This window comes from Hymenobacter monticola, from assembly GCF_022811645.1.
Taxonomy (GTDB): domain Bacteria; phylum Bacteroidota; class Bacteroidia; order Cytophagales; family Hymenobacteraceae; genus Hymenobacter; species Hymenobacter monticola.
Genome location: NZ_CP094534.1, coordinates 340749 through 396628 on the forward strand (window position 1 = coordinate 340749; position 55880 = coordinate 396628).

56 protein-coding genes (1 of these 56 only partly in view) are annotated in these 55880 nt (G+C 62.1%); 25 read left to right on the plus strand and 31 right to left on the minus strand.

What is annotated here, in order from left to right; genetic code table 11:
• Together rlmF and MTP16_RS01530 are read left to right on the plus strand one after the other, a co-directional pair.
• Positions 1 to 885, plus strand: partial view of a 23S rRNA (adenine(1618)-N(6))-methyltransferase RlmF gene (rlmF, locus tag MTP16_RS01525; protein ID WP_243515309.1) — the 3' portion only. Its footprint begins 105 nt before the window's first position; only the last 885 of its 990 coding nucleotides appear in the window; its start codon lies beyond the left edge, outside the window; its stop codon occupies positions 883 to 885.
• 116 nt (positions 886 to 1001) lie between these two features.
• Positions 1002 to 1487 carry a cold-shock protein gene (locus tag MTP16_RS01530; RefSeq protein WP_243515311.1) on the plus strand — a complete coding sequence of 162 codons (486 nt, stop codon included), beginning with the start codon at positions 1002 to 1004 and terminating at the stop codon, positions 1485 to 1487.
• A 160-nt stretch (positions 1488 to 1647) separates the two neighbouring features.
• On the opposite strand, the gene MTP16_RS01535 is transcribed toward MTP16_RS01530, so the two are convergent.
• The 4 genes from MTP16_RS01535 to MTP16_RS01550 all read right to left on the minus strand — a co-directional run bounded on the left by MTP16_RS01535 (position 1648) and on the right by MTP16_RS01550 (position 6379).
• A complete protein-coding gene (locus MTP16_RS01535; protein ID WP_243515314.1) occupies positions 1648 to 1914 on the minus strand; it encodes a hypothetical protein in 267 nt (88 codons plus the stop codon).
• A gap of 45 nt (positions 1915 to 1959) precedes the next feature.
• Complete coding sequence (locus MTP16_RS01540) at positions 1960 to 2319, minus strand: hypothetical protein (RefSeq protein WP_243515317.1); 360 nt, start codon at positions 2317 to 2319, stop codon at positions 1960 to 1962.
• A gap of 242 nt (positions 2320 to 2561) precedes the next feature.
• Positions 2562 to 3695, minus strand: coding sequence for a putative sensor domain DACNV-containing protein (locus MTP16_RS01545; RefSeq protein WP_243515320.1), 1134 nt, complete (start codon positions 3693 to 3695; stop codon positions 2562 to 2564).
• Between the two features lie 191 nt (positions 3696 to 3886).
• Positions 3887 to 6379, minus strand: coding sequence for an outer membrane beta-barrel family protein (locus MTP16_RS01550; RefSeq protein WP_243515323.1), 2493 nt, complete (start codon positions 6377 to 6379; stop codon positions 3887 to 3889).
• 230 nt (positions 6380 to 6609) lie between these two features.
• Here MTP16_RS01550 and MTP16_RS01555 point away from each other — a divergent pair, with 230 nt between their 5' ends.
• The 7 genes from MTP16_RS01555 to MTP16_RS01585 all read left to right on the plus strand — a co-directional run bounded on the left by MTP16_RS01555 (position 6610) and on the right by MTP16_RS01585 (position 11592).
• A complete protein-coding gene (locus MTP16_RS01555; RefSeq protein ID WP_243515326.1) occupies positions 6610 to 7719 on the plus strand; it encodes a sensor histidine kinase in 1110 nt (369 codons plus the stop codon).
• Positions 7720 to 7802: 83 nt separating this feature from the next.
• Positions 7803 to 8495: a LytR/AlgR family response regulator transcription factor gene (locus MTP16_RS01560; protein ID WP_243515330.1), complete on the plus strand. Its 693-nt coding sequence runs from the start codon at positions 7803 to 7805 to the stop codon at positions 8493 to 8495.
• A 232-nt stretch (positions 8496 to 8727) separates the two neighbouring features.
• The gene (tssD, locus tag MTP16_RS01565; protein WP_243515333.1) at positions 8728 to 9780 is read left to right on the plus strand and encodes a type VI secretion system tube protein TssD; all 1053 of its coding nucleotides are present in this window, start codon (positions 8728 to 8730) and stop codon (positions 9778 to 9780) included.
• A 51-nt stretch (positions 9781 to 9831) separates the two neighbouring features.
• Entirely contained in the window at positions 9832 to 10143 is a 312-nt protein-coding gene (locus tag MTP16_RS01570) for a YrhB domain-containing protein (protein WP_243515337.1), read from the plus strand.
• Between the two features lie 30 nt (positions 10144 to 10173).
• Complete coding sequence (locus tag MTP16_RS01575) at positions 10174 to 10572, plus strand: toxin glutamine deamidase domain-containing protein (RefSeq protein ID WP_243515340.1); 399 nt, start codon at positions 10174 to 10176, stop codon at positions 10570 to 10572.
• 42 nt (positions 10573 to 10614) lie between these two features.
• Complete coding sequence (locus MTP16_RS01580; protein ID WP_243515343.1) at positions 10615 to 10926, plus strand: YrhB domain-containing protein; 312 nt, start codon at positions 10615 to 10617, stop codon at positions 10924 to 10926.
• A 294-nt stretch (positions 10927 to 11220) separates the two neighbouring features.
• The gene (locus MTP16_RS01585; RefSeq protein ID WP_243515345.1) at positions 11221 to 11592 is read left to right on the plus strand and encodes a hypothetical protein; all 372 of its coding nucleotides are present in this window, start codon (positions 11221 to 11223) and stop codon (positions 11590 to 11592) included.
• 35 nt (positions 11593 to 11627) lie between these two features.
• On the opposite strand, the gene MTP16_RS01590 is transcribed toward MTP16_RS01585, so the two are convergent.
• Positions 11628 to 12215: a YdeI/OmpD-associated family protein gene (locus MTP16_RS01590; protein WP_243515347.1), complete on the minus strand. Its 588-nt coding sequence runs from the start codon at positions 12213 to 12215 to the stop codon at positions 11628 to 11630.
• Positions 12216 to 12669: 454 nt separating this feature from the next.
• Here MTP16_RS01590 and MTP16_RS01595 point away from each other — a divergent pair, with 454 nt between their 5' ends.
• Entirely contained in the window at positions 12670 to 14217 is a 1548-nt protein-coding gene (locus tag MTP16_RS01595; protein ID WP_243515349.1) for an ATP-binding protein, read from the plus strand.
• 96 nt (positions 14218 to 14313) lie between these two features.
• Complete coding sequence (locus MTP16_RS01600) at positions 14314 to 14664, plus strand: hypothetical protein (protein ID WP_243515352.1); 351 nt, start codon at positions 14314 to 14316, stop codon at positions 14662 to 14664.
• Between the two features lie 72 nt (positions 14665 to 14736).
• Here MTP16_RS01600 and MTP16_RS01605 read toward each other — a convergent pair whose 3' ends face one another.
• The 5 genes from MTP16_RS01605 to MTP16_RS01625 all read right to left on the minus strand — a co-directional run bounded on the left by MTP16_RS01605 (position 14737) and on the right by MTP16_RS01625 (position 19517).
• Positions 14737 to 15480, minus strand: a complete 744-nt coding sequence (locus tag MTP16_RS01605; protein WP_243515356.1) for an SDR family oxidoreductase — start codon at positions 15478 to 15480, stop codon at positions 14737 to 14739.
• A 76-nt stretch (positions 15481 to 15556) separates the two neighbouring features.
• Positions 15557 to 16450: an AraC family transcriptional regulator gene (locus MTP16_RS01610; protein ID WP_243515358.1), complete on the minus strand. Its 894-nt coding sequence runs from the start codon at positions 16448 to 16450 to the stop codon at positions 15557 to 15559.
• Positions 16451 to 16647: 197 nt separating this feature from the next.
• Positions 16648 to 17520, minus strand: a complete 873-nt coding sequence (locus MTP16_RS01615) for an aldo/keto reductase (protein ID WP_243515360.1) — start codon at positions 17518 to 17520, stop codon at positions 16648 to 16650.
• Positions 17521 to 17737: 217 nt separating this feature from the next.
• Positions 17738 to 18475 (minus strand): SDR family oxidoreductase, encoded by a 738-nt coding sequence (locus MTP16_RS01620; protein WP_243515363.1) that lies wholly within the window; start codon positions 18473 to 18475, stop codon positions 17738 to 17740.
• Positions 18476 to 18566: 91 nt separating this feature from the next.
• A complete protein-coding gene (locus tag MTP16_RS01625; protein WP_243515364.1) occupies positions 18567 to 19517 on the minus strand; it encodes a helix-turn-helix domain-containing protein in 951 nt (316 codons plus the stop codon).
• A gap of 161 nt (positions 19518 to 19678) precedes the next feature.
• Here MTP16_RS01625 and MTP16_RS01630 point away from each other — a divergent pair, with 161 nt between their 5' ends.
• A complete protein-coding gene (locus MTP16_RS01630; RefSeq protein WP_243515366.1) occupies positions 19679 to 20446 on the plus strand; it encodes a suppressor of fused domain protein in 768 nt (255 codons plus the stop codon).
• Positions 20447 to 20496: 50 nt separating this feature from the next.
• Positions 20497 to 21045, plus strand: a complete 549-nt coding sequence (locus MTP16_RS01635) for an STM3941 family protein (RefSeq protein WP_243515369.1) — start codon at positions 20497 to 20499, stop codon at positions 21043 to 21045.
• Positions 21046 to 21097: 52 nt separating this feature from the next.
• Here the strand turns inward: MTP16_RS01635 and MTP16_RS01640 are convergent, their stop codons facing one another.
• The 3 genes from MTP16_RS01640 to lpdA form a co-directional block, all read right to left on the minus strand.
• Entirely contained in the window at positions 21098 to 21496 is a 399-nt protein-coding gene (locus MTP16_RS01640; protein ID WP_243515372.1) for a hypothetical protein, read from the minus strand.
• Positions 21497 to 21762: 266 nt separating this feature from the next.
• Positions 21763 to 22482: a hypothetical protein gene (locus MTP16_RS01645; protein WP_243515375.1), complete on the minus strand. Its 720-nt coding sequence runs from the start codon at positions 22480 to 22482 to the stop codon at positions 21763 to 21765.
• A 20-nt stretch (positions 22483 to 22502) separates the two neighbouring features.
• A complete protein-coding gene (gene lpdA, locus MTP16_RS01650; protein ID WP_243515378.1) occupies positions 22503 to 23909 on the minus strand; it encodes a dihydrolipoyl dehydrogenase in 1407 nt (468 codons plus the stop codon).
• Positions 23910 to 24164: 255 nt separating this feature from the next.
• On the opposite strand from lpdA, the gene MTP16_RS01655 reads away from it, so the two are divergent.
• Positions 24165 to 25667: a tail fiber domain-containing protein gene (locus MTP16_RS01655; protein WP_243515381.1), complete on the plus strand. Its 1503-nt coding sequence runs from the start codon at positions 24165 to 24167 to the stop codon at positions 25665 to 25667.
• A gap of 10 nt (positions 25668 to 25677) precedes the next feature.
• On the opposite strand, the gene MTP16_RS01660 is transcribed toward MTP16_RS01655, so the two are convergent.
• Entirely contained in the window at positions 25678 to 27345 is a 1668-nt protein-coding gene (locus MTP16_RS01660) for a M1 family metallopeptidase (RefSeq protein ID WP_243515384.1), read from the minus strand.
• Between the two features lie 176 nt (positions 27346 to 27521).
• Between MTP16_RS01660 and MTP16_RS01665 the strand changes: the two genes are divergently transcribed.
• Positions 27522 to 28451 carry an EamA family transporter gene (locus MTP16_RS01665; RefSeq protein WP_243515386.1) on the plus strand — a complete coding sequence of 310 codons (930 nt, stop codon included), beginning with the start codon at positions 27522 to 27524 and terminating at the stop codon, positions 28449 to 28451.
• Between the two features lie 68 nt (positions 28452 to 28519).
• On the opposite strand, the gene MTP16_RS01670 is transcribed toward MTP16_RS01665, so the two are convergent.
• The 9 genes from MTP16_RS01670 to MTP16_RS01710 form a co-directional block, all read right to left on the minus strand.
• Positions 28520 to 29050 carry a DUF4126 family protein gene (locus MTP16_RS01670; protein WP_243515388.1) on the minus strand — a complete coding sequence of 177 codons (531 nt, stop codon included), beginning with the start codon at positions 29048 to 29050 and terminating at the stop codon, positions 28520 to 28522.
• Between the two features lie 255 nt (positions 29051 to 29305).
• Positions 29306 to 29686, minus strand: a complete 381-nt coding sequence (locus MTP16_RS01675; RefSeq protein WP_243515390.1) for a hypothetical protein — start codon at positions 29684 to 29686, stop codon at positions 29306 to 29308.
• Between the two features lie 204 nt (positions 29687 to 29890).
• Positions 29891 to 30586, minus strand: coding sequence for a carboxypeptidase-like regulatory domain-containing protein (locus MTP16_RS01680; RefSeq protein WP_243515393.1), 696 nt, complete (start codon positions 30584 to 30586; stop codon positions 29891 to 29893).
• 75 nt (positions 30587 to 30661) lie between these two features.
• On the minus strand, positions 30662 to 31132 hold the full coding sequence (locus MTP16_RS01685) for a hypothetical protein (protein WP_243515396.1): 471 nt from the start codon (positions 31130 to 31132) through the stop codon (positions 30662 to 30664).
• Between the two features lie 110 nt (positions 31133 to 31242).
• Entirely contained in the window at positions 31243 to 31617 is a 375-nt protein-coding gene (locus MTP16_RS01690; protein WP_243515399.1) for a roadblock/LC7 domain-containing protein, read from the minus strand.
• A 45-nt stretch (positions 31618 to 31662) separates the two neighbouring features.
• Positions 31663 to 32118 carry a hypothetical protein gene (locus MTP16_RS01695; RefSeq protein ID WP_243515402.1) on the minus strand — a complete coding sequence of 152 codons (456 nt, stop codon included), beginning with the start codon at positions 32116 to 32118 and terminating at the stop codon, positions 31663 to 31665.
• A gap of 352 nt (positions 32119 to 32470) precedes the next feature.
• Complete coding sequence (locus MTP16_RS01700) at positions 32471 to 33121, minus strand: Crp/Fnr family transcriptional regulator (protein WP_243515404.1); 651 nt, start codon at positions 33119 to 33121, stop codon at positions 32471 to 32473.
• A 244-nt stretch (positions 33122 to 33365) separates the two neighbouring features.
• Positions 33366 to 35045 carry a 2-oxoglutarate dehydrogenase complex dihydrolipoyllysine-residue succinyltransferase gene (odhB, locus tag MTP16_RS01705; RefSeq protein WP_243515406.1) on the minus strand — a complete coding sequence of 560 codons (1680 nt, stop codon included), beginning with the start codon at positions 35043 to 35045 and terminating at the stop codon, positions 33366 to 33368.
• Between the two features lie 59 nt (positions 35046 to 35104).
• Positions 35105 to 38035 carry a 2-oxoglutarate dehydrogenase E1 component gene (locus MTP16_RS01710; RefSeq protein ID WP_243515408.1) on the minus strand — a complete coding sequence of 977 codons (2931 nt, stop codon included), beginning with the start codon at positions 38033 to 38035 and terminating at the stop codon, positions 35105 to 35107.
• Between the two features lie 622 nt (positions 38036 to 38657).
• Here MTP16_RS01710 and MTP16_RS01715 point away from each other — a divergent pair.
• Positions 38658 to 39011 (plus strand): RlpA-like double-psi beta-barrel domain-containing protein, encoded by a 354-nt coding sequence (locus tag MTP16_RS01715; RefSeq protein ID WP_243515410.1) that lies wholly within the window; start codon positions 38658 to 38660, stop codon positions 39009 to 39011.
• A gap of 103 nt (positions 39012 to 39114) precedes the next feature.
• Here MTP16_RS01715 and MTP16_RS01720 read toward each other — a convergent pair whose 3' ends face one another.
• The 4 genes from MTP16_RS01720 to MTP16_RS01735 form a co-directional block, all read right to left on the minus strand.
• Positions 39115 to 40296 (minus strand): SMP-30/gluconolactonase/LRE family protein, encoded by a 1182-nt coding sequence (locus MTP16_RS01720; RefSeq protein ID WP_243515412.1) that lies wholly within the window; start codon positions 40294 to 40296, stop codon positions 39115 to 39117.
• 96 nt (positions 40297 to 40392) lie between these two features.
• A complete protein-coding gene (locus MTP16_RS01725) occupies positions 40393 to 41193 on the minus strand; it encodes an SHOCT domain-containing protein (protein WP_243515414.1) in 801 nt (266 codons plus the stop codon).
• Positions 41194 to 41218: 25 nt separating this feature from the next.
• Entirely contained in the window at positions 41219 to 41947 is a 729-nt protein-coding gene (locus MTP16_RS01730) for a hypothetical protein (RefSeq protein WP_243515415.1), read from the minus strand.
• Positions 41948 to 41975: 28 nt separating this feature from the next.
• Positions 41976 to 42230 carry a hypothetical protein gene (locus tag MTP16_RS01735; RefSeq protein ID WP_196286113.1) on the minus strand — a complete coding sequence of 85 codons (255 nt, stop codon included), beginning with the start codon at positions 42228 to 42230 and terminating at the stop codon, positions 41976 to 41978.
• Between the two features lie 135 nt (positions 42231 to 42365).
• On the opposite strand from MTP16_RS01735, the gene MTP16_RS01740 reads away from it, so the two are divergent.
• From MTP16_RS01740 to MTP16_RS01775, 9 genes are all read left to right on the plus strand, one after another.
• Positions 42366 to 42554 carry a hypothetical protein gene (locus MTP16_RS01740; RefSeq protein WP_243515417.1) on the plus strand — a complete coding sequence of 63 codons (189 nt, stop codon included), beginning with the start codon at positions 42366 to 42368 and terminating at the stop codon, positions 42552 to 42554.
• Between the two features lie 182 nt (positions 42555 to 42736).
• Positions 42737 to 44194, plus strand: a complete 1458-nt coding sequence (locus MTP16_RS01745; RefSeq protein WP_243515419.1) for a WG repeat-containing protein — start codon at positions 42737 to 42739, stop codon at positions 44192 to 44194.
• An 82-nt stretch (positions 44195 to 44276) separates the two neighbouring features.
• Positions 44277 to 46331 carry a S9 family peptidase gene (locus MTP16_RS01750; protein WP_243515422.1) on the plus strand — a complete coding sequence of 685 codons (2055 nt, stop codon included), beginning with the start codon at positions 44277 to 44279 and terminating at the stop codon, positions 46329 to 46331.
• A gap of 118 nt (positions 46332 to 46449) precedes the next feature.
• The gene (locus tag MTP16_RS01755; protein ID WP_243515424.1) at positions 46450 to 46635 is read left to right on the plus strand and encodes a hypothetical protein; all 186 of its coding nucleotides are present in this window, start codon (positions 46450 to 46452) and stop codon (positions 46633 to 46635) included.
• A gap of 3 nt (positions 46636 to 46638) precedes the next feature.
• Entirely contained in the window at positions 46639 to 46806 is a 168-nt protein-coding gene (locus MTP16_RS01760; RefSeq protein WP_243515427.1) for a hypothetical protein, read from the plus strand.
• Positions 46806 to 47732, plus strand: coding sequence for a T9SS type A sorting domain-containing protein (locus MTP16_RS01765; RefSeq protein WP_243515429.1), 927 nt, complete (start codon positions 46806 to 46808; stop codon positions 47730 to 47732). Before MTP16_RS01760 ends, MTP16_RS01765 begins: the two co-directional genes overlap by 1 nt.
• Positions 47733 to 47743: 11 nt before the next feature.
• Positions 47744 to 49321 carry a hypothetical protein gene (locus MTP16_RS01770; protein WP_243515430.1) on the plus strand — a complete coding sequence of 526 codons (1578 nt, stop codon included), beginning with the start codon at positions 47744 to 47746 and terminating at the stop codon, positions 49319 to 49321.
• Between the two features lie 63 nt (positions 49322 to 49384).
• On the plus strand, positions 49385 to 49558 hold the full coding sequence (locus MTP16_RS26060; protein ID WP_394804942.1) for a prolyl oligopeptidase family serine peptidase: 174 nt from the start codon (positions 49385 to 49387) through the stop codon (positions 49556 to 49558).
• 146 nt (positions 49559 to 49704) lie between these two features.
• Positions 49705 to 51633 (plus strand): sensor histidine kinase, encoded by a 1929-nt coding sequence (locus tag MTP16_RS01775; RefSeq protein WP_243515431.1) that lies wholly within the window; start codon positions 49705 to 49707, stop codon positions 51631 to 51633.
• Positions 51634 to 51845: 212 nt separating this feature from the next.
• Here the strand turns inward: MTP16_RS01775 and MTP16_RS01780 are convergent, their stop codons facing one another.
• The 4 genes from MTP16_RS01780 to MTP16_RS01795 all read right to left on the minus strand — a co-directional run bounded on the left by MTP16_RS01780 (position 51846) and on the right by MTP16_RS01795 (position 55823).
• Positions 51846 to 53987: an FUSC family protein gene (locus MTP16_RS01780; RefSeq protein WP_243515432.1), complete on the minus strand. Its 2142-nt coding sequence runs from the start codon at positions 53985 to 53987 to the stop codon at positions 51846 to 51848.
• Between the two features lie 220 nt (positions 53988 to 54207).
• Positions 54208 to 54492: a hypothetical protein gene (locus MTP16_RS01785; RefSeq protein ID WP_243515438.1), complete on the minus strand. Its 285-nt coding sequence runs from the start codon at positions 54490 to 54492 to the stop codon at positions 54208 to 54210.
• Positions 54493 to 54502: 10 nt separating this feature from the next.
• The gene (locus MTP16_RS01790; RefSeq protein WP_243515441.1) at positions 54503 to 54652 is read right to left on the minus strand and encodes a hypothetical protein; all 150 of its coding nucleotides are present in this window, start codon (positions 54650 to 54652) and stop codon (positions 54503 to 54505) included.
• 280 nt (positions 54653 to 54932) lie between these two features.
• On the minus strand, positions 54933 to 55823 hold the full coding sequence (locus MTP16_RS01795) for a cyanophycinase (protein ID WP_243515443.1): 891 nt from the start codon (positions 55821 to 55823) through the stop codon (positions 54933 to 54935).
• Between the last annotated feature and the right edge of the window lie 57 nt (positions 55824 to 55880).

Sequence of the window (55880 nt, forward strand, 5' to 3'; positions counted from 1 at the left end):
GCGCTGAAAGCCTTCGTGCAGCCCAACAAGTTCGGCAATCTGTCGATTGACTTCGCCGACCCGGCGGCGGTGAAAGCGCTTAACCGGGCGCTGCTGAAGCAGTTTTATGGCATTGAGCACTGGGACATTCCGCGCGGCTACCTGTGCCCGCCCATTCCCGGCCGGGCCGACTACGTGCACTACCTGGCCGATTTGCTGGCCGACAGCAACGGCGGCCAGCTGCCGCGCGGCGAGGACATCACCGTGCTCGACGTGGGCGTGGGCGCCAACTGCATCTACCCCATCATTGGCCGGCGCGAATACGGCTGGCACTTCGTGGGCTCCGACGTGGACGGCGTGGCCGTGCGCGCCGCCCAGCAGATTGAGGCCTCCAACCCCAGCCTGGCCGGCGCCATCGAGGCCCGCCTGCAACCCTCCCGCACCCGCATTTTCGACGGGCTCATTCAAGCCGGGGAAGTGTTCGACCTGACGATGTGCAACCCGCCCTTTCATGCGTCGGCAGCGGAGGCGGCGGCCGGCTCGCAGCGCAAAGTAGCTGGCCTGGGCACCGGCCCGGCCCGCGGGCGCGGCCCCCGCCCCACGCTCAATTTTGGCGGACAGCACAACGAGTTGTGGTGCGAGGGCGGCGAGGCCGGCTTCATGCGGCGCATGGTGCAGGAAAGCGGGCGGCGGCCCACTTCCGCCTACTGGTACACGTCGTTGGTGTCGAAAAAAGAAACCCTGCCCGGCGTGTACCGCGCCCTGCAAACGGCGGGTGCTACCGACGTGCGCACCATCGAAATGGCTCAGGGCCAGAAGAAAAGCCGCCTTGTGGCCTGGACGTTTCTGAAGCCGCAGCAGCAAGCCGCCTGGCGAAAAGCCCGCTGGAGCCCGGCCGGCGCCTGAGCCCAGCGGAAACGCTCCGAATATTGCGTATCTTCGTGATAATCCACGCCGCGGCGGAGCCGGCTTTCCCGAAACCGGCCCCGTCGCCCCAACGAATCAGCAACAAAACAAACACTATGGGTAGGTCTCAAGAGACATTTGGTAAGAAAGACAACGAGAAAAAGCGCGCCAAGAAGAAAACCGAGAAGGAGGAGCGCAAAGCCGAGCGCCAGGCCAACGCCAAATCGGGCGTGGCCCTGGAAGAAATGTTTGCTTACGTGGACGAGGACGGTAACATCACCACCACCCCGCCCGACCCCACCCGCAAGCGCGTCATCAAGGACGAGGACATTCAAATCAGCGTGCGCAAGCAGGAAGACCGGGAGCCCGAGGACACGACCCGCACCGGCACCGTCACGTTCTTCAACGGTTCGAAGGGCTACGGCTTCATCAAGGACAGCCAGAGCCAGGAAAGCATTTTCGTGCACGCCAACGCCCTGGGCGGCCTCACCATTGGCGAGGGCGACAAGGTGACTTTCGAAACCGAAATGGGCATGAAAGGCCCCAACGCCGTGCGCGTGAAAAAGGCCAGCGCCACCCCGCCGCCCGCCGCGGCCGAGTAAGCATGGCTTCAGGAATAGAAAAAGGCTGACGCTCCAAGAGCGTCAGCCTTTTTGCGTTTGAACTGGCAAGAAAGCTATTTGCTCCGGTCCGACCGCCGTAGGCGGTCCGACCGGTTGAAGTAGCACCGATGTCATTAATTCAGCAACCGGTCGGAGCTAACTAGGCGTTGCCGTCCAGCGCAGCCAGGTTTTGCTCAGCGGCGGCGGCATCGGTGCTCGTGTCGGTTTCAGCAGCGGCAGTGCCGGCTTTGCGGCGCTTCGAGAGGTAGCTCAGGCCCAGGGCCACGAGGGCCGCACCGCCCACCACTTTCTGGGTGGTGCTCAGCTTGCCGAAGGTTTTGCCTTTGCCCAGCTTTTTGAGCGACTTGGTGGCGCCGCCGAGCAGCGTGGCCTTTTTAGCGGCCTTGTTTTTTTTGGTCTTTTTCATGACAGTTGCTTAAGCGAGAATGTGAATGCGGGAAAAAACGAGGCTTTAATCTTCCGATTCGGACCGGGAGGCGGACTTGGCTTTGGGTGCCTTGCGGCTTTTGTGGCGAGCGGGAGTGGGTTCGGCATCGTCGGCAGAACGGCCGGCCAAAAGGTGCGCCGGCCCGGAGTCGTTGTCCTCCGCATCTTTGGCTTTGGCGGATGGGGTGGCGCCGCCGTCCTGGGTGGCCAGGTAGGTGAGGCCGGCGGCCACCAGAGCAATGCCGCCCACCAGCTTCTGGCCGGTGCTGAGCTTGCCGATTTCCTTGGTCACCTTGCGAAACTTCTTGATGGACAAGGCAGCAACGTCCAGAATATCTTCCGAAACATCGTCTTTCTTGTGCTTCTTCTTTTTGTCTTTGGCCATGAGAAGGTTGGGTAAAACAACGGTTTCTAGAAGGAATTGTAGCGGGAAGGCCATAGCAGGTTTGCGGGGGCAATACCGGGGCACTGGCGCGGCCGGCGGATGATGGTATTCGCAGGGCCCAGCCGGAAGGTTGCCGTTTTGTTAATTCTTAACATGATAGCCAGACCATACTTGCCGCTTCAATCAGATGCTCATTTTATTCAAAATGAGTGAATTACTGCCCAAGAACTGGCTTTCTGCCCTCAGAGCAGCAGCACGTCGATACGGTGGGCGTGCACCTGCTGCAAGTCCTCTGACCAAGCGAAAACCGTGAAAAACCCATCCATGCTGGCCACCAGGGCAATGGCGTCGCGCTGGTCGTGCACAAACTGGGCGGCGGCCAGGTGGCGCGTGCCGCCGTTCTGGGCCGGATGCAGTTGCCGGGGCTCGCTGCCCACCACGGGCTCGGTCAGCGTCATCACCTCCACGGGCGTGCTGCGGGCGGCCCGCGTCACCTTGGCCCCGAAGGCCAGCAGGTGGTAGTCCTGGGTGATGACGGTGGCGCCGTCTACGGCGGTGAAGCCGCCCACCACGCCGATGCTGCGGTGCAGCTGGGTTTGGAGGCCGCGGCGCGACTGCCCCGGCCGGCGCCGCAGCGTGATGCCCTTGTAAGCCGGCGCCACGGGGTAGCTCAGCGGGTGCACCACCGATTCCTGCCACTTGTCGGAGCCGGGGGGCACCACCAGCACCAGGCCGCCGCGGCCGTGGGCGCGCATGGCAGCGGCCAGCTCCAGCAGCACGTTATCGACCTCGCCGGAGCCGGCCGAGGGCAGGCTCCGGCCGGGCAGGAAGGCGCGCAGGGCCGGGCAGTCGGCCATACCGCCGTGCTCCTCGTCCACCAGTTGCAGGTGGTCGCCGCGCAGCACGGCCACATTCACGTACTTGCCGAAACCGCCCACGCGGCGGTGCTTCACCACCAGCAGGCCGGGCTCCACCACTTCGAGCACAAAGCACAGCGAGGGAATGGTATTGGCCGTGCCCCAGAGGTAGAGGCCATCGGCGTCGTGCCACACGCCGAGGTGAATGCCAGGCTGCTCCACGGCGGGCGCCAGCTTCAGCAGGTTGTAGGGCGTGAGGCGGCGCTTGTGGCCGAACAGCAGCGGCCGGCGCACCTGGTCGGGCGGCAGCAGCGCCAGCGAAATGCGCGGCGGGTGGCCCTCCTCCCGGCGCAGGCTGGCCCAAAATGCCACGTCAACCACGGCTTCCACCCACTGCGCCTCGGGTGGGGCGGCCAGCCGGTCGGCGTCTTCCAGGCTGGCGGCGTGGTGCCGGGCAAAATGGGCTTCAATCATGGGCGCGGCCATGCGCGCCGTGAGGTAAGTGGGTTCGGAAAGCATGTGGGGTGGGAGCGGCAAGGGAAGCAGGGGCGGCGTGGAAAAGAGGTCAAAAGAACGTCATGCTGAGCGCAGCCGAAGCATCTCTACCGCCGTACTAAATTCGATTAGTTACGAGGTAGAGATGCTTCGGCTGCGCTCAGCATGACGTTCCTTTTTTCGAGCGGGTTACCAACCAACACCCGCCGCGCCGCTTAGTTATCCATGCGCATCTTTTCGGCTTCGATGCCGGTGCTGCGGCGCTGGCTGGCTTTCACGTTCTTGTTGCCAAACTTATAGCTGAAGTTGAGTTTCACGAAGCGGCTTTCCACCTTGTCGAGGTTCACAGAATTGACGCCATTGGCAAGTACCGAGTAGCGGTTCTGCTGGGTGTTGAACAGGTCAGTGACGTTGAGGGTGAGCGTGGCTGCGTCCTTGAACAGCAACTTGGAGACGCCCACGCTGCTGCTGAAGCGCGACTGGAAGGCCAGCCCGCCGAAGGTCATCGGCGACATGTACATGGCCGAGAGTTCGGCTTTGAAACCTTTGGGCAGCGTGAGGGTGTGGTTGCTGGAGAGATAGGCCGAGGGGCGGGACGCGCCCAGGCCCACGCTGGCGGTTTGGTTGATGCGGGCGTATTCGAGGCCGAGGGTGGTCACGGTCATCCACTTGTTGTTCAGCCAGGGCTTCATGAGCGTGGTGCTGGCCGAGAGGGATTCGGCGCTGCGGAAGTTGTCGAAGGAGTTGACCACGACCTGCGTGGCGTCGTTTTTCTGGTAGGTTTCCACCAGCACGTCGGTGTGGTGGCCGTAGCTGATGGACGTGGTGAGCAGGCTGTTGTAGGAGTGCGTGAACTCGAAGTTGTGCGAGAACGAGGGGCGGATGTTGGGGTTGCCCTGGGCGTATCGGTACTGGCTGATGTAGGTGACGAAGGGGTTGACGATGCCGAAGCGGAACCGGTCAATCTTGCGGCTGTAGGAGAAGCCCAGCTGCACTTTTTCCGACTGGTTGTACTGGGCCGCCACGCTGGGGAAGAAACTCAGGTAGTGGCGCTGGGTGCTTTGGCCGGTGGTGAGGGAGGTGCCGTCGGTGTTGGTTTGCTCGGCGCGCAGGCCCACTTGCAGGCTCATTTTCTGCACGGTGCGGGCGTAGGTGCCGTAGGCGGCGTTGATGTTTTCGCGGTAGATGAAGTGGTTGGTTTTGCCCGCGTCCACGGTCCAGGGCTGGCCGGCCGTGGCCTGCTCCCAGCGGATGTCGTTGTCGGTGGTGGTGAAGGTGGTTTTCAGGCCGGCCTCCAGCGTGCCTTTGTAAAGCGGTTGCGAGTAGTCGGCCGAGGCTGAGTGCACCGAGTTGCGGGCCGGCGAGTTGTCGCGCAGCAGGCCAGCGGGCCCGACTTCCTGCAAGCCGCCGTCGAAGTTGCGGGTCAGGTATTCGTTCTGCCAGTCCTTCTGGTAGCCAAAGTAGTCGGCGTTCAAGCTCAGGGTGCGGCCGGTGGTGTCGAGGGTGGTTTTGTAGTACAGGTTCACCGAGGGGCTCAGGAATTGGGCGGTGCCATCGGTGTGCACGTTCGAGGCCGATGCCAGGCCGGCGGCCGTGCCCAACTGGGCCAGGTTGTCGGCGGCCCGGTCGCGGGTGTTCAGCATGCCCTTGGCGGTGAGGCCGAAAGAGGTGGTCTTGCTCAGCGTGTAGTCGAAGCCCAGCCGGGCCGTGTTGCTCTGGCTGCGGCGCACCTCGCGGCCGTTTTCAATGATTTCCAGCTCGCCGCCGGCAGTGCGCCGGGCCTGGGTGGTGCTGTAGGTCTGGTTGTCCTGGCGGTCGAGGCCACCGAACACGTTCAGCTTGGCGGTGCGGTGGTTGAGGCTGAGGCCGGCGTTGTAGCGGCCGTACTGGCCGGCGCCCACACCCAGCGTGGCCACGCCGTTGGTGCCGAATTTCAGGCTTTTGGTAGTGATGATGTTGAGGATGGCCGCGCTGTTGGCGTCGTAGCGGGCCGAGGGATTGGCAATGACTTCGACTTTATCCAGCGTATTGCCGGGCATGGCGCTGAGCAGGGCTTTCAGCTCGTCGCCGGCCAGGTTGGTGGGCTTGCCGTCGAGCAGCACGGTCACGTTTTTGCCGCGCAGCTGGAAGCCGGCGCTGCTTTCGAGCACGCCGGGGGCACGGCCCAGCACGTCGTAGGCGGTGCCGCCGGCGGCAATGGGGCTGGCGGCCACGTTGAGCACCAGCTTGTCGGCTCGCTGCTCGATGAACGGCTTAGTGGCCGTCACGGTCACGCCGCCCAGCATTTTGCGGTCGGCGGCCAGCAGCACGGGGGCCAGAGCGGCGGGCTTATCGGCGGCCATGGTGAGGGCCACGGGCGCGGCAGCTTTGTAGCCCACGTAGCGCACCTGCAGCGTGTAGCGCCCGGCGGGCACGGCCTCGAAGCGGAAGGCGCCCTGCGCGTCGCTCACGGTGCTGAGCAGGGTTTTGGCGTCATCGGCGCTTTGCAGCACCACGGTGGCGAAGGGCAGCGCCTGGCGGCCGAGGCTGTCGGCCACGGTGCCGGTGAGGGACTGGGCAGCGGAGCGGCTAAGCGACTGGGCAGCCACTTTAGCAGCGGCAGTGCCTTTGGTGGCGGCTTGAGCGGCGGCTGGGGCCTGGGCGGCCACCGTGGCGGGCAGGGCGGCAAGGGCGCTTAAGAGCAGAACGGAGGCGGGAGCGTTTTTCATGGCGATGAAAAAAAGGACGTGGCGGAAGTGGATGCCCCAAGCCGCTAGCCGGCTGGGAATGGGACAAAGCAACGACGCCGAAAAGCCCTTTTTTCTGGTTTTTCGACCACTACGGGCCACTTTCCGACCAAAGCGGCCGCCCGGTTTTTTGGTCGAAAAAATCCCCGCATTAGTCGAAAAACGCCGCGCCCCGCAGCCGGCGCCCGCCCAAAACCTGCCACCTTCGCCCCATGCAAGCCCCCCCACCCGCCGACCGGCCCAGCCGCTTCCCCCTGCTGTTTGAGCTCCTGATTTGGGCACTCTACGTGGGCGTATTCAAGTATGCGCGCTTCATGGAAGACGCCGCCCTGGTGCACCGGCCCGGCCACCCCAGCAACTTTCCCTACCCGCAGCTCATCCTGTTTGCACTGCTGGCCACCGTCTACGTGGTGCCCTATTACCGCTGGCTGGTGCCCGCGCTGCTGCGGCAGCGGCGCTACGCCCTGCTGGGCGTGGGCACGCTGCTCTACCTGTGGTGGGGCACCAAGCTCAACCTCTGGCTGGCGGCGCTGCTGTTTGTGCCCGTGGCGGCCCCGCCCCTGCTCACCGACTACTACCAGCAGTTGGCCGCGATGTCGGGCCAGCAGCTGCTGCACGTGGCCAACCCCTACCTGGGCCTGCTGCTCACCGATTTTCTGGCCTTTAGCTGCGTGGCCTTCGTGCGGGTGGCGTTTGAGCAGGAATACCGGCGCCGCCACGTAGAGCGCGACCACCTGGCCCTGCAACTAACACAGCTCAAGAGCCAGCTCCAGCCCCACTTCCTGTTCAACACCCTCAACAGCATCTACGGCCTGAGCCTGGCCGGCTCGCCCGAAACGCCGCGCTTCATCCTGCTGCTCTCGGAGCTGATGCGCTACGTGCTGTATGACAGCGGCAAGGAGTACATCGCGCTGCCCGAGGAAATCACCTTTCTGGAAAACTACTTCGAGATGGAGCAGCGCAAATACGCCGGCGCGCGCATCACCCTCACCACCGTCGGGCCGGGCGCGGCGGGCCTGCAGGTGCCGCCCCTGCTGCTGCTGCCGCTGGTCGAAAACAGCTTCAAGCACGGCCGCCACCATTATTCCGACGATGCCAGCGTGGATGCCACCCTCACCACCGCGCCCGGCCGGTTGCACTTCGTCATTGAAAACGACATGCTACCGGAAATGCCGGCCGCGCCGGGCAAGCCCCGCAGCGGCGGCATTGGTCTGGTGAACATCCGCCAGCGGCTGCAACTGTACTACCCCAACGCCCACGAGCTGCGACTGTCGGAAAAGGACGGCCGGTACCGGGCGGAGCTTACTTTGCAGTTTCCGTAGCGTGGACTCTGTGAGTCCGCGCCTGCCCGAACATTACTAGCCCTTTTATGCGCGGACTCGCAGAGTCCACGCTACAGCCCCACATGCCCTCCGCCCCTATCCGCTGCCTCATTGTTGATGATGAGCCGCTGGCTCACCAGGTACTCACCCAGTTCATCAGCCAAACGCCGGGCCTGGTGCTGGCCGGCACCTGCCGCAACGCCATGGAAGCCCACGAGCACCTCACCAGCCAGCCCGTCGATTTGCTGTTTCTCGACATCGAGATGCCGCTGATGAACGGACTGGCCTTCCTGCGCACGCTCAAGCATCCGCCCCAAACCATCATCACCACCGCCTACCGCGAGTACGCCTACGAGGGCTACGAGCTCGACGTGCTCGACTACCTGCTCAAGCCCTTCAGCTACGAGCGGTTCGTGAAAGCCACCGGCCGCTACCAGCCGCCCACGCCCGCCGCCCCGGCCGAGGAGCGCCACCTGCTGCTCAAGGACCAGGGCGGCCTGCTGCGGGTGCCCCTGGGCAGCATCCGCTACGTGGAAGGCTGTAAGGACTATGTGAAGGTGGTGACCACCGCCAAAACCTACCTGCACCACGCCACCATGAAGGAAATGGCCGACCAGCTGGGCCCCGATTTCGGCCGTACGCACCGCTCCTTCATCGTGGCCGCCGCGCACATTCAGCGCCTGCTGCCCGAGCAGGTGCTGCTGGCCGACGGCACGGCCTTGCCCATCGGCAATTCCTACAAGCCGGAGCTGCTGGCGTGGTTTAAGAACGGGTAGCGGCCGTCCCAAGCAGGCTTTTTGGGTAAAGCCGCGCTTGCGGCGGCTCCCACGCCAGACGGGCCGAGGCGAGCTGCAGCGCTTTTCGCTGGCCCGTCCGGCAGGGAACGCAGTCGGGTTATTTGACCGGACGGAGCCGTTGTTGCGTATCGGTATATCTTTACCGCACCGCCGGCGGCCCGGTCTCACCCGACCAACAGCCCAGCGTTTGCTTCCTTTCCCTGCCTAGCATATGGCCTCTTTCCATGCCGAGCTGCACCTGACGGGCACTTCCTACCGGGTGGTGCGCTGCCAGTATGCCTGCCACCAGTCCACCGATGCCCGGGGCCGGGTGAATGCCAAGGTGCGCCACGACCTGCTGCTCCTGACCCTGGACGTGCCCAACAACGATGTGCTGCTGGACTGGGCGGCCACGCCGCACAAGCCCCTGGCCGGCCAGGTGGTTTTTTACGACACTGCCCAGTACATCGCTCACGAAACCATCGCATTTTCGGCCGGCGAATGCGTGGGCTACCAGGAGTATTTTGAGAGCGGAGCTGGCCGCGACGGCGCCTACGTGTGCCACCTCACCGTTGCGGCCGCGAGTTTTGAGCTGCGCAGTGGCGGGCCGGCCGTGGCCATAGCGGCAATGGCCATTGGCAGCAGCGGCAGTGGCCATAGCGGCGGCCGCAAGGCCCAAGACCTGCCCAGCGCCGCACTGGCAGCCGGCGCCGATAGCATCGAACCGGCCGTGCCCGCGGTAGTGCGGCCCGTAGCCACCGCCGAGGAGGTAGCAGCAGCGGCGGCCCTGGTAGCCAGCAACATGGCTGCGCTCAACCTCAAGGCCCTGCCCAAAGCCGTGAACCCGGAAAACGGCATGACCAACTGCACGCATATCACGGAAGCCGTGGTGGCCCGCCTGCGCGGCACCGACCCCGAAGCTGTGGCCCCCGCCGATGGACAATTGCGGAAAATTCCTGAAATTGAGGCGATGCACGGCATCACTTTCCAACGCGAGCCCGGCACGGACTTTCACAAAGCATTCCGCGACATCGAGAGCCAGCCGGAGGGCACCATTGGCCTGCTCGTGATGCTGCCCAAGGGGCCGGGCAGCATGGGCCACATCGTGACGGTGGTGAACAACAACGGCAAGGCCACCATCATTGAAGGGCAGCACCGGGATATGCTCAACCCCGCCGAGCTCATCACCAGCTCGACGCGCGCCGAGCGCCGCTACGGCGACGAAGACGCTACCCACCTGATGCTGGCCATTCTACCGCCCCCCAATACTTCCCTGCCGGCCTAGTGGCTGGCTGGCGTTGCACCGCCGCCCCCTTACCTCCCTGCTTCCCCTCCCATGCTCGACAAAGAACAAGCCCGGCAAATTGCGCTCGAAGTCATTGGCCACTTAAGCAAAACCAGTGGCGACAACCTCGTTATTATGGAAGACGGCATCATTGAAAAGCCAATGGCGTGGGTGTTCAACTATAATTCGGCGGAGTATAACGCTTCGCGCGATTTTCGCCACATGGTGTTCGGCATTACGCCGCTCATGGTGAACCGCCGCACCGGCGAGGCCCGCCAGCTGCCGCCCATGCTGCAGGGCGAGGCGCTGGACGAGTACCTGGCCAGTGTCGGGGCCGGCCCCGACGCCGCTGCCGGCAATTAGGTTTTCTCCCCCATTCTGCCTGCCCTTTTTATGAACAGCGGCTACATTCCCGAGGCCATTCTGGCCCGCCTGCACCAGACCAATCCCGAGGCCATTGCACTCAATGCCGGCCCCCGCCTGCTGCGCGACATTGAAGCCAGCCTGCGCGTGCAGCTGCAACAGGTGGCCGACTTTGCCGAGGTTTTTCGGCTGATGGCCGACAGCGCGCCGGGCACCTCGGCCCTGCTCCTCATCCTGGACCGGCACACGGTGAGTGCCCACGTCGTCCTCATCGTCAACCCCGACGGTGCGCCCCTCATCATCGAGGGCCAAAGCTGGGGACCGACGTATCCGGCCGATACGTTCACGACGCCGGCCCAGGCCCAGGCCCGCTACGGCGCGGCCGTCGACCTCAAGCTGGGGGTAGTGCCGCCGCCCACCGCCCGCTAAGGCGCCCGCCGCGCTTTTTTCGCTCACTTCCTTTCATTTCCCATGCTCACCAAAGACGAGGCCCGCCGGGTTGCCCGCACCACGCTGGACATTATTCAGGAAATGCCCGGCAATGCCGACCTGAACCTGATGCTGATTGAACCGCTGGTGGTGGAGGCTGAACTGGCGTGGCTGTTTCCCTTCAACACCCGCGAATACGTGGAAACCGGCAACGTGGGCGCCATGGCCATTGGCGTGGGGCCCATTGTAGTGAACCGCGCCACCGGCGTGCCCTTTGTGGCGCCGCCCATGCCCACCGAGCTGCTGCTGGCCCAGTACGCCGCCAGCAACGGGGAGCCCTACAGCTGGTTCTGAGCCGCGGCCCAGCACCCGTGCCCGCCGCGCCATGCCCGAGCGGAACAATTTCCAGCGGGTGTACGAATGCACGGCCCCGCCCTACGCCGACCCCGTGAACAAGGAACCCAAGTTTTACGTGTAGGAGCGGCCGGCCACGGCGCAGCCCGTATCGGGCGACTACAAGGGAAAGCTCAACAACGGGCACTGCCTGAAAAGCGGCGACGGGCAATGCTTCGTGCCCAATAAGCTGGCCCGCGACAAAGACTACGGGTTCGGCAACCACAGCGCCGACGTTACTGCCCTCCACAAATCATGGTAAATTACCGCGCCGCGTACCAGGCCCTGTTGCAACGGGGCGCCCAAGCCCTCGACGAGCTGCTGCAACTGTACACGCCCGACATCCGGGCCGCGAAAGACTGGGCCGACGTGAGCACCGCCGATACGCGCAACAAGCGCAATAGCCTGATGGAACGGCTGGCCGCCCCCCTCCAGGTAACGGCCGACGACACCAGCACGCTGGTGATGTCCCTGGGCCACTACCTCGACAGCCACTGGGCCGACTACCAGGAAGATTTTCCCGTGGCAAACCCGCAAAAGCGGGCCCGGCTGGAGGTTCTGCACGCCCAACTGGCCGAAGTGACGCAAGGCATCGGCGAGATTTATAACGCCCTGCGCACCCCGTAGCAGCCCGGTGCCACCACGCCCGGCCGCCGGCGGTTTTACTCCCGGTCGAAATTCGCCCGCTTGCCCAGCGCGGCCATGCGCATGGTTTCGGCCACGCGGCGGGCGCGGGTTTCGGGCTGCCTGGCGCCCAGCACCCAGGTCAGAATCTGCTTGCGGGCCGAGGGCGCGAAGGCGGCAAATTGGGCCTGCGCGGCGGCATTGGCGGCCAGCGCTTCGGCCAAATCGTCGGGCACGAGGCCGGCTTCGGCGGCGTCGAGGCTTTCCCAGGCCCCGTTTTGCTTGGCGCGGGCAATGGCGGCCAGGCCGGCGGGCATGAGCAGCCCGGCGGCTTCGAGGCGCTGCAGCCGCTCCTTGTTCACCTTGCTCCAACCGCTGCGGGGCCGGCGCGGCGTGTAGAGCTGCTGCGAGCGCGCGGCGTCGAGCTTGCGCGGGTGCGAGTCTATCCAGCCGAAACAGAGGGCTTCTTCCACGGCTTCGGCGTAGCTGAGGCTGGGCAGGCCGCTGGCTTTTTTGCAGTACACCAGCCACACGCCGGCGGCGCTGGCGTGGTGCGCGGCCAGCCACTGCCGCCACTCGGCGCGGCTGGCGGGCTGGAACTGGGGGTGGGCGTCGGGGCTGGGCATGGGCGGGTTTGTGGTGCGGCGCGAGGGTTTGTAGTGCGAAGGAAAGGTTTGTTGTCCGGACGGAAGGTTTGTGGTTCGGCAACGAAGGTTTGTGCTTCGGCACGAAGGTTTGTGGTTCGGAAGCCTCGGGCGGTGCTTCGGCAGCAAGGTTTGTGCTTCGGAAACGATTGGCGGGACTTCGGAAGCCAAGGTTTGTTGTTCGGAACCGGTTGGCGAGGCTTCGGAAGCGGTTGGCGGGCGTTCGGAAGCCAAGGTTTGTGCTTCGGAAGGTGTTGGCGGGCGTTCGGAAGCAGTTGGCGAGCGTTGGGAAGGAAAGGTTTGTGGTCCAGAAGCCGTTGGCGAGCATTGGGAAGCCGCTGATGGGGCTGGGGAAGCTGGGGGCGGCTGAAGTAGACTTTTGCCACTACATTAGTAGCCCTCTACCATTTTAAGGTAAGAGCATCAAGACCGAGCTATGAAAAGAGAGACGAAAATCACTTCTGCAGGCATCAAGAAGGTTCTCAAGAATTATAACCATAATAATTCTATTGCAGAATTTATATGGAATGGTTTCGATGCAAAAGCTACAACAGTGAAATTGGATTATGAGGCTGACGCCATTGGGAGAATACAGTCAATATCTATTAGTGATAATGGCTATGGAATCAACACGGCCAAATTAGATGAGAAATTTGACAAGTTTTACGATTCTGAGAAAAGCATTGAAATTCAATCTCCAAAGCACTCATCAACTTTACATGGCAAGAATGGAATTGGCCGATTGACGTTTTTTACTTTTGCTAACAATGCAGAATGGAAGACTTGCTATAAGAATGGGAAATTTAGAGGAGGAATCATTCGCATTGATTCGGATAATCTAAAATCTTCCACAGCAGTAGAAACCGAACCTCCTTTTCAAGAAACTGAAACCACTGTCACATTTAACAACATAACAATATTTGAGCAAAATATTCAAAAGGAAGTAATCCCTTTCTTAAAAGAGGAGTTTTGCTGGTTTCTTGAGCTTCACAAATCCAAGGGCTATCGCATAATCATCAATAACACTTTGCTTGACTATAGCGACTTAATCCTTGATTCAGAAAATTTTGTTATTAAAGAGCAATCAGCGGTTTTCGAAATCAAATACATACAATGGTCTAAAATACTCAATAAAGAGAATTCAAAATTCTACTACCTAAACAGCAAGAATAGTGAAGTCTATAAAGATTTTACTACGCTCAATAGGAAAGGCGACCAATTCTATCATAGCTTATATATTCAAAGCAATTTCTTCAATAATTTTGATTTTAGAAACCAAAATGAAGCACAAACCCTTCTTTTCGCAAAAGCTAAATCGGCGCCGGAATACAAAACATTAAATAAAGAGTTAGATATTTTTCTACAGAAAAAACGCAAACCATACCTACGGCACTATGCAGAAACGCTCATAGATGATTATGAGCGTCTAGGTGTTTTTCCGGAATTTAAAAATTCTTGGGAATCTGCTAGAAAAACAGAGCTAAAAGAAACCATTATGGGGCTCTACGAAGTCCAGCCCAAAATATTTATTGATTTAAACCTTGAACAGAAGAAAACGTTTGTTAGATTCTTAAATCTATTATTAGAATCAAATGAGCGAGAACATATTTTTGACATTCTCGAAGAAGTTACAAACCTAGATTCAGCTGAGAGGAAAGACTTAGCAAATTTATTCAAAACCACTAAGCTCAACAGAATAGTCGCAACTCTTAAGTTGATAGAAGACAGGTATAGAACCTACCATGACCTATATGACATTGTCTTCAAGCCCGAATTAAACGCGGCTGAAGTTCCTCACTTGCAGACCCTAATCGAGAACCATTATTGGATTTTTGGTGAAGAATATCACTTAGTCACTGCAGCGGAACCCAAATTTAATGAAGCATTGAGGAGATATATTTTTCACTTAAATGGAGAAAAACCAGAAGTAAATATCGACCACGAGCACAAGAACAAGGAAATGGATATTTTTTCCTGTAGGTAGAATATAAAGAGTAACAAGATTGAAAACATCGTTGTAGAGCTAAAGCACCCAGCTATTGGGCTAGGCCAGAAAGAATATTCTCAAGTATTCAAGTACATGAGCGTAATATCTAGCCAACCTGAATTCAACGCCCCAAACATGGAGTGGAAGTTTTACTTGATTGGCAATAAGTTTGACACGTCAGGCTTTATCGAAAGCCAGATAGAAACAAACAGAACACATGGGGAAACTTCTTTAGTAATGTCAAAGGACTCTGGCCGAATCAAATTTTATATAAAGACTTGGAAAGAAGTTTTTAACGAATTTGAACTCAAGCACGACTTTTTAAACAAGAAGCTTATGTTAGAGCGAGACAAGTTAATTGCTAGTGGAAACAGCGCAGATGAAATTGTTAAAAGAGTAATCCAAAACTCAGCTATAAGTCCCCCTGAGATTAATATGAAATGAGCAGAAACGCAAGAAGCTGAAGCTCCCGTAGCTTCAGCCTCTTTGCGTTTCGGCCGCCGGGCGGGGCGGTGGCTACCAGGGGATTTCGCCGGTGGCCGGGTTGTATTCCTCGCTGACGAACTTGCCGGTGGGGCCGTCGGCGCCCAACAGGGCGTATTTCACGACGCGGGCGCCGGCTTCCTGCACGGTGCCGGTGCCGCGGTGGCCGTTGAAATCGGTGGCCACGAAGCCGGGGTCTACGGCATTCACTTTGAAGGGCGTGTCGCGCAGCTCGTAGGCCAGATTGATGGTGTACATGTTGAGCGCCGACTTGGAAGAGTGGTACACGGCCGCTTTGTGGTGGTAGTACTTGTAGCCGTGCACCGGGTCGCTGTGCAGGGTGAGCGAGCCCTGGGCCGAGCTCACGTTTACGATGCGGGGCGCTGGCGACTGCCGCAGCAGGTCGAGGAAGGCCTGCGTCACGGCTATCACGCCGAAGAAGTTGGTGTCGAACACCCGCTGAAACTGGCTGATTTCGGAGGTGAGGGCCGACTGCGGCATGCCGCCGTTGATGCCGGCGTTGTTGATGAGCACGTCGAGGACGTCGGTTTTCTGGCCGATGGCCGCGCGGGCGGCTTGCACGGAGGCGGGGTCGGCCACGTCGAGCTGCACGGGTTCCACTTGGGTCAGGCCTTCGGCGTGGAGCTGGGCCACGGCTTGCCGGCCGTTTTCGGGGTCGCGGCTGCCGAGGTACACGTAGTAGCCTTGCTGCAGGAGCAGCCGGGCGGCTTCAAAACCGATGCTTTTGTTGGCGCCGGTAATCAGGGCTTTTTTCATGGTAAGAGGGTGTTGCTTATTGAACAACACAAAATTACCGGGCCCCAGTAGCGCCGTTACGGCACATTTGGCGGCATCACGGGTACATTTCGCGGCTGCCGGCGCGGTACTCGGCCGGGGTGAGGCCGGTTTCGCGCTTGAAGAAGCGGCTGAAGTAGGACGCATCGGCAAAGCCCAGGTCGTAGGCAATTTCCTTCACCGACTGCGGCGTGTGAAACAGCAGGCGCCGGGCCTCCAGCACCAGCCGCTCCTGGATGTGGGCAATGGCCGGCTTGCCGCTCTGGGCCTTCACCACCTCGCTCAGGTGCCCAGCCGAGATGTTCAGCAGGGCGGCGTAAGCGCCCACCTCGTGCCGCTCGCGGAAATGCTCCTCAATCCGGGCCCGGTACTTCCGCAGCAGCAGCTGGTCGGCCGAGGGCTCGTCGCCCGGAAACTGCTCGGTGTAGAGCCGGCTGAGGTAGGTGAGCAGCACGGTGAGGTGGGCCGTGAGCATGGGCTGCTGCCACTCGCCGGGCCGGTGGTACTCGGCTTCAAGCCGGGCCAGGGTGTCTTCCACAAAAGCCACATCGGCGGGCGTGAGGAGCAGCTCGTGGCCATTCTGAGGGTTGCGCAGCAGCGGCAGCTGCGCCAGCGCTTCGTTGGGCTGCCGGGCCAGAAACTCGCGCGTAAACGCTACGCTGACGCCCCACAGCGGCGCGAGCTTTTCCTTGAGCTGCAGCTGGCCGGGGGCCGAGAAGTACAGCGCGTTTTCCTTGAGCACGTAGGGCGTCATGTCCACCCAGTGCCGGCTGCCGCCGCGCTGCACGAACACTAGGTGGTAATAGTCCTTGCGGTGCGGCTGCAGCATGTTTTGCCGGAAGGCCGGTTGCTGGCCTTCGGCTCGCGTTAGTTGGAAGTGGCGGTTGCCGGGAGCGTCCGGCGCTGTCAGGGGGTAAAGTGGGATGGGCTGGTCGAGGAGTAGCGTGGGCATGGGGCGAAGCTAGGGGGTTTGCGCGTTCAGGAGACAGCGCCCCAACAAAACGGTGCAAGAACAGACCAAAAGAAACGGTCATGCTGAGCGCAGCCGAAGCATCTCTACCGCAGTAGTAAACCTAACTACTTGCGCGGTAGAGATGCTTCGGCTGCGCTCAGCATGACCGGTCTATTTTCCTATACTCATCCCGTTTACTACCCCAGATACGCCATATCCTCCGCGCTGAGCTGAATGTCTGCTGCGGCCAGGTTCTCGCGCAGGTGGGCCAGCGACGAAGTGCCCGGAATCGGCAGCAGCAGGGGCGACTTGTGCAGCAGCCAGGCAATGTTGAGCTGGGCTTCGGTCACGCCGCGCTGGCGGGCCAATTCGGCCAGCTTGTCGCCGGCTTTGGGCAGGCCGTGCACCAGCGAGAAGAAGGGCACCAGCGGGATGCCGTGCTGCTCGCACAGGGGCAGCACTTCGCCGCCGCGGGTTTCGCCGTGGCCGTCGTCGAGGGTGGTGCGCTGGGCGTAGCCGTACATGTTTTCCACGCTGGCTACTTCGCCCATTTGCAGGGCGGCGGTCAGCTCCTCGGGGGTCACGTTGCTCACGCCCACATGCAGAATTTTGCCTTCGCGCTGCATTTCGTACATCGCGCCCATCGACTCGGCAAAGGGCACGTCGCCGCCCGGCAACACCCGGAAGTGTACCAGCTGAATCTGCTCCTGACGCAGCGTGCGGAGGTTGTTTTCGATGCTGGTGCGCAGGTTTTCGGGGCGGGCGAAGGGAATCCAGCTTTTGTCGGGTTTGCGCGCGCCCCCCACTTTGGTGCAGATAACCAGGTCTTTCGCGTACGGATGCAGCGCCTCGGCAATCAGCCGGTTAGTTACGTCTTCGCCATAGTAGTCGGCGGTATCGATGAAGTTGACGCCGCTGGCCACGGCCGTTTTCAGGATTTCCAGGGCTTGCGGCCGGTCGGCCGGCTCGCCCCAAATGCCGGGGCCGGTGAGGCGCATGGTGCCGTAGCCCAGGCGGTTGACGGTGAGCGGATGGGCGGAATTAGGGGCAATGGTGATGGTGGAATGCATGGGGAATGGTTGATTGTGATTTGGATATGGGGTTTGTCTAGTCGTGCTGAACGCAGCAAAGCATCTTTACCGCTTCGTTCTACTGTGAGGCCTCACCCCCAGCCCCTCTCCCAAAGGAGAGGGGAGCCGGACGAAGCGGCAGAGGTGCTTCGGCTGCGCTCAGCATGACGTTCAGAAAGCTTGAAAACCTTAAGCAACCGCTACTAAAGCGTCGCTGCTACCAGGGAATCTCGCCGGTTTCCGGGTTAGTTTCCTCGCTGAACAGCTGGCCGGTGGGGCCGTTGGCATCTACCACGGCGTATTTCACCACGCGAGCGGCCGCATCGGGCACGGTGCCGGGGCCGCTGTGGCCGTTGAAATCGGTAGCGGTATAGCCGGGGTCCACGGCGTTCACCTTGAAGGGGGTGTCGCGCAGCTCGTAGGCCAGCGCCACGGTGTACATGTTGAGCGCGGCTTTGGACGAGTTGTAAGCCGCCGGCTTGACGTGGTAGTACCCCCAGGCCGGGTCTGCGTTCAGGGCAATGGAACCCAGGCTCGACGTTACGGTGACGATGCGGGGCTCGCTGGCCTGCCGCAGCAAGTCCAGAAAGGCCTGCGTCGTTTCCACCACGGCAAACACGTTGGTGTTGTACACCTCCTTAAACACGGCCACATCGGCCGCCGTGGCGGTTTGGGGAAAGCCGCCGCTGATGCCCGCGTTGTTGATGAGCACGTCCAGACCAGTGGCTTTCTGGCCAATGGCCTGCCGGGCGGCCCGGATGGAGGCGCTGTCGGTCACTTCAAGCTGCACAGGCTCTACTTGGGTCAGGCCTTCGGCGTGAAGCTGGGCCACGGCCTGCTGGCCATTTTCGAGGCTGCGGCTGCCGAGGTACACGTAATAGCCCTGCTGGAGCAGCTGGCGGGCCGTTTCGAAGCCTATGCTGCGGTTGGCGCCGGTAATGAGAGCGTATTTCATGAGGGGGACTATTGCTGCGTTGATTAACAGAACAAAGGTCCCCCACCCCACCACGGGGCGCTAACAGGATTCAAACGAAAGTGTAAGAAATTCAAACGCCCAGCTGGGCCGTCGCGCCCGCGTGCTCCTGGCTGAGCAGCGCGCGCAGGGCCGACGGCGAGGCGCCGGTGTGCTTCTTGAAGAAGTTGTTGAAATACGTGGGGTACTCAAACCCCAGCCCGTAGGCGATTTCGGCGGTGCTCCAACTTGTGTGCTGGAGCAGGGCCTTGGCCTCGCTCACCAGGCGTTCGGCAATGTGCGCCGAGGTGGGCTTGCCGGTGAGCTCGCGCACGGCCCGGTTGAGGTGGTTGACGTGCACGGAGAGCTGGCGGGCAAAGTCGCCCGGCGTGCGCAGCTTCAGCCCATGGGCGGGCGAGTCGATGGGAAACTGCCGCTCCAGCAGCCCCTGAAACAGCGCCACGATGCGGCTGGCGGCGTTGGGGTGCTGGTAGTAGGTGGCCTGGGGCTGCATCTTTAGGGCCTCATGAATGATGAGGTTCAAGTAGTTGCGCACCACTTCCTGCTGGTAGAGGTAGCCCGAGCCCATCTCCTGCAGCATCTTGGCAAACAGGTGGCTGAGGTCGGCGTACTGCGCCTCGTTCACCCAGTACACCGGGTCGGAGCCGAGGCGGAACAGCGGCGACTCCTGCAGGCTGGCGGCCCGGTCGTTCACAATGAGAAACTCTTCGGTGAACATGCACAGGTAGCCGCCCTGCTCCTCCGACACCCGCTCCCAGGAATAGGGAATGAGCGGGTTGGAAAACACCAGCGCGGGCCGGTCGATGAGCACGCCGCGGCTGGCGTAGTTGTAACGGCTGGTGCCCGTGAGCAGCGCCACCTTATAGTAATCGCGCCGCCCAAACGTCAGGCTGCGGTAATTGAACTGCTCGCGGGTATAGACGTTCACGCGGCCCGACGCGACGAGGGGAGGCAGCTGGGCGGCGGGGGTGTTTGCGCCGGCTGGGGCGGGCAAAACGGCAGGCGGCGGGGTGGGCATGGGCATGTTTCAAAAGTAAACAAATCAAACCAACGCTAAGCTTCGCCTAGCCCAACGCACAGCATTGGAAACAGGCGCTACCGGCTTTGGTTCTGGCACCGGCCGCTTGCCCGCAGCGGCCAGACCCGCCCGCAACCCGGGCGCAAACCCGCCCCGTATAGCCGGCTATGCCCGATACGCCCCACTCCCCCACCCGCCCCGACCAAGACGAGCCGGAACTGACGCCTTCGGGCGCGCCCATCTACCGCCACGAAGAAGCGGCTCCGTTTGAGCTGGCCGATGGCGACGAAACCACCATTGCGGCCATTTCCGACCACATCGAGCGCCACCTGGGGCCGGTGAGCGGCGTGTACCACGAAATCCTGTCCGACAAGGTGCACCTCGACGTGCACGTGGTGCCGCCCAGCGCCGACTTCCCCTTCTACACGCTCGTCACCTCGGGCATGAGCGACCGGCCCATGGCCGTGCCGCCCGGCGCCCCAATCGACGAAGCTCCGCCCTACGCCGAGCTGTGCATCCTGCTGCCCAGCACCTGGAACATCCCGCAGGATTCGGCCGAAGTAGCCGAGGCTTTTGAGGATGAAAACGTGTACTGGCCCATCCGCTGGCTGAAAATGCTGGCCCGCCTGCCGCACGAGTACGGCACCTGGCTGGGCTTCGGCCACACCATCCCCAACGGCGAAGACGCCGCGCCCTTCTCCGACGAAACCGAGCTGGGCTGCATGCTCCTGCTCACGGCCCTGAGCCTGCCCGAAGAATTTCAGACGCTGGAAATCAGCCCCGAAAAGACGGTGCAGTTCTACACCCTCTACCCCATTTACCGCGAAGAAATGGACCTGAAAATGGAGCAGGGCGCCGATGCCCTCATCGACCGCTTTGAGGAGTATAACATCGGCGACGTGCTGGACCTGACCCGGCTGAACACGGCGCTCTAGCGGCTTGCAGTGCACAACAACGTTTGGCTCACATCCACCCACCATTCCTCATGTCTGATTCTTCCACTGTCACCATTGCCCTCAGCAAGCGCAAGCTGACTTACTCGCTGATTGGAGCGTTGGTTTTTATGGCGTTGGGCCTGTGGTTCAGCGTGCGGCCTAATGACTGGCTGGGTAACCCCTTTCTGCACACGCCGGCTTGGATACGGGCCTTTGGCCTGCTGGCGCTGGTGTTTTTCGGCATCCTGGCGTTTTTTGTCCTTAAGAAAATGCGCGACCCGAACCCCGGACTGGTGGTCACGGCCGAAGGACTGGTTGACAATGCCAGCGGCCTGGTGGGCGGGCTCATTCCCTGGGCCGACGTAGCGGGCATCCGCGAGCTGGAGATAATGCGGCAGAAGATGGTGATGGTGATGCTGCGCGACCCCGAAGCGTACATCAGCCGGCAGCCCAATTCCTTCAAACGCCAGCTGATGAACACCAATTTCAAATCATACGGCTCGCCCATAAACATATCGGCTAACGCATTGGAGTACTCGTACCCGGAACTGCTCAAGCTGCTCATTACCCGACTCACAATGCACCAGTCGGGCAAGTAAACGCCGAGGCCGAAACTAAAAGCGGCCGAAGCTACGGGAGCTTCGGCCGCTTTTAGTTTCGGCCTCCTCCATCCAGATGCTTCGGATTCCACCGCCATTTGGCAATGTCCCAGGATTCACCGGCCCACGTTTCTAACGTTTCCTCAGGCTGGCCACCAAGCTCCTGCAGTGCAAATAAGGCCGACTCGTGCAAGTATTCATTCGAGTTAGGGCGATTTCTCCATACACTCACATCAAACGGATAGAAAAATAAGACGTAAGAATTTGAGTAATGCATCACGCTGATTTCCATTGATGTGATGGGGCTTATCAAATGCCAAAGTCCCCCTTCACTCTCAACAGGGTCACAATTGAGCAGCAAACCCGTAACCTCGAATAATTTAAGCAGCACAGCGTCAATTGCCGGGAGTTCGCATTCAAATTTCACCTGACTATTATAAGGAGCGGCCATAAAGAGTAGCTTCGTTTGGGCCTCAAGATACAGAAAACGCCAAGGCAGCTGATGCTATGGGAGCTTCAGCCTCTTTTTGCGTTTCAGTAGCACGAAGGCTACTGCCCAACCCGAAACACCTTGCCGTGCTGGTAGCGGTAGCGGCCAGCCGGCAGCGGCGTCATTTCATCACAATTATCATTGGACCCAATGTGCCTGATTGGTCCCAATTCAATATCACGTTTGAGTTTGATAGAACGCGTACACCCTGCGTTTTTTTCTTGGGTCTAGTCATGCCTCCGTAGCTCAGCAACTATCTCCGAATAAGGCCGGTCAAAAATCATATCATTGCGTCCAAATTCTTCATCTCCCTCCTCTACCAACGCATTCAGCAATAACAGGGGCGTGCGGGTCACATCTAATACAATTGCCCGCCGTTGGGACGAACCGGAGCGATTGCCATATACCGACCACTGGATATTGATTAATAGCTCTGGCGCTCCCCGATGGTCAAGGTTGGCGGTATCGAGCGTAAATACCGCGTCTTCTAAGTGGCCATAATAAAGGTCCGGAAAATCCAGGCTCACCTCCCGCCACTGTCGCGCAGTTGGGGAAGCTCTGTAGAGCAGCCGGGGTGGCTCGCCGTGTGCTCGCACTTGCACAAAGTTCTGGAGCAAGGTATCCACCCTCACCTCGTTTCTGGCGCTATAGCGCCATTCGGTCGTGTCGAGCCATTCGTTGATATCAACAGAGCGACTATCCAACTTTACCGGTCCCAGGCCGTCAAGGAGTTCCCGGCGGGGAACCTCTGTATCCGGTTTTCTGGTGGTACGTGGGGCAACAGGAGTAGCCTTTGCTACCGGGCTGTCGGCGAGCTGAACCGCTTTGGCCGCGGCAACCACTTCCTCAATGGTGCGGGGGCGCTTTCGCTCGCAGGCCAGCAGCGAAAGCAATACGGCCGCTCCCATTAGGAAGCGGCCGTATCGAGTGGTGTCAAAAAGCCACATGATAGCCCTGGCTTTTCGGATTACATGTGAATGGCCCGGTTCTCCGTAGCCGCCAAACACGCTTCTTTCATGGCCTCGGCGTAGGTGGGGTGCGAGTGGCTCATGCGGGCCACGTCCTCGGCGGAGGCGCGGAATTCCATGGCGGTCACGGCTTCGGCGATGAGGTCGGCGATGCGCGGGCCAATCATGTGCACGCCCAGGATTTCGTCGGTGGTTTTGTCGGCCAGCACCTTCACGAAGCCGTCGGTGTCGCCGCTGGCGCGGGCCCGGCCGCTGGCTTTGAAGGGGAACGAGCCCACTTTGTAGGCCTTGCCCTGCTCCTTGAGTTGCTCTTCGGTGTAGCCCACGCCGGCCACTTCGGGCCAGGTGTACACCACGCCGGGGATGAGCAGGTAGTTGATGTGCGGCTTCTGGCCCACGATGGTTTCGGCCACGAACACGCCTTCTTCCTCGGCCTTGTGGGCCAGCATGGCGCCCCGAATGACGTCGCCGATGGCATAGATGCCGGGCACGTTGGTTTGCAGGTGCTCGTCGACCTTGATGCGGCCGCGCTCTTCCATCTGCACGCCGGCGGCTTCCAGGTTGAGGCCGGCGGTGTAGGGCACGCGGCCCACGGCCACGAGGCAGTAGTCGCCTTCAAACTTCACTTCCTCGCCCTTGGCGTTGGTGGCCGTCACGGTCACGTTGTCGCCGTCGCGGGTGGCGCCGGTCACTTTGTGCGAGAAGAAGAATTCGATGCCGATTTTGCCTAGCACCCGCTTCAATTCCTTGCCCAGGCCGCGGTCCATGGTCGGGATGATGCTGTCCATGAACTCCACCACACTCACTTTGGCGCCGAGGCGGGCGTACACGGAGGCCATTTCGAGGCCAATCACGCCGCCGCCAATTACAATCATGTGCTTGGGCACTTCGCGGATGTTCAGGGCCTCGGTGCTGGTGATGATGCGCTCCTTGTCCTGGGCGATGAACGGCAGCACCGTGGGCTTGGAGCCGGTGGCGATGATGACGTTTTTGGTTTCAATCTGCTGGGCCTCGCCGCCTTCGCGGGGCACAATGCTGATGTGGTTTTTATCAATGAATGAACCCACGCCGGTGATGACGTCGATTTTGTTCTTCTTCATCAGGTAGGAGATGCCGTCCACGTTGGCCTTCACCACGCCGGCCTTGCGGTCAATCATGCGGTTCATGTCCACCGTCAGGTTTTCCAGGCCGATGCCGTGGTCGGCAAAGGCGGTGTGGGCGTTGTGGTAATGCTCCGACGAGTCGAGCAGGGCCTTGCTGGGGATGCAGCCCACGTTGAGGCAGGTGCCGCCCAGGGTGGGGTATTTCTCGATGATGGCCGTTTTGAGGCCGAGCTGAGCGCAGCGGATGGCCGCTACATAGCCGCCGGGGCCGGAGCCGATGACGGTGACGTCGTATTGATTCATGAGCCGGAGGTTCGGTGATTGTTCGCGCCGCGAAGGTAAGGCACAGCGCATGCGGGTGGTGCACCAAAGAACGACTGGCCGCGGGCGGCTGGCATTCCCGGTACGGCTTGACAACAATCCAGGAAGCATTTTGGCTCACGGCTCACTACCGCCAGGTGGTTGTTCACATACCACCTGCCGCTGTTGACTACCAAAGCTTGGCGGGCGCGAGGACATGGGATTATTTCGGCTACTGCTTTCACTTGCGCCTACGCTATGAAATACCTGTATCTGCTTGCCGCCAGCCTGTTGGCCACCACTTCCGCCCTGGCCCAAACCACGCCCGGCGGGGTGCGCATCGGCACACCCGGCGCCCCTGATGCCGCCGCCGCCCTCGACATCTCGGCCACGGGCAAGGGCCTGCTCATCCCGCGCATGGACTCGGCCACCCGCGCCGGCATTGCCGCGCCGCCCGATGGACTGATGGTGTTCCAGACCGACGGCCGCCAGGGTTTCTGGTACTGCGTGGGCGGCGCCTGGCTTTACATCCCCGACAAAACCCGCTCGGGCGACAACCTGGGCAACCACACGGCCACCCGCAACCTCAACCTGGCCAATAACCGGCTGGTGGGCGGCTCGGCGACGACTCCCGGTGTGTCCGGCCTGCGCATCGATGGCAACGGGTTGGTCCGCCTCTCCATGCAAGGCGTTCGCCCCAGCGGCAACTACGACAACGGGCTGGGCCTGCACGTACTGGATGCCGATGCCGGCTTCCTGGTGCGGACGGGCATCGGCCTCGGCCCCTTGACGCCGCCCGCAACCGGCCAGGGCGACCGGCTGATGTGGTCCTCCTTCTACAGCGCGCTACGGGCCGGCGGGGTAGATGGCGCGCAGTGGGACGGCAGCAACCTGGGGTTTTATTCGGCGGCTTTTGGCTACAACACGCTGGCCGCCGGCAATTACAGCTTAGGAGCCGGCTACGGCATTGCCGTGCGCGGCAGCTACAGCGCCGCCCTGGGCTACGTCAACGCAATCGACTTCACCTCGTCAGCGGCGTTTGCTTTTGGCCGCAATTGCCGCATCAAGGGCAACTACAGCGTGGCCGGGGGCTTCTTCAGCAAGGCGCAGGGCAACCTATCGCTGGCCTGGGGCGAGCGGTGCAACGCCAACGCCAACAACGCCATTGCCCTGGGCCGCTTCGCCTCGGCCAATGCCAGGACCGGCACGCTCGTGCTGGCCGATGCGGCCGGCAACGACTCGCTGCGGGCCTCGGCCAACAACCAGTTTTCGGCCCGCTACGTGGGCGGCTACCGCCTCTACACCAACATAGCCCAGACCGTGGGCGTGCAGATAGCGGCCGGGGGCAACTCCTGGACGGTCATTTCCGATTCGACTAAAAAGGAGCTGCGCCGCCTAGCCGACGGCAACCGGTTCCTGGCCCGCATCGATGGCATGCGCCTGGGCTCGTGGAATTACAAGGGCCAGGACCCCGGCACCATGCGCCACTACGGCCCCATGGCGCAGGATTTTTACGCCGCCTTCGGCCACGACGGCGTGGGCACCATCGGCAACGACAGCACCATCAACCAGTCGGATTTCGACGGCGTGAACCTCATTGCCATCCAGGCCCTCTACCGCCGCGTGCGGGCACTGGAAGCCGAAAATGCCGCCCTGCGCCGCCAGCAGCCGGCGCCTGCGGCCCAGGCCGCGGCCGCGGCGGCGTTGGAAGAGCGCCTGCGCCGCCTTGAAGCGCTGGTGGGCGGGCAGGCCCAGCGGTAGCCCTGAGGCTTTAGTCGACCAGCACGCCGATGTAGAAGTTGAAGGTGTCGACTTCCAGCGTTTCGCGGGTGGCGCCAGCCAGCTCCTTTATTTCCGCGAAGCGGGCCGTGGGCTTAATAAACCGGTACTCGCCGCCTTTTACCCGCACGCGCACCGGCATGTCGAACTTCTCCACCTCGCTCACCCAGCGGGCCAGGGTTTTGCCGTCTTCGAAGCGGATTTCGAGGATGGGCAGGCTGGCGTGACGCAGGTACTGGTCGAAGACTTTGGTGAAATCCTGGCCGCTTTCGCGGTTGAGGTAGTCCATCACCTGCTGGCCGGTCACGGTCTGGTGGTAGAAGGTGCTGGAAAGGCCACGCAGGATTTGGCGCCACTTCTCGTCGTTGTTGAGGATGGTGCGCAGGGTGTTGAGCATGGCGCTGCCCTTGTCGTACATGTCGCCCGAGCCTTCCTTGTTCACGCCGTAGGGGCCGATGATGGGCCCGTCATTCTGGATATTGCGGCGCTGGCCGTGCACGTATTCCTGGCCGGCCTGCTTGCCGAACTGGCCTTCCGTAAACAAGGCTTCGGAGTAGCAGGTAAAGCTTTCGTGCACCCACATGTCGGCAATGTCCTTGGTGGTAATGTTGTTACCGAACCACTCGTGGCCGCTTTCGTGGATGATGATGAAGTCCCACTTGTCGCCCCAGCCGGTGTTGCTGCGGTCGCGGCCCAGGTAGCCGTTCTGGTACTTGTTGCCGTAGGCCACGGCGCTCTGGTGCTCCATACCGAGGTGGGGCGCATCGACGAGCTTGTAGCCGTCCTGGTACCAGGGGTAGGGCCCGAACCAATGCTCCATTGATTTCAGCATGGGCTTCACGTTGGCGGCAAACTGCGTTTTGGCCTTGGCCACGTTCTCGGGCAGCACCCAGTAGTCAAGGGTAAGCAAGCCCTTCTCACCCTGGTAGGAGTCCGAAAAGTGCTGGTAGTCGCCCACGTTCAGGGCCACGTCGTAGTTGTTGATGGGGTTGCGCACGGCCCAGTCGAAGCGGGTATAGCCGTCTTTCAGCTTGGTGGTTTTGCGCAGGCGGCCGTTCGACACGTCTTTCAAACCATTCGGCACGCTGATGCTGATGAGCATGGAGTCTACCTCGTCGGCCTGCTGGTCTTTGGTGGGCCACCAGATGCTGGCGCCCGTGCCCTGGCAGGCGGTGGCCACCCAGGGCTTGCCCGCAGCATCCTGCGTGAAGACCATGCCACCGTCCCAGGGCGCTTTTTTCGCCACCGTGGGGTTGCCGGAGTAATACACCGTAAACTCGTCGCGGCTGCCCTTGGCAATAGGCTTGGGGAAAGTGACAAACACGGCGTTGGCCTCGCGGGTGAAAGGCACGTCCTTGCCCTTGTAGAGCACCTTCTCCACCTTCAGGTTGGCAAACAAGTCGAACTGCAGCCGCGTGAAATCCTGCGCGGCCGTGAAGCGGAACAAGTTGGAGCCGCTGATAAAGCGCTGGGCCGGGTCCAGCTTCACGTCGAGGTGGTAGTAGTTGAGGTCGTAGCAGGTGCGCAGCGGCGTGGTGAGGCTGCCCCGCAGCGAGTCGGCGCGGGTATAGGCAACGGGCTTGGGCTGCAGGAGTTGGGCTTGCGCGGCAGGCACAGCAGCGGCCAGCAGCAACAGCAGAACCAGAAGTTTCTTTTTCATACCGCAAAGCAACGACGGAGCGACGGTTTAGCCCGGCTACCCCCCCCGGCCCCTCCCCTCCGGGGGAGGGGTGTGTTCTGACGCACGCAGACGACTGGCACCCTTCCCCGGAGGGGAGGGGCCGGGAGTGGGGTCATGTGGCGCCGTACTTTTGCGCCCTCTGTTTCCAACCCAACATGTCCGAACCTACTCCGGCCGCGCCCTCGCGGGCCGCGCTGCTCACCGCTTTTGCGCTGGTCTACCTCATCTGGGGCTCTACTTATGTGGTGATGAAATTTGCCGTGGCCACCATGCCGCCGCTGCTCATGGCCGGCACGCGCTACGCGCTGGCGGGCGGCCTGCTGTACCTGTTCATGCGCGGGCGGGGCGAGCCGGCGCCCACGTGGCGGGGCTGGGGCTTCGCAGCGCTTATTGGCATTTGCTTGCTGGGGTTTGGCAACGGCGGTACCACGCTGGGTGTGGTGTATCTGCCGAGCAGCATCACGGCGCTGCTGGTGGCCACGGTGCCCATGTTTCTGGCGGTGCTGGGGTGGCTGAGCGGCATCTCGCCCCGGCCCGGCAAGTGGGTAGCACTGGGGCTGGGCGCGGGCATGGCGGGGCTCTACCTGCTGGTGGCTCACACCAAAGCCGGCGCTGTGAAGCAGCCTGGCCACACCGGCCTGGGCGTGTTTTCGGTACTGCTGGCCTCGCTGGTGTGGGCCATCGGCTCGCTCTACGCCAAAAACCACCGGCCGGCGCCCTCGCCCTTCCTGTCTGGCGGCATGCAGATGCTGTGCGGCGGCGTGGTGATGGTGGTGGTGGGCTTGCTGAAGGGCGAAGCCACGGGGTTCGAGCTGGCCCAGGTCTCGGCCCAGTCGTGGTGGGCGTATGCGTACCTGGTCACGTTTGGGTCCATCGTGGCGTTTACGGCCTACATCTGGCTGCTGCGCGTGGTGGAGCCGGCCCTGGCGGGCACCTACGCCTTCGTGAACCCGGTGGTGGCCGTGCTGCTGGGCTGGGCTTTCGCCGGCGAGGTGCTGAATCCCCAGATGCTGGGCGGCGCGGCGCTCATCGTGCTGGCCGTGGTGCTGGTGGTGCTGGGCGGGCGCCGAAAAACGTCCAGCTAATGGTTGGTTGAGGCTGCGAGCCCGAACCCCACGCCGTTCGGCCGGGGCGCGGACTCGCAGCATTCAAGCTACAGCGGGTGCCACTCGCTGGCGGCCGGGCGCTGGGCCCCAATCAGGGCCGAGCCGCCGGCCAGTACCAGCGCATCTTCGCCCACCCCTACCAGCGCAATGGGCACGCCCGCCTTCTCGCTGATGCCCGTGCGCAGGGCGTAGCTCACAATGGTGGAGACAAATGCCACCGCTGCCCCCAGCAGCCCGCCGCCCAGCGCGCTGCCGTGCCGCGAACGGTACCAGGCCGCCCCCACCAGCGCTCCGCTCACCAGCCGGCCTGTCATCACAGGCAGGGCAATGCGGTCGGGGGTGCCGGGCAACTTGTCGGCCACGATTTCGCCAGCGGCAACGGCTTTCAGCAAGCTGGCAGTGACGGGCTTTTGCAGCAGGCGCAACGAAGAGCCGGCCAGGCCGCTGCTGGGCTGGCGCGACAAATAGTGGCTTAGGAACGCGGGCGCACTCATGCTGCGCATGCCGGCCAGGGTGGCAAACCCCACGGCGGGCCAGAACTTGGCCGGCCGGCGAGAATAGCGTTTGGATGGTTTCATATGGAAAGAGGGATGTGGCCTGTTAAACGGTATCGGGCGCGCCTAGGTCATGGGTTGGTTCATAAAATCGGCCCAACCGCTCAGACGCCTTTTACCCTGTTGCTCATAATTCAGAGCCCGATGAGCCCCGATGGCATTGGTGTACGCCGGAGTCTTCATCCCTCATCCTCTCCACAACATAAAACGCTACAACAAAAAAAGGCCCGTCCGATACCGGACGGGCTTTTTCGTGGGCATTAACAGCACCTGTCGTGCTTAGTTAATATCGTCGGCGTGCGTGCGCAGCACCTCGCGGGCAATGGCCAGGTTGGTTTCGCGCGCGTTCACGGCCAAATAAATAAACTTGTTGCCGGCCGCATTCAGCTTGATGAGGTGCAGCTGGTTGGTGAGGGTGATGAGGATGTCCTCAATCCGCTCACCGGTCAGCTTCAGGGCCGACATGGCTTTCTGCTTTTGCTTCACCACTTCGGTGTTGTAGGCAGCGGCGGTTTCGGGGTTCACGGTGGGCGAGTTGGAGTGCGAAGCCAGAGCCATGCCCGAGTTCACATCAACCACGGCCACGGCCACCAGGCTCGGCAAATCGTTGATAATTGCTTCGACTGCCTTTCCGGCAGGACTGTTTGTAGAGTAGGCCATATCGGCTATTGGGGAAGGGGAATTGAGGGAAGAAGATTCTTGAGGCTCATTCGCAAACCGTCTGCGGTAAGTCTTCGCTTTCACTAGGATAAGGCCGCTGAGGCCGGCAACTAAATAGGTAGTAGGTAGAATGAAGCAGCAAGTAGTCCGAATGCGATGCCCTGGCAGTAAAACCTCGCCCTGCTGACTACTTGCTTCTCGCGATTAGAAAAACAGCCAGTGCTTGCGCTTGGCGCGGGGCTGCAGCGTCACGCCCTGGGCGGCCACGTCGGTGGCTTTCAGCTCCTGGTCGTGGTAGCCGGCGTAGCCGTACTGCAACGTGGCGCTGGCGACGGTGCCAGCCGTCATGCGCAGCGAATAGTTGCCATTGGCGTCGGTGCTCACGCCCTGGGCGGTGCCTTTGCGCAGCACGGTGGCGCCCACCAGGGGCTGCCCGGCTTCGTCGAGGATGCGGCCGCTCACGGTCACGAGGCGGTTGGCGTTGGCAGTTGCTTCGGCAGCGGCCGTGCTGGCCTCGGCCAGGGCCGTCATTTCGGGCAGCGACACCGGTACGGCGGGCGTGCTGTGGGAAGGCAGGCGGGTGCCGGCCATCGACACGCCGGCCACCAGCGCGGCCACGCCCACCATCGAGAAGGCCCGGCGGCGGAAGCGCTGCGGCTGCTCGCGGATGAACAGCAGCTGCTTCTGCACCCAGGTGGTGGGGGCGGCGGCTTCGGCCTCCAGGGTGGCCATCTCGTGCCAGCGCGACACGGTGGTGTGGGCCTGTGTGGCGTCCTTGCGGAGGTAGTCTTCCACGGCACGGGCCGAGGAGCGGGCCAGGTCGCCGCGCAGGTAAGCGTCGCGGTACACCGGCAGCAGTTCGCCGGTTTGCGGGTCAAATGGAGTAGCGGTAAGCTTCATTTGATGAACAGAAAAAAAGGGTGAGAAAAGAAACGGTGTGGCTTACCGGCCAGCCACGGGCCAAATTCCAGCTACTTACTGCCCCCGCCTCGCGGGCTCCAGCAGCGTCAGGCCGCCGCGCATCACCTCGCGGGCAATGGCCAGGTTGGTATCGCGCGAGTCCACGGCGAGGTACACAAACCACTGCCCCGTGGGCACCAGCCGCAGCAAGTGCAGCTGCGAGGGCAGCGTAAACACCATTTCTTCCACTTGCTCGCCCGCCATGCCCTGGGCCCGCAGCCCGGCCTGCACCTGCCGCACCGCCTCGGCGTTGAACCCGGCCACCGCGCCCGGCCGCAGGTCGCGGTCGACGGTGTAGGTGGCCAGGGGCTTGCCCGAGGCCACTTCCACCACGGCCGCCATCAGCAAATCGGGCAGCTCGGCCAGCAGGTGCCGCATGGTGCGTTCAATGGCAGCGCCGGCCGGCCCAGCGGGGGCCAACAATTCCACTTCGTGGGCCGCCGGACCGGCCAGGCGCTGCAATTGCTTGAGAAAGGGGATTTTCATGAGGCGCGGGGTGGGCCGTCCCGGCTGGTGCTGCGGCCGGGGCCCGTGGGTAGTCGGGCCCGGTCGCAATGCGTGGTGAACGTCGGCGGCCTGAGCCGCCACAATCAGAACTAGTTCAGGCTGGCCGACGAGCTGCGCAGCACTTCGCGGGCAATGGCCAGGTTCGTTTCACGCGAGTTCACCACCAGGTAGATGAACTTGTTGCCGGCCAGCTTGATGAGGTGAAACTGGTTGGTGAGGGTGATGAGGATGTCCTCGATGTTTTCGCCGGTCAGCTTCAGCGCCGACATGGCTTTCTGCTTCTGCTTCACCACTTCGGTGTTGTAAGCGGCAGCGGTTTCGGGGTTGATGGCGGGCGAGTTGGAGTGCGAAGCCAGGGCCATGCCCGAGGTGATGTCGACAACGGCCACGGCCACGAGGCCCGGCAGGTCGTTCAACACGTCTTGTACTACTTTGCCAGCGGGGGAATTTGCGGAGTAAGCCATAATAAAGGAGAGGTTAAAAGAATGAGTGAGTTGTTGGATGCGGTTTTAAGCAATGATGGATTTCAATATTTCGCGGGCCAGCGCCAGGCTGGTGTCCTGCGCTTTCACGGCGAGGAACACAAACCATTGGCCGTTTTTAGCCAGTCGAATCAGATGCAATTGTTTTCGTAGCGGGATAAGGATGTCTTCGAGGCGTTCGCCGCGAGTGGCCAGCATGGCCAAGGCTTGCTGCTGTTGGCGCACCGTTTCGGCATGGTGGGTGGCCAGCGCCACAGGGTTGAAGCCCCGCCGCCGGCTTAGGTGCGCCAGGCAGTTTCCGGTGACCACCTCCACCACGGCAATGGTTGTCAGGGCGGGCAGCTGGCCGAGCACTTCTTTTATTACTTTTTTAATTTTAACCAGCGGAATTTCCGAAGCGTCAAGTGCCTCTTGATTCACCACCAGCCGCATACTTCCAAGGCGTTGAGGAAGCGTCTCGCTGGCGGCCGCTATAACATTCATTTAAAATAAGCTGAGGAATAAATAATAATATCAATCACATTAATTGCACTTTCAACATAATCTGTAGTGCCTGTTTCACATTACAAAGCTCCGCATTGCACTACCCCAATAAAAATGACTTACGTCACTTTTGAGAATGATTTACGTCAAACCAGAAACCAAGAGGCACGATTCATCGTAGGCGCTCGCTTTTTACAATTATAATTAATCCAATATTTTATTAAGCCCACTCAGGCTATCAATTGCCACGCAGCTCACCTACTCGCTGCCCAGCCGGGCAATGAGTCATAAGAACCCTTATTGGCATGGTTGGCGCGGCATGCGCTCGCAGCAGCCCAATGCTGCGCCGCTGCTAATCGTAGAGCGAAGCGATTTCGCTCAGGCGGTTGGGCTGCAGAATGGATACCAAACTGCCGCGGGTGGCAATGATGCCCGCCTCCTTGAAATCGGACAGCAGCCGGGTGGCCGTTTCCTTGGCCGTGCCCACCAGCGAGGCCAGGTCCTCGCGCGAGAAGCTCATGCTGAAGATTTCGGTGTCCTGCTCTTTCCGGAAAGTGTGGTAGAGCAGCAGCAGCGCCTCGGCCAGCCGCTCGCGCACGGGCTTGTAGGCCAGGTGCAGCATCTGCACCTCGGCGGCGCCCAGGGCTTTGGCCATCATCTGCATCAGCGAAGTGGAAAACTGCACGTTGGATTGCCACACCCGAAAGAAATCGGCTCGCGGGATGAAGCACACCACACAATCCTCCAGCGCCACGGCCGACGTGGAATACTTCGGCTCGGTGAGCAGCGACTGAAAGCCCAGCATATCGCCGTCCTTCGCTAGGCGCACAATCTGCTCTTTGCCGTCGCCGCCCGTTTTGGTCACCTTGATTTTGCCTTGGCTTACGCAGTGCAAACCCAACGACGGGGCGCCCTCCTGGAATATCCGCTGCCCTTTCTGGTAGCTCTGCGCGACTTTATTGCCCGAGATGAACTCCAACTCCTCCAGTTGGCAGCAACCCATAAGAGGGCCCTTGCGGTGCGGGCACTCCTGGCATTTCGGTGTAGTAAATTTTCCCATAGAAGAGCAGATGAATAGGCTTGCGCAACCCAAAGATACAACTTCGCTTAATAATTCAATTTTAATTAAAATTTTAATCGAGCGTTTAACCTCATTCAACCCCTAAATAACCGTTTCCAACGTCCAAAAATGAAAAAGGCCGATTCCCTTTTTGGGAACCGGCCTTTCAAAAATCCTAAATCCGGAATTAGATACCGAACAACATGCGCGTCGGGTCCTCGAGCAATTCCTTCACGCGCACCAAGAACGATACCGACTCGCGGCCGTCGATGATGCGGTGGTCGTAGCTCAGGGCGAGGTACATCATGGGGCGAATCACCACCTGGCCATTCTCGGCCACGGGGCGCTGGATGATGTTGTGCATGCCCAGAATGGCCGACTGCGGCGCGTTGATGATGGGCGTGCTGAGCATGGAACCGAACACGCCACCGTTGGTGATGGTGAACGTGCCGCCACTCATCTGCTCGATGGTGAGCTTGTTGTCGCGGGCCAGGCCGGCTAGGCGCACCACTTCCTTCTCAATGCCTTCGAAGCTCAGCTGTTCAGCGTTGCGAATCACGGGTACCACGAGGCCTTTCGGGGCCGAAACGGCAATGCTGATGTCGGCAAAGTCGGAATACACGATTTCGCCGTTGTCAATCTGGGCGTTCACGGCGGGCCACTCTTTCAGAGCGATGCACACGGCTTTGGTGAAGAAGGACATAAAGCCCAGTCCCACGCCGTTTTTCTCCTTGAACTTGTCTTTGAACTTATTGCGCAGGTCCATGATGGGCTGCATGTTCACCTCGTTGAAGGTGGTAAGCATGGCCGTTTCGTTCTTCACCGTCACCAAGCGGCGAGCCACCGTTTTGCGCAGGTTGCTCATGCGCTCGCGGCGCACTTCGCGGCTGCCACCAGCGGCAGGCACTGCGGCCGGAGCCGAAGCAGCCGGAGCTGCGGGAGCAGCAGCCGGGGCCGGTGCGGCCGGTTTGGCTTGGGCATTCTGCGCATCCTCTTTGGTGATGCGGCCGTCGCGGCCAGTACCGGCAACGTCGGCGGCGGCAATGCCTTTTTCACCCAGAATCTTGCCGGCGGCCGGCGAGGGCACACCGGTGGCATACGTAGCCGCACCACCAGCAGCGGGAGCCGAGGCCATTGCCGCCACGGGCGCAGCCGCCGGGGCGGGGGCAGCGGCAGCCGGGGCCGACGCGGCTGCGCCGCTACCACCCTCGATGCGCGCAATGATGGCGCCGATGCTAATGGTTTCGCCTTCCTTCACGGCGTGGCGCAGGGTGCCGGCGGCTTCGGCGGGCAGCTCAAAGGTGGCCTTGTCCGATTCCAGCTCGGCAATCACCTCGTCGCGACTCACTTGGGCACCGTCTTCTTTCAGCCACTTGGCCACGGTCACTTCGGTGATGGATTCACCTACGGCAGGAATTTTCATCTCCACCGAGCCACCGCCAGCCGCGGGTGCGGCGGCCGGAGACGCTGCTGGGGCACCAGGCGTGCTGGGGTCGTTGCTTTCTTTTCCGGCAGGCGCGCCGCCGTAGCCCGACTGGTCGCTGGCTTGGGGGTTTTGCTCGCCCTGGCTAACCGGGTCGGCGCTGGCAGCGGGCGCGGCGGCCGGGGCACCTGCCGGAGCGGGAGAAGGAGCAGCGCCGTCCAAATCGGCAATCACGGTGCCGATGCCGATGGTTTCGCCTTCGGCCACACGGATTTTGAGGACACCGTCGGCCTCAGCCGGCAGCTCAAACGTAGCTTTGTCCGATTCGAGCTCGGCGATAACCTCGTCGCGCTTCACGGCGTCGCCGTCTTTCTTGAGCCACTTCGCAATGGTGACTTCGGTGATGGATTCGCCAACGGCGGGAATTTTGATTTCGAGAGCCATGAGCAGGCGTTTGGGATTAGTCAGTTAAGAAGAAGTGTCGGGCAGGGAGAGGAGTTGGGCTAGTCCTGTTTCTTGGCAGCTTCGGCCACGGCCTTGATGTTGCCGTCAGCCACGGCTTCCTTGGGCTTGTCGAAGGCGCGGGCCACAAGGTCCTTCTGCTCCTTCACGTGGATTTTGTTGTAGCCCGTGGCGGGCGAAGCCGAGGGCTTGCGGGCTACCACGTCTTCCAGCTCGCGGCGCATAAAGCGCAGCATATAGTTCCAGTAGCCCATGTTCTCGGGCTCTTCCTGCACCCAGTAGATTTTGGCTTTGCCATACTTGGCCAGTTCGGCATCGAGCTGCTTTTTGGGGAAGGGGTGCAGCTGCTCGAGGCGGATGATGGCCACGTCGGTACGGTTGGAGGTGCGCTGCTCTTCCAGCAGGTCGTAGTACACCTTGCCCGAGCACAGCAGCACGCGCTTCACTTTTTTAGCTTCGGCGAAGTCGTCGCCCAGCACCTCACGGAACGCACCGCTGGTAAACTCTTCGATGGGCGACACGGCCAGCGGGTGGCGCAGCATCGACTTCGGCGACATCACCACCAGCGGCTTGCGGAAGCTCCAGGTGAGCTGGCGGCGCAGGGCGTGGAAGAAGTTAGCCGGCGTGGTGATGTTGGCCACGATGATGTTGTTTTCGGCCGCGAGCTGCAGGAACCGCTCGGGGCGGGCGTTGGAGTGCTCCGGGCCCTGGCCTTCGTAGCCGTGGGGCAACTGCAGCACCACGCCGTTCATGCGCTGCCACTTGCTTTCCGACGACACGATGAACTGGTCAATCATGGTCTGGGCACCGTTGGCAAAGTCACCGAACTGCGCTTCCCAAATCACCAGCGCCGTGGGGTTGGCCATGGCGTAGCCAAATTCAAAGCCCAGCACCGCGTACTCACTCAGCAGCGAGTTGTAGATGCTCAGTTGCTCGTGCTCGCCTTCCATAAAGTTCAGCGAGTTGTACGGGGCCGACGTTTCGGCGTCGTGCAGCACCGCGTGGCGGTGCGAGAACGTGCCGCGCTGCACGTCCTGGCCACTTACGCGCACAATGTGGTTTTCGCTCAGCAGCGAGCCGTAGGCCAGCAGCTCACCAGCGGCCCAGTTCAGCACGCGGGTTTCGTAGAATATCTTGCGGCGCTCCTTCAGCAGGTTATCAATCTGCTTAATCGGCTTGAAGCCTTCGGGAATCGTGGTTAGGGCCTTGGCCACTTTCTGAACCGTTTCTTCCGAAATGCCGGTTTCAGGCGACTTTTCAAAGTCTTCCGGCGTGCTGCGGCGCAGGCTGCGCCACTCGTTTTCGAGCGCCTGATACTTATAAGGAAGCGGCTGCTGCTTCACCATGTCGAGACGGGCTTGCAAGGTGTCGCGGAACTCCTTGTCCATCTGGTTGGCCAGCTCAGCGTCCACGTCGCCGCGCTGCACCAGCGTGGCGTTGTACACCTCGCGCGGGTTCTGGTGCTTCGAGATGAGATTGTAGAGCGTGGGCTGCGTGAATTTGGGCTCGTCCGACTCGTTGTGGCCGTGGCGGCGGTAGCACACCATATCAATAAAGATGTCGGCGTGGAACTGCTGGCGGTACTCGGTAGCCAGCTGCACGGCAAACACCACGGCTTCGGGGTCGTCGCCGTTCACGTGCACCACCGGCGCATCAATGATTTTGGCAAGGTCCGTCGAGTAAATCGACGAGCGGGCGTCTTCAAAATCCGTCGTGAAACCAACCTGGTTGTTAATCACGAAATGGATGGTGCCGCCTGTCTTGTAGCCTTCCAGCTGCGACATCTGCGTCAACTCGTAGCCAATGCCCTGGCCGGCCAACGCCGCGTCGCCGTGAATGAGGATGGGCAGAATCTGGTGGTAGTCGCCGCCGTACTGGTGCTCGATTTTGGCGCGCACGAAGCCTTCCACCACCGGGTTCACGGCCTCGAGGTGCGAGGGGTTGGGGGCCAGCTTCAGGTTCACTTTCTGGCCGCCGCTGGCTTCCACCTCCGAGCTGTAGCCCATGTGGTACTTCACGTCACCGTCGCCCATCGTCAGGTCGGGCACGGCGGTGCCTTCAAACTCACTGAAAATCTGCTCATAGGTCTTGCCCATGATGTTGGCCAGCACGTTGAGACGGCCGCGGTGGGCCATGCCAATCATTACTTCCTTCACGCCCAGTTCCGCGCCCTTGCCGATGATGGCATCGAGCGCGGGAATGGTCGTTTCACCGCCTTCGAGCGAGAAGCGTTTCTGCCCCAGGAACTTGGTGTGCAGGAAGTTCTCAAACACCACGGCCTCGTTCAACTTCTTCAGAATGCGCTTCTTGTACTCCACGCCGGGGTTGAAGGCCAGCGAGTCGCGCTCCACCTTGGCACGGAACCAGTCCAGCACCTGCGGGTCGCGGATGTACATGTATTCGAAACCGATGGCACCGGTGTAAATTTTCTCCAGCGCCGCCACGATGTCGCGAAGTTTGGCTTGGCCGCCGAGGCCCAACACCTCGCCGTTCTTAAACACCGTATCCAAATCGGCTTCGCCCAGGCCAAAATCGGCGAGGTCGAGGCGGGGCTTGCGGTCTTTGCGCTCGCGCACCGGGTTGGTTTTGGCGCGCAGGTGGCCGCGGCTGCGATAGGCGTGGATGAGGTTGCGCACAGCCGTTTCTTTGTCGGCCGATACTTCACCACTGCTCATGCCCGTGGGGGCATTATTGGTTGAGGCAGAAGTGTTGAGTACGCCGTAGTCGTTGGCTTGCGGGGCGGCAGTTGCCGTTTTAGGTGCGGCGGTGCCGTTGCTGCTAGTGGTGCCATTGGCGGGCGCGGCTGCGCCGGGCACTACGGGTGCGCCCTCCGGAAATTGCTGCGAGAAGTCAAACCCTTCGAAGAACTTCTGCCAGCCAAAATCAACCGATTCGGGATTTTGCCGGTAGGCCTGGTACAGGGCTTCAATGGCCGCCGCGTCGGCGTTGGCGATATACGAGTAGGTGTCCATTTGGGAATTCAGCTTGGTAAGGTCTCGTAAAGGTATTATACTTAACTATCAAGCAAAAACCTACATTCGATTGCACAAATAAACCAGCAAACCAACTCATTATCTTCACAAGTCTCCCTCGCTAACGGCCTTTTGTTGGTCAATTTATCACATTTCGGGATATGTGCAGCAATGCTACTACGCACAAACGCCGGCGCAGGTCAGGATTTTGCCGAGTGTTTGGGTAGGTGAATGCGGCGCAAATCATTCAGCACTGCTTCCCCCTTTTCTATAAAGTTTTTACTATATGTCCTGTCTCAGCTCTCTCCAAAGGGTTTAGCAATTGGATAATTTATTTTTAGCAAACTTATATGCCCTATCAGCCGTTTTACTTTTCCGCCTTTGCTTAATAAGCAAGGCTTTGCCTATACCGCCGGGCTGGAATGGCGGCCGGATGAACCCCTAATAGATGTATAATGTACGCTTATTTATAGCAGGATTTTTAGCATTCGCAGCGCTGACAGCGCCGCTTGTTAATGCCGCCTCGCGGAGCCCCAAAGCAGTTGGCCTTCACAAGTTTATCGCCTCGCGGGGCATTAGCCATAATACCGCCCTGGTAAGCAAAGCCAAAGCCAGGAAGGCCGTGGCTCACAGCCTTACTTACACCGTGACGGCCACCGTGTACGAAGCGGTACCCAGCCAGACGGACAACGAGCCGTTCATTACGGCCGACAATTCCCATATCAAGCGCCACTTCGGCACCAAAAAGCGCTGGATGGCGCTTTCGAGGGACTTGCTAAAGCCCTGGGGCGGCAAGTTTGACTACGGCGACAAGGTGCGCGTGCGCGGCATCTCGCCCAAGCTCGACGGCGTGTACACGGTGCACGACACCATGAACCGGCGGCATCGCCACTGCATGGACATCCTGGCGCACCCCAGCGAAAAGCTTGATATTTTCACGAAGGGCGTTAAGATTCAGAAGGTGGCGCAGCTATAGATACCTTCTATTTAAGGCTCATTATCAACTTATAAGCTACAACAAAAAGCCGCGCCCTTCTGGGCGCGGCTTTTTATATGCCTGGTGCCATGGGCACTTGCGGCTATTTGGGCAGGGCCATTTTGAAGATGCGGAAGGGCGAGCGAGGTTGGCCTACGCCCTTGTTCCAGTTGGGCGTTTTGTGAATGGCGGAGTTGGTGACGTACAGCATTCCGTCATTCGTGAAGCTGTAGGTGTCGGGCCACTGCAGGCGCGGGTCTTTCACCAAGGTTTCGATTTTGCCAGCGGGCGTGCGGCGCAGCAAGGCGCTTTGCTCGAAGGACGTGAGGTATACGTTGTTCGCGGCGTCGATTTCGAGGCCGTCGGTACCGGGAATTTCGCCCACGGTTTCGACCTGCTGACCCAGTTGGGCTTCCGAGAGGCTGGCGTCGCGCAGGGCGGCGGTTTTGATGCGGTAGAGGGTGTGGCCCGTGAGTGGGCAGTAGTAGAGGTAGGCGTTATCGGCGCTCAGGGCGATGCCGTCGGCGTTGAAGCGGGCGGGCTTGCCTTCGAGGTCAATCATGGGGTGGCCTTCGGCTTTGATGACGAGGCCCTTCACGGCTTTGGTGGAGGGGTGCTTGTCGAGCAGGCGGCGCGATTTCATCGTTTTCAAATCGGTGACGACCAGCGCGCCCAGGCCCGATTCGGTCATGTAGGCGTAATTGTTTTGTAGGTCGATGCGCACGTCGTTGAGGTAGGACTTGCGCGGGGCCACCATTTCGGAGAACGGAATGGTAAGTAGCACCTGGCCGGTTTTGGGGTCGGTTTTCACCAGTTTGGGGCCGCCCGGCACGGTGAATTTCAGGCCGGGCGCGGCGGGGTCGAGCACCCAAACCATGCCCGACTTATCGGCAAACACGCTTTGTGGGCAAATCCAGTGCTTGAGCGGCTCGGACTTCACCGAGTCGTTCCACATGCACCAGCTGGCGTTGGGGTAGGGCGTGAGGGTGTTGTTGGGGCCCACTTTGGCAATGGGATACGACGGGTTCCAGTCCCAGCGCGGAAAGCAGGCGAACACCTGCCCGCCGGGCGCCACAGCCACGCCCACCATCTGCGGGTCGTTGAACTCGGCCACTACTTGCAGGGGCGAGTTGGCTGGGGCGGCGGGGCCGGTGGCGGTCGAATCGGTGGCCGCAGTATTTGCGGCCGTGTCGGTGCTGCCAGATGGTGATGAGCAGGCACTTAGGAGGCTGGCGGCTGCGAGGGCAGCGCCGCTCCCAAGGGTTAGAAGTCGGGAAGCAAACATGAAAGAAGGAATGGGATGGAAAGGAAAAAGCCCCAACCGGTTAGGTTGAGGCTTTTACATACGGCCGGGCCGTGCCGGCGTTGGGAATGACGCTGTTTATTGAGCAGCAGTCGAATCTGCCGTTGCCGCAGGTGCTGGAGCAGCTGCTGAGTCAGCCGCAGCGGGCGCGGGCCGCGCCGGCAAAGCAGGCGCCGGGTTGGTGGGCGCTAGGCGGATGGTTTCGGGGGCTGCCGTGACGGGGGCCACCTGCTCGGCTTGTGGGCCGGTTTCGATGGGGGCAGTCAGTGTATCGGCGGGCGTGAGGCTGGTGCTGGAAAGGCGTTCCGAGGGCTGGCGGTTGAGCGACAGGTACAGCACCAGGCCCAACAAAGCCAGCAAGCCGCCGATGGACAGAATGAGCGCCAACGGGCTGCGGGCGGCAGGGCCCGTGCCTTCCGGAAACTCGTCGGCCACGTAGCCTGAGTCGGCTGCTGTGAGCCCCCGCGAAGGAGCGGCCGGCGGGGGCAGCGTTGGGGCCGTCGCGGCGGTGCTGTCGGCTTCGAGGGCCCGGCGCACAGCGGGCGGAATGAAAGCCGGCTCCTCCTCTACGGGGGCAGGTTCGGGGGCAGCGGTGGTGAAGCTGGTTGGCAACGGCGCTACAGCAGCCGGCTCAGCCGGGGCCACGTCCTCGAACATCGGCGACGGGGTTTCCAGCACCGGATTGGCGGGCAAGACGACGGGCGCTGCGGGTGCGGTGGTTTCGGGAGCCGGGGCGGTGGGTGCTGCCGGAGTTGGGCCATCGTGAAACACCAGGCGCTGCTTCAGGGCTTCGAACTCGGCGGGCGTGAGGGCGCCCGTATCAAGCATCTCCTTGAGCTGACGTAGGGTGTCGAGGGGCGAAGAATTGGGGTTGTCCATGTCCTGAATACGACCGGGAACGGGGCTAGTTTTTGCGGTCGAGGGCCGAGAGGCGGTCGCGGCGGCGCTGCAGGCGCAGTCGGCTGTCGTCGAGCAGCACCTTGTTTTTGACTTGCGCGGCCGAGTCGGCGCGTGACTGCACCAGGTTTTCGATGTTCTTCTTTTTTAGCTCTTCGATGCGGGCCAGGTTGGCTTCGGTGTTGCTTTTCAGCGCGGCCTGCTCTTTTTCGAGGCGTTCTTTTTCCTTTTCGGTGGCTTTAAGCTTTTTCTCGGCTTCGGCAATCATGTCGCGGTAGGCCTTGAGGCGGGCGGCACCGGCGAAATTCTGCGTCATGGCACGCAGGGCTTCATACTCGGTTTTGGTGCTGCTGGGGTCGAAGAAGGTATTGTCGTCGAAGCCGCCGAAAACCATGACTTCCGCCACCGAATCGGACGGGGCCACGATGGTGGCATAAAGGTCGACGAGCTTGCCCGACACGGTGCTGGCCGGTGTTTGCTTGGCCATGAGGATGTCGCTTTTGCCCATGCCCAGCACGCCGCCGGTCTTGAATTTCACGTTGTAGCTCGACTTCATCCAGTCCTGCAGGAACTCGCGCACCTCGGTGGCCTTGCCGTCTACCTGCACTTTGAGGGCCGGGCGCGGCTTCTTGTTGTAGTTCACTTCGCCGGGGCGCACGTCGTAGAGCTGGGCCGAGGCCAGGGCGGGCGCCAGCCAGCCGGCTAGCAGGAGCAGCAGGAAACAGATTTTTTGCATGGGAAAGGTGGGGTGAGGGGCGGCGCGGCTAGCGCAGCTCGTGGCGGTCGAAGGCGGCCTGCAGGTCGTCGCGCATGGCCTGGAAGCGGGCAATGGCGGCGGCCAGAAACTCGTCGTCGAGCAATTCGCGGGCTTCGGCGTCGGTGCCGGTGAGCAGGTCAAGTTCGGCCACTTTGTAGGTTTGTTCGAGGTTGCCTTGCTCCAGCTTGAGCAAGAACTTGCCGTTCCAGGCCAGCAGCGTGATTTTGACGGCGGGGTGCGGAATGTCGGCGACGTGGCGCATAAACAAGGAAATAAGGCCAGGAAGCGGGTACGAAGATAGTAAGCTCGGCCTAACTCCTCCCCTGCTCCTGGCGTAAAAATAGTGTGGTGCAACGCCCCGCACCGCTTCCTTTCCACCTTTTAGTTTTTCACCGCCATGTCACAGGGAGATAAGTCGAAGTACACCGACAAGCAGAAACGCCAGGCCGAGCACATTGAAGAAAGCTACGAAAAGCGCGGCGTGCCCGAGGAAGAAGCCGAGGCCCGCGCCTGGGCCACGGTCAATAAAAATGACGGCGGCGGGAAACAACCCGGCGGCTCGGGCCGTAAAAAGGATAGCAAGTAGCTATTGAGTGCGCTTATGCGCAGCCCCGTGGTTCGTAACGCCACTTGAAGAGCCCCACCGGTTGACGCCGGCGGGGCTTTTTTGTGGTCGCGCCGAATCGGTCGCCATTCACCCACTACCTGTGGAAAAATGACGCTGCGAGCATCAAGGGCAATGTCGTTTCACTCGCAGCCTCTTTTGCCATGCGTTTTTTATTCCTCCTTATCCTGGAGCTGGCCGGGGCGTCGGCTCTGGCGCAAGCACCAGCCAGGGGAATCCATCGAAGCAGTGCGGCCACCAGGAGCCAGATTCCGGCCCTGCCCCCTTACGATGAGACCGAGCCCCCGCAACACGGACTTGCGCGGGTGCGGCGGGGAACGAGCTACGGCTATGTTGATGCTACCGGCCGGGAAGTAGTTCCTGTGCGTTTTGCTGCCGCGGCCTACACCGATGCGCCCGACAGCTACGAACTAATTAAGCGTTTGGTCCCCGGCTGGGCGCAGCGGGATGTCCGCCTGCCGCTGCACCTGGTGCTGGTGGTGGATTTCCTGCCGGCCCTGGTGCAGTCTCCCAGCGACATTGCCAACCATCGAACCAATCGGCGCCCGCACGATGAGTACCGGCTTGGCCTCTATCGCCCGGACGGACGGGCGGTATTGCCCGCAAAGTATGCTTACATCCGCGCCCTTGGCCCCTTCCGTGCCGGGACCGGAATCGATTCGCTGGCGCTGGTTTCGGAACACTTCGCCGCTGGCCTGTTGGCGGGCTACGCCGGCTATACCTCGCACAGCGGCTGCATGGTAACCTACCACGAACCAGCGCCCTACTACCGTGAGCAGCTATTGCACCGCAGCGGCCGCCTGCTGCTGAACGGTAAGCAGGTGGCCCCCATCAAATGGCTCAGTCGGGAGTTGGTAGGCATCGGCGATTTGATGCCCGGAGAGCATGCAACGGGCGGCGCTTACACCGTGCTTGATACAACGGGCCGCCAGGTAATGCTTGGCAGCCGCGTTGCCCCCTTCGGGAAGGAAGACCAATACTTGGTCGACAGAGATAGAAACTGTGTGCTGCTGCGGCGCGATGGCACCCCGGTAACCCCCAAATTATTCGTCTATTTGCAAGCCCTCGATAGCACGCGGGCCATTGCCTATGCCAATGTTCCGGGTAGTGTCACTTATGAGCGTTATGGCTCGGCACGCACCCGCTACGCCGTTCCGCAGCCTTTGGTGGGCCTGCTTGAATTGGCCACCGGCAACTGGTTGCTGACGCCGCGCTTCGAGTCGATGCGTCCGGTTGGCGAGGGGTTTATCGTGGTGCAACACGGCCGCGAAGGCACCGCCGACCAGCACGGCAAGCTGGTGATACCGCCTGCTTACGAGCGCAACAGCTTGTATCCGTGCCGTGACAGTGCCAGCGGCCAACTGCTCCCTTATTGGCTGGTGCACAAGAGGAATAGAATGTTACTAATCAATTCCCAAGGCCGCAAACTAGTAGCCTGGCCTCATGCATTTGTGCCGCGGGACCGATACGGCTTTTTTAGCAACAATCGTATGACTTTGCAATCCCTCAATGCTCGCCGCACCACGAAAGCAGTGCTGGTACTGCCGCCCAACATCACCGGACGCGCCGCCTTGCACTGGTTGCCGCTGCCAGTGAAATAACCTTCGGGGCGACGCTGACAACAGCAGAAGCAGCCCGATTCGTGGCTGCGCGGACGCTGCGCACCGTCCGTATTTTCGCCACATGAAAAAAATTCTCTTGGCGCTGCTCCCACTCGCGGCCGCCGCCCAAACCTCCCCCTCCGGCGTGCTCACGCCCGAAAAGCTCTGGCAGCTCGGCCGCCTGGGCGAAATGCAGGTGTCGCCCGACGGCAAAACCGTGGCCTACACCGTGACCAAGTACAGCGTGGCCGACAACAAAGGCAACGCCGACATCTGGCTGGTGCCCGTGGCCGGCGGCACGCCTAAAAAGCTCACCGACACGCCCGGCTCCGAAAACACCCTGAACTGGCGGCCCGACGGCAAGCTCACGTTCATTTCGGGCGAAAGCGGCACCGACCAGCTCTACGTGATGAACGCCGATGGCTCCGGTAAAACCAAGCTCAGCGACTTTCCCGACCAGGGCCTGAGCAACCTGAAATACGCGCCCAAGGCCAATTTCATCCTCTATACCCAAGATGTAAAATCGAGCCCGAGCACGCTGGATATGTTTCCGGACCTGCCCAAGGCCGACGCTAAAATCATTGACGACCTGAACTACCGCCACTGGAACGTGTGGGACGACCACCTGGCCAGCCACGTATTCTTCCAGCCGCTGGGGGCCGACGGCCGGCCTACCGGCTACGGCAAAGACGTGATGGCCGGCGAAAAATTTGACTCGCCTCTGATGCCCGACGGCGGCTCGGAGCAGCTGGCGTTTTCGCCCGACGGCTACCACCTGGCCTACACCAGCCGCAAGCTCACGGGCAAGGCCGAGGCCGAAAGCACCAACTCCGACATCTACCTCTACGACATTCGCAGCCAGCAAACCGTGAATTTGAGCGAGGGCCTGGGCGGCTACGACACCGAGCCCAGCTTCTCGCCGGACGGCCGGATGGTGGCCTGGCTGAGCATGGCCACGCCGGGATTCGAGAGCGACCGCAACGGCATCATGGTATATGATTTCGGCAGCAACAAGCGGGAGGACATCACCAAGGGCTCGGAGCTGAGCGCGGCGAACGTGCGCTGGAGCGCCGACGGCAAAACCATCTACTTCCTCGCCGTGGTGGAAGGCACCGAGCAGCTGTTTGCGGTGGCCAGCAAAGGCGGTAAAATCCGCCAAATCACAAAGGGCGCGCAGAACTACAACGCGTTTGAGCTGGTGGGCCGCGACCAGGCCGTGGCCAACCGCACCACGCTCAGCAGCTTCGCCGACATTGTGCGGCTCGACCTGAAAACCGGCAAGGAAACCCCGCTCACCACCATCAACCAGCAGGAGCTGGCCGGCATCCGGATGGGCAAGGTGGAAGACCGCCGCGTGCCCACCACCGATGGCAAGCAGATGCAGGTGTACGTCATTTACCCGCCCGATTTCGACGCCAGCAAGAAGTACCCCACGCTGCTCTACTGCCAGGGCGGCCCGCAAAGCCCCATCACCCAGAGCCAGAGCTACCGCTGGAACTTCCAGCTGATGGCGGCCAACGGCTACATTGTGGTGGCGCCCAACCGGCGCGGCCTGCCCGGCTTCGGCCGCCAGTGGAACGACGCCATTTCGGGCGACTGGGGCGGCCAGCCCATCCGCGACTACCTCTCGGCCATTGACGACGTGAGCAAGGAGCCCTATGTGGACAAGGACCGGCGCGGCTGCGTGGGCGCCTCCTACGGCGGCTACTCGGTGTACTACCTGGCCGGCAAGCACGAGGGCCGCTTCAAGACCTTTATTGCCCACTGCGGCCTCTACAACCTCACCAGCTGGTACCCCAGCACCGAGGAAATGTTCTTCGCCAAGCACGACATGGGCGGCGCGCCCTGGGACGCCAATCTCGCGAAGTCCTACACCGAGTTCAACCCCCAGCTGTTTGCCAAAAACTGGGACACGCCCATGCTCGTCATCCACGGCGGCAAGGACTTCCGGGTGCCCGAGGGCCAGGGCATGGAAGCCTTCGGCACGGCGCAGCTGCGGGGCATCCCCAGCCGCTTCCTCTACTTCCCCAACGAGGGCCACTGGATTCTGAAGCCGCAGAACGCCATCCTCTGGCAGCGCGTGTTTTTTGAATGGCTGGGCCGCACGCTCAAGCCCGAGGGGCAGGCGGCGAAGTAGCCCAAGCAGCTTTTTTCGGCTCGGGGCCGAAGGCGAACAGCCGGACTTTTTTTTATCCCATCGTTTTGGATTTCAGACTTATTGGTTTAGGTTTAGTGACAGCTAAGCCTAAACCAATATGCAAATTTCTACTCCGTTACGGGGGCCGGGCTACCGGCTTCCTTCCTGGCCGGTAGGCGGCTGCCTGTTGGTTGTGGTGCTGTTGGTGCTCACCAGCTTCGTTCCGGCCCGCAGCCAAACGGTGCTGGGCACGCCGGGCGGCGCGCTCACCACCCTGGCGCCGGGCACTTATACCGGCAACTAACACGTGGTGGGGAATCTGTATCTGGCTAATGGCACATACACCATCAGCAGCGGCAGCTGGGATGTTGACGGTTTTACCAAAGGCAAGCGGTTTCCCAACGGCAGCACCGTTTACACCACCATCGGCTACCAGCTTATCCTCGTGTTTACAACGATAACACCAACCTGCTAGTGGACTACTTGCGCTTCGACAACTCCGTGGATGAGCCTTCGAGTATGGTCGTAAACGGGCCGGGTGGGCCACAATTTATTTTTGGCAGCGGCATTGCCATTTCGGCCAGCAACAACTGCGCTTCCCGCACCGGCAACGGGCAGGTGGGCGCTCAGCAGCGGCAGACTGCTACCACGGGCTCCGTGCCGGCGCGCATTCAGGCCCTGATGGACACGCTGCGCCGGCAGGCCGCCCCGCGGGTGCGCCTGGGCTACTACCAAGCCGAGATTCGCGCCTATTTCTTCGACCAGGACCTGCTGCCCGACCTGGAAGCCTACGCCCTGACGCTGGCCGCCCCCAACCCCGCCGCCTGCCTGGCGCTGGGCTTCGACGTGATGAGCTACTACCGCGCGCAGGGCCAAACTGCCGACGCCGCCCGGCTGCGCGCCGCCCTGGGCGCGCTCCCGTTGGCCCTCGCCTCGGCCCCGGCGCGCGCCCGCTTGGCTTACTACGACGTGGTGGGCCGCCTGGGCGCCACCCGCCGGGCAGCCGGCCGGGGCCCAACCCCGGCCGACAGCCTGGCCCTGCGCCGGCTGCTGCTCAGCCGGCAGGCCGAGGCCCTGGAAGCCGGGCAGTGGTGGGCCTACTACTACCCCACCACTCCTGTGCCCACCCCCGCCCCCCTGCTCCGCCCCGACCCGGCTCCCACCCTGGCCCTGTACCCCAACCCCGCCCACGACGCCCTCACGGTGCGCGTGGCGGGCGACCCCGGCCCGGCGCTGGAAGTGCGCCTCGTGGATTTGCTGACCGGCCGGGTGTGCCGCCAGGTGCCCGTGAGTGCCGAAACCGGCCAGGTATCGCTACGCGGCCTGCGGCCCGGCACCTACGCCTGCCACGTGTACGTGGGCGGCGCCCTGCACACCACCCGCCGCCTCGTGGTAGAGTAGCGTTCCAGCACATGAAACGCTTCTCTGCTATCAGCCTGCTGCTGGCCTTGGGCCTGCTGGCCCGGCTGCCTGCCCAGGGCCAGGCCCTGGCCACGCGCGTCCTCTGGGAGCGTGCGGTGCCCCTGCCCGGCACCGCTTCTCAAAGCGCATACGTTCGGCTCTTTTCCTACCAGGGGGGCCTCCTGGCCGTGGGCAGCTTACTGGGCAACTCCCAGCCGGCGCTGTTGCACGCCTACACCAGCACCGGCCAGGTGCGCTGGCAGGCCACGAGCCGCAAGCTGGTGTGGTGGCTCAAAATGGTGCAGCCCTGGGCCCGGCCGGCCGGCGGGCTGCTGCTCGTGGGCGGGCACGACGACCCGCAGGCCCCCACCAACTCCTGGCAAACCACGCCGTTTCTGCAGTGGTACAACGGCCGGGGCGACTCGCTGCGCGCCATCCTCATCCCGCGCACGCAGGTGCTGAGCATCCCGGAAGCCGTGCTGGCCGACTCGGCCGGCTGCTACATCGCCGGCAGCGGTGCCGACCTGAACGCGGGACCGGGGGCCAACCTTATCAACTACTTCACCCTCACCCGTACCGACACGCTGGGCCGGGTGCAGTGGAGCCGTGCCTACCCCAATCCCGCCCCCGGCGGCGGCGCAACAGAGCGTGACCTGGTGCGCACGCCGCGCGGGGGCTTTCTGCTCATTGGCGAGGGGCAGGACCCGCTCGACGTGTCCCACGGCGTGCCCTACCTGGTGGAAACCGACGCGCTGGGCCAGCCGCGCCGCGCCACCCTGCGCCCGCTTTTCGCGCGCGGCACTAATACTTATTTATCGGCCGGGCTCAACGGCAAAACCTGCATCCTGCGCGATGGCAGCGGCTGGGTGGTGGGCGGCTTTATCGACTCGCTGAATACTTCTTCGAGCGGCGCGGCCCGCCGGTCCTGGGGCTTCGTCACGCGCCTCGACACGGCCCTGAACGTGGTCTGGACCCAACGCCTGCCCGCCCGCCGGGGCTCTCACCTCGTGCCTTTGCATGTGTACGAAGACGGGGCCGGCCGCCTGCAGGTGGCCTGCAATGATGGCGGCAACCGGGCCACGCCCTACGCCTACGTGCTGGGCCTGAGCACCACCACCGGCGCACTGCTCGGCACGCAGGAATACCAGTTTGCCGGCTTCGCTTGGACCTCGCTTATCGACTGGCAGCCTCAGTCGGACTCGTCCATCGTGGTGGTGGGCCAGGCCCTGCGCAGCGCCAGCCCCACCCCGCGCGGGGCCGAGGCCTGGATAGGCCGCTACAAGCTGGGGCGCCCCCTAGCCACGGCCGCGCCAGTGGTGCCCGGTGGGCTGCAGGTGTGGCCCAGCCCGGCCGTACCCGGCGCGCCCGTGGGCGTAACGTTGCCCGGGGGCGCCGGCCCCGGCACGCTGCACGTGGCCGACGCGCTGGGCCGCGTGGTGCGCCGCCAGCCGGTGGGAACCAGTCAGGCCGTAGCCAGCGGCTTCGACCTACCCACCAGCGGCCTGCCGCCCGGCCTCTACTGGCTGCGCTTCGTGCCCGACCGGCCAGCGGTGCCCCCAGCCACCGCCCGCCTTGTGCTGGCTAACTAGCCAACTGCTTGCTGCATTTCGGCCAGGCTTCTCCGGCGGCTCATCACCGACGGGAAAAGCCAGCTGTACGCTAACGCCTTCGGCACGGCGCAGCTGCGCGGCATCCCCAGCCGCTTCCTCTACTTCCCCAACGAGGGCCACTGGATACTGAAGCCGCAGAACGTCATCCTGTGGCAGCGCGTGTTTTTCGACTGGCTGGGCCGCACGCTCAAGCCCGAAGGCACGGTAGCGAAGTAGTCTTTTTATCAATCAATTGAGCACATCCACTGGTCGGCTTGCCTGGAAAAGGTGGCCAACCAGTGGATTTTTGTTTTTATAAAAATTGGTCTTTTTCGGTGAAATAATACGTATTTGGCAGGCCTCTTATGTTTCACCATTTAGTTATGCGCATTATTCTATGGGTGCTGCTGATTGCAGGGAGTCTGCTAGGCCAGTCCGCGCGAGCGGCTGACGTGCCGCCCCAGTTGCGCGACACCCTGCTGCTGAAAGACCCCAAAGGCGCGCACATTTCAGAGGCCTACCGCTACTACACCGAGCCCTTTGGCGCGGCGCCCGACCCCGAGCGGGCCGAAGCCGCCTGGCGCGCCGGCCATTTCCAGCCCGGCCCCTGGCACAAAACCCTCAACCTGGGCCTGCTGCACCAGCGGGTGTGGCTGCGCCTGCCCGTGCGCAACACCGAGGCTCGGGCCTTGCGCTTTGTGTGGAGCATCTTCAACTTCGTGGACAGCGCCGCGCTCTACTGCCGCCGCCCGGGCGAGGCCCGGTTCCGGCAGTTGGGGGCGGCCAGCTCCTGGGTGCCGGCGGCCGAGCGGCAGTTTCCGGCCCGCTCGGTCAGCTTCCCTTTTGAGCTGGATGCGGGCGAGTCGGCGGTGCTTATGCTGCGCGTTGACGCACATACGGGGGGCGTGTACTTGCCCACTTACATCGAAACCGTTGAGCACTTTCTGGCTTGGGAAATGGGCTTTCCGTTTGAGCGGCACTGGGTGTGGCTGCTGGGTTTCTATTTGGGCAGCGCCCTGTTCAACCTGGTGCTATTTGCCTTTCTGCGCGACCGGATTCACCTCTGGTACATTGCCTACGTGGCGGCCGTGACGCTGTTTTTGATGATGGAAGACGGGCTGGACGCCATGCTGCTGCCGGCCGGGCTCTACCGGCTGCTGTGGTCGGTGGGCCAATACAATTTCATGATTCTGGCCGGGGCGGCGGGCATCTGCATCATGCAGCTTTTCCTGCGCTGGCCGCGCCAAACGCGGCTTTATCGCACCGGTACCGGGCTGGCGGCAGGAGCGGTGGCCTTTGTGGCGGGGTATGCGGTGCTGTTTCCGTGGGCGGTGCGCCACAGCCTAGCGGTGGTGGAGGCGCTGAACTGGAGCCGCGAGGCGCTCATGGTGCTGGTATTCGGCTACGGCTGGGTGCTGCTGATTTCGGCTTTCCTGAAGCATCATTGGCGGCGGCTGGCGGCTTATTATGCCCTCACCTATTTGTTCTTTTTTGTGGGCTATGGCGTGTTTTGGCTGAACCACCTGGGCCTAAGCAGCTTCAACCCCATCTATCCCAATACGCTGGCCTGGGGCCTGTTTGCCGAGCTGCTGGTGCTGAGCGCCCTGCTCACCGGCCGCTTCCGCCACACCCTGCGCCAGAACGCCCAGTTGCGCATCCGGCGCCTGCAGCACCGCAACGAGGAAGGCGCCCGCCTCATCGCGGCTCAGGATGCTGAGCGCGAGCAGCTGGCCCGCGAGCTGCACGACGCCCTGGGGCCCAACCTGGCCGCCCTGCACATGGCCTGGCAAAGCAACGCCGTGCGCGACGCCCTGGCCGCCGCCCCCAACGCCGCCACCATCGGCCTGCTCACCGAGGAAATTCTGGGCCAGCTCTACGGGCAGGTGCGCCAGCTCAGCCACGCGCTGCTGCCCTCGGCGCCGGGCACCAACCGGCTCAGCACCTCCATCACCGCCCTCTGCGACGCCTTCAACCTGAACGGCACCCCGCACGTCGAATCCCAACTCGACGACAGCCTCGACAACCTGCCCTCGGCCGTACAGTCGGCCGCCTACCGCATTGTGGCCGAACTGCTCAACAACGCCGTGCGCCACGCCCAGGCCCACCACGTGCAGGTGAACCTGCGCCGCCGCCTGGCCGCCCTCGAAATCTGCGTGGAAGACGACGGCCGCGGCTTCGGGCGTGGCGAAGACACGCCCACCACGGGCATCGGCCTGCGCGGCGTGCGCACCCGCGCCGCCTACCTGGGCGGCAGCGTCCGCATCGAAACTCCGGCAGTGGGCACACGCGTGGTGGTGAGCTTGCCGGGGTGAGAGGGGTGGGTGCGCCTGTCATTGCGAGGGCGCAACCCGTGGCAATCCGTCCTGTTCTCAGCGACCAGCCATTTAGTGTGAAAAAGCCCCGGCACTGCGCAGTGCCGGGGCTTTCTGGCTTAAGAAAGGCTCTGGTTTTGACAAGACAGATTGCCGCGCTTCATCTCTGCTTGATGCGCAGAATGTTTCGCTCGCAATGACAGATGGCGCCCCTATTTCAACAGCACCTCCGTCACCTTCCCAATATCCCCGCTCACCTTCTGCAGAAACACCAGTTGCTCCAGCAGCGACCGGTCGTCGGCATCGGCGGGCACGGCGGACTCGGTGGGGGGCAGCTCGGGGCTGGGCTCGATGGAAGCGGGGGCAATGCGGGTCAGGCTTTTTTGCAGCGCGGCGGCGGCGCTGGTGAGGGCGCGGCGGCCCTCGGCGGCGAAGGGCGGCACGGCGGGCGCGGCCTCGCGCAGGGTGCCGGTGAGGGCGGCGATGTTGGACGACAGAATGTGGTTCAGCACCACGAATTCGTGGGTTTCGGCGGGGCGGTGCTGCTTGCTCTTGGGCTCGGTGAGCATGCGCTGGAAGGCGGCCGCGAGGTTGGCCCCGCTCACGTACACGTTCTTGCGCAGCAGGCGGTACTCGTGCGGCGGCAGCGGGCGGCCGGCCAGGCGGTTGGCCAGTTGGCGCAGGTAGGCCAGGTTGGCCCGCAGGGCAGCGGCCATGTAGTCGGTCAGTTGCTCCGACTCCCAGCTCGGAAACAGGAAATAGCCGGCCGAAAACGCAATGGCGCAGCCCATGAGCGTGTCCACGATGCGCTCTTCGGCCACCCCGATGTAGCTCAGCCCCAGAAAGCTGAACAGGATGAGCAGGTAGGCCGTCAGGAATATCACCGTGGCCAGGTACACGGTGCGCTGGAAGCTGTAGGCCACCACCATGAACACCACGAGGATGGCAAAGCGCACCTCCGTCCAGGGCAAAGCCCACAGGATGGCTGCCCCCAGCGCCCCGCCCGCCAGCGTGCCAATGATGCGCTCCTGGTTGCGCTGGCGCGTGAGGCTGAAACCGGGCTTGAGCATGATGGTCACGGTCATCAGAATCCAGTAGTTGTGCTGGCCGTGCCAGAGGCTTTCGGCCAGCCCGAAGGCCACGAGGCAGGCCACCGTCATGCGCACGGAATGGCGAAACACGCTCGATTTGAGCGTAAAATTCTGGCGCAGGGCCTGCACCTCAATTTCCTGGTGGGCCACAAAGCGGGTGTGCTCGGCGGCGCGGCTGGGCACGGCGGCCGCGGCCTGGCTCTCATCAAAGTAGCGGCGGATGTTGCCGATGCGTCGGATGATGTCGCGCAGGTTCACCAGTATTTTTTTCAGCACCCGGGTATGGCCGTCCGCCTCGCTGTCGAGGGCGCTGATGCGGGCCTGCAGGCGCAGCCACTCGTCGCTGAGGTCGGGGCCCGTGCCGTCGTAGGGCCGGTTGGCCTGAATGGCCACGCCGAGGTGGTCGAGCTCGGTGGCGATGTGGCGGATGAGGGTAGAGATATAGGGCAGCACGCCGCTCTGGCCAAAGCTGGCGCGCACGGCGGCGTAGTCGTAGTAGCCGGCCGTCACCCGCTCGTAGAGGTCCACGGTTTCGACGAAGGTGAGCACCAGGCGGCGGCCGGTGCTGGTGGTTTCGTTCACAATCTGGCGGGTGCGAAACAGAATGTCGCGCGCGGCCTCCTGCTTTTCGTTCACCACCACCTGCTGGGCCACCAGCTCGCGGTAGTCTTCATCGAGGGCGGTGGCGGGGTTGTAGAACTTGGCTTTTAGCTCCAGAAAGCGGGCCAGGGCGTGAATGCACTCGCCCAGCGCCTGCTGGGCCGGCCGGTAGGGCAGCACCTGGTAGGCCACCATGGCCAGGCCCGCGTACCACAACCCACCCAGCAGCAGCAGGCCCGCGTGGGGCAGCGCCTCGGCCAGCGCGGGCGGGTGGGCCAGCATCAGCACCACGTTCAGCAGGCCGGCGGTGCCCACCGCCCCGGCCCGCGCCCCCCAAACCAGCAGCATGGTGCAGCCGAAGCTGAGCAAGCCCACCTCCAGGCCCAGCAGCCACACGCTGCTGGCCGCCACGCTGGTGAGCAGGGCTGTGAGCAGCACCATGCCCAGCGCCGCCAGCATGCCGTTGCGACGGTGGGCGGCGGGGCCGGGCGTGTCGGTCACGCTCACGCACACGGCGCCGGTCGAGATGGTGAGACCCAACTCAAAATGCCCCCACTGCGCCAGCAGCAGCGCCGGCAGCAGGATGGACACCGTGGTGCGCACGCCATCGGAAAAGTGCTGCCCGGACAGGAAATAGCTGATGCGGCGGGAGTAGGTGTTCATTCGAAAAAAGCGCGGACTGGCTGCGAATAAACGGGAAGCTCGGCAAAATGGGTTGGGGGCGGACCAGATTCCGGCCGAATGGCTGAGCACCTGAAACGTCATGTCGAGCGCAGCCGGGGCATCATGCGCGCGGTGGCAATTAGTTTCCCGTGGCGAGATGCCTCGGCTGCGCTCGGCATGACGTTCTAATCTTATCAGTGCTTCCCGCTCCCTGCCGGCGCTACAGCGTGGTTGTTTGGGGCGGGCCGTCCTCGCCGCTATCCACTCCGGAGTCGCCTTCGTCCTCGTACACGGCGTTTTCCAGGTCGTCGACGCAGGTTTCGAGTTGGGCTACCTCTTCTTCTTTTTCGGCGAGTTGCTGGCGCAGGGCGGCCAGCTCACGGGCCTGCTGCTGCTGGATGGCTTCGAGCTGGGCCAGGCGTTGCTGGTCGGCCTGGCAGGCGGGCAGGGCCAGTAGCCCGCCGCCAGCAATCAGGCAGAAAAAGAAGGGCCTTGTGCTTTTCATACGCTCAAAATTACGCACGCCCTAGCTGGCTACGCCGGGCCAGCCGGCCATCCTTTTTGAAAAGCTCGCTGCCGGCCCCGTCCGACAACTCCGGGGCTTCCACGTCGCTGCCATTCAACGTTGGTGCTTCCTCAATAATGAGGGGGCTCTCGGCGGGCACAGTCAGCGTAGTGAAAACCGTAGCCGCTGTATTCCCGCAACGCCACCCGGCACTGGCTGATTTGCACGGCCAGGGCCGGGTTTGGGCAGCCTTCGGCAATGCTCCGTAGCAAGGCCGCTTCCAGTTCGTTGGGCCAATTGTTAATTGGCTCTGGCGCAGATGCACACACGGCAAGGAACTTAGGTGTTGTTAGACCGTGGGCACCTTCCCGGACCCTGCGGCCAGCAGCCAGTCTTCACCGGCACAGATGAGGCGGTGGCAGCGGCGCGGGCCGCCTGCGCTAGCGGTGCAAGTCCTCCTGCACGGGCAGGGTGTAGAACTCGCCGCAGCTCAGGATGTGCACGCGCAGGTCACGGATGGTGATGGCCTCGCCCGACTGGATGCGGTGAATGTTGGTATCGGTGCAGTCCTGACCGTCGACCACCGTCACCACGCCGCTGCCGATAACTTCGAGCTCGCGCCCGTCGCGGATAACCACGGCCGTGTCCTCTTCCAGGCCCAAGCCGATGCAGCCGGGGTTGGTGGCAATAATCTGGGCCATGCGAATGATGCGGCCCCGCGCCACAAAGTGCGTGTCGATGGCCACGTCGTGCACAAACTGCAGGCCAGTCGTGACGTGGATTTCGTCCTTTAGCATGCCCTGGTTGTCGCGGCCCTGGTAAATCATGGGCGTGCTCATGGCGGCGGCGCCAGCGCTGGTGCCCGCAATTACAATTTCGTCGTGCGTGAACCGCTCCTTGAGGCGCTTCAGCCAGGGCGTGCCGCCCAGCAAGGCCGTGAGGCGCAGCTGGTCGCCGCCCGTGAACATAAAGCCGTCGGCCTCCTCCATCTGGCGCAGGGCTTCTTCCCCGTGCCCTTGCTCACGCGTTTGCAGGTCGAGCACCTCCACGCGCCCCGCGCCCAGGCTGTTGAACAGCTCCACGTAGTCGCGGGCGGCCTCCTCGGGCTCCTGCGAGGCAATGGGCAGCACCAGAATGTTTTTGCTTCCCTTCACCTCATCCACGAAGCGGCGCAGAATGGAATCCGGGGCACTGTTGGCCTCGTCCTCAAGGCCGGGGCGGGGCGATTTATCCTCGTGCCCGCCAATGGCGATGAGGACGCCCTTGGGGGGCAGACAGGTAGATTCGGTTTCCGTTTTTTTAGGATGGGGTTTGGTTTTGCGGGAAGGCATGGGAAAGGAAGGATGTATGGGTGGGAATGGAAACGTCGTGCCGCGCGGAGCCAAGGC

Coding starts and splice junctions, on each gene's coding strand:
- MTP16_RS01665 (WP_243515386.1), top strand. CDS start 27,522: ATGTCCGAACCTACTCCGGCCGCGCCCTCGCGGGCCGCGCTGCTCACC.
- MTP16_RS01555 (WP_243515326.1), top strand. CDS start 6,610: ATGCAAGCCCCCCCACCCGCCGACCGGCCCAGCCGCTTCCCCCTGCTG.
- MTP16_RS01550 (WP_243515323.1), bottom strand. CDS start 6,379: ATGAAAAACGCTCCCGCCTCCGTTCTGCTCTTAAGCGCCCTTGCCGCC.
- MTP16_RS01535 (WP_243515314.1), bottom strand. CDS start 1,914: ATGAAAAAGACCAAAAAAAACAAGGCCGCTAAAAAGGCCACGCTGCTC.
- MTP16_RS01690 (WP_243515399.1), bottom strand. CDS start 31,617: ATGGCTTACTCCGCAAATTCCCCCGCTGGCAAAGTAGTACAAGACGTG.
- MTP16_RS01770 (WP_243515430.1), top strand. CDS start 47,744: ATGAAACGCTTCTCTGCTATCAGCCTGCTGCTGGCCTTGGGCCTGCTG.
- MTP16_RS01725 (WP_243515414.1), bottom strand. CDS start 41,193: ATGGACAACCCCAATTCTTCGCCCCTCGACACCCTACGTCAGCTCAAG.
- MTP16_RS01630 (WP_243515366.1), top strand. CDS start 19,679: ATGCCCGATACGCCCCACTCCCCCACCCGCCCCGACCAAGACGAGCCG.
- MTP16_RS01640 (WP_243515372.1), bottom strand. CDS start 21,496: ATGGCCGCTCCTTATAATAGTCAGGTGAAATTTGAATGCGAACTCCCG.
- MTP16_RS01540 (WP_243515317.1), bottom strand. CDS start 2,319: ATGGCCAAAGACAAAAAGAAGAAGCACAAGAAAGACGATGTTTCGGAA.
- MTP16_RS01585 (WP_243515345.1), top strand. CDS start 11,221: ATGGTAAATTACCGCGCCGCGTACCAGGCCCTGTTGCAACGGGGCGCC.
- MTP16_RS01645 (WP_243515375.1), bottom strand. CDS start 22,482: ATGTGGCTTTTTGACACCACTCGATACGGCCGCTTCCTAATGGGAGCG.
- MTP16_RS01755 (WP_243515424.1), top strand. CDS start 46,450: ATGCAAATTTCTACTCCGTTACGGGGGCCGGGCTACCGGCTTCCTTCC.
- MTP16_RS01775 (WP_243515431.1), top strand. CDS start 49,705: ATGCGCATTATTCTATGGGTGCTGCTGATTGCAGGGAGTCTGCTAGGC.
- MTP16_RS01675 (WP_243515390.1), bottom strand. CDS start 29,686: ATGGCCTACTCTACAAACAGTCCTGCCGGAAAGGCAGTCGAAGCAATT.
- MTP16_RS01745 (WP_243515419.1), top strand. CDS start 42,737: ATGCGTTTTTTATTCCTCCTTATCCTGGAGCTGGCCGGGGCGTCGGCT.
- MTP16_RS01580 (WP_243515343.1), top strand. CDS start 10,615: ATGCTCACCAAAGACGAGGCCCGCCGGGTTGCCCGCACCACGCTGGAC.
- MTP16_RS01740 (WP_243515417.1), top strand. CDS start 42,366: ATGTCACAGGGAGATAAGTCGAAGTACACCGACAAGCAGAAACGCCAG.
- MTP16_RS01730 (WP_243515415.1), bottom strand. CDS start 41,947: ATGCAAAAAATCTGTTTCCTGCTGCTCCTGCTAGCCGGCTGGCTGGCG.
- MTP16_RS01560 (WP_243515330.1), top strand. CDS start 7,803: ATGCCCTCCGCCCCTATCCGCTGCCTCATTGTTGATGATGAGCCGCTG.
- MTP16_RS01615 (WP_243515360.1), bottom strand. CDS start 17,520: ATGCATTCCACCATCACCATTGCCCCTAATTCCGCCCATCCGCTCACC.
- MTP16_RS01685 (WP_243515396.1), bottom strand. CDS start 31,132: ATGAAAATCCCCTTTCTCAAGCAATTGCAGCGCCTGGCCGGTCCGGCG.
- MTP16_RS01695 (WP_243515402.1), bottom strand. CDS start 32,118: ATGAATGTTATAGCGGCCGCCAGCGAGACGCTTCCTCAACGCCTTGGA.
- MTP16_RS01600 (WP_243515352.1), top strand. CDS start 14,314: ATGAGCGTAATATCTAGCCAACCTGAATTCAACGCCCCAAACATGGAG.
- MTP16_RS01635 (WP_243515369.1), top strand. CDS start 20,497: ATGTCTGATTCTTCCACTGTCACCATTGCCCTCAGCAAGCGCAAGCTG.
- MTP16_RS01590 (WP_243515347.1), bottom strand. CDS start 12,215: ATGCCCAGCCCCGACGCCCACCCCCAGTTCCAGCCCGCCAGCCGCGCC.
- MTP16_RS01670 (WP_243515388.1), bottom strand. CDS start 29,050: ATGAAACCATCCAAACGCTATTCTCGCCGGCCGGCCAAGTTCTGGCCC.
- MTP16_RS01795 (WP_243515443.1), bottom strand. CDS start 55,823: ATGCCTTCCCGCAAAACCAAACCCCATCCTAAAAAAACGGAAACCGAA.
- MTP16_RS01530 (WP_243515311.1), top strand. CDS start 1,002: ATGGGTAGGTCTCAAGAGACATTTGGTAAGAAAGACAACGAGAAAAAG.
- odhB (WP_243515406.1), bottom strand. CDS start 35,045: ATGGCTCTCGAAATCAAAATTCCCGCCGTTGGCGAATCCATCACCGAA.
- MTP16_RS01625 (WP_243515364.1), bottom strand. CDS start 19,517: ATGCCCATGCCCACCCCGCCGCCTGCCGTTTTGCCCGCCCCAGCCGGC.
- MTP16_RS01780 (WP_243515432.1), bottom strand. CDS start 53,987: ATGAACACCTACTCCCGCCGCATCAGCTATTTCCTGTCCGGGCAGCAC.
- MTP16_RS01785 (WP_243515438.1), bottom strand. CDS start 54,492: ATGAAAAGCACAAGGCCCTTCTTTTTCTGCCTGATTGCTGGCGGCGGG.
- MTP16_RS01700 (WP_243515404.1), bottom strand. CDS start 33,121: ATGGGTTGCTGCCAACTGGAGGAGTTGGAGTTCATCTCGGGCAATAAA.
- MTP16_RS01545 (WP_243515320.1), bottom strand. CDS start 3,695: ATGCTTTCCGAACCCACTTACCTCACGGCGCGCATGGCCGCGCCCATG.
- MTP16_RS01610 (WP_243515358.1), bottom strand. CDS start 16,450: ATGCCCACGCTACTCCTCGACCAGCCCATCCCACTTTACCCCCTGACA.
- MTP16_RS01720 (WP_243515412.1), bottom strand. CDS start 40,296: ATGTTTGCTTCCCGACTTCTAACCCTTGGGAGCGGCGCTGCCCTCGCA.
- MTP16_RS01750 (WP_243515422.1), top strand. CDS start 44,277: ATGAAAAAAATTCTCTTGGCGCTGCTCCCACTCGCGGCCGCCGCCCAA.
- MTP16_RS01605 (WP_243515356.1), bottom strand. CDS start 15,480: ATGAAAAAAGCCCTGATTACCGGCGCCAACAAAAGCATCGGTTTTGAA.
- MTP16_RS01735 (WP_196286113.1), bottom strand. CDS start 42,230: ATGCGCCACGTCGCCGACATTCCGCACCCCGCCGTCAAAATCACGCTG.
- lpdA (WP_243515378.1), bottom strand. CDS start 23,909: ATGAATCAATACGACGTCACCGTCATCGGCTCCGGCCCCGGCGGCTAT.
- MTP16_RS01570 (WP_243515337.1), top strand. CDS start 9,832: ATGCTCGACAAAGAACAAGCCCGGCAAATTGCGCTCGAAGTCATTGGC.
- MTP16_RS01595 (WP_243515349.1), top strand. CDS start 12,670: ATGAAAAGAGAGACGAAAATCACTTCTGCAGGCATCAAGAAGGTTCTC.
- MTP16_RS01660 (WP_243515384.1), bottom strand. CDS start 27,345: ATGAAAAAGAAACTTCTGGTTCTGCTGTTGCTGCTGGCCGCTGCTGTG.
- MTP16_RS01680 (WP_243515393.1), bottom strand. CDS start 30,586: ATGAAGCTTACCGCTACTCCATTTGACCCGCAAACCGGCGAACTGCTG.
- tssD (WP_243515333.1), top strand. CDS start 8,728: ATGGCCTCTTTCCATGCCGAGCTGCACCTGACGGGCACTTCCTACCGG.
- MTP16_RS01710 (WP_243515408.1), bottom strand. CDS start 38,035: ATGGACACCTACTCGTATATCGCCAACGCCGACGCGGCGGCCATTGAA.
- MTP16_RS01620 (WP_243515363.1), bottom strand. CDS start 18,475: ATGAAATACGCTCTCATTACCGGCGCCAACCGCAGCATAGGCTTCGAA.
- MTP16_RS01655 (WP_243515381.1), top strand. CDS start 24,165: ATGAAATACCTGTATCTGCTTGCCGCCAGCCTGTTGGCCACCACTTCC.
- MTP16_RS01575 (WP_243515340.1), top strand. CDS start 10,174: ATGAACAGCGGCTACATTCCCGAGGCCATTCTGGCCCGCCTGCACCAG.